The organism is Waddlia chondrophila WSU 86-1044, from assembly GCF_000092785.1.
In the GTDB taxonomy this organism is placed as follows: Bacteria; Chlamydiota; Chlamydiia; order Chlamydiales; family Waddliaceae; genus Waddlia; species Waddlia chondrophila.
Window position 1 is genome coordinate 1,439,699 of sequence record NC_014225.1, and the last position, 57,671, is coordinate 1,497,369.

General features: G+C 44.5%; 54 protein-coding genes and 1 tRNA gene (2 of these 55 running past the window's edge). 22 read left to right on the plus strand and 33 right to left on the minus strand.

What is annotated here, in order from left to right; all coding sequences use genetic code 11:
- The 3 genes from WCW_RS06525 to WCW_RS06535 all read right to left on the minus strand — a co-directional run.
- A protein-coding gene (locus WCW_RS06525; protein ID WP_013182410.1) for a type II toxin-antitoxin system RelE/ParE family toxin crosses the window boundary here: on the minus strand, positions 1–244 show its 5' portion. It extends 101 nt beyond the left edge of the window; only the first 244 of its 345 coding nucleotides appear in the window; its start codon is at positions 242–244; the stop codon falls past the left edge of the window.
- A 316-nt stretch (positions 245–560) separates the two neighbouring features.
- Positions 561–1,283, minus strand: coding sequence for a hypothetical protein (locus tag WCW_RS06530; protein ID WP_013182412.1), 723 nt, complete (start codon positions 1,281–1,283; stop codon positions 561–563).
- 57 nt (positions 1,284–1,340) lie between these two features.
- Positions 1,341–1,718, minus strand: a complete 378-nt coding sequence (locus WCW_RS06535; RefSeq protein ID WP_013182413.1) for a BatD family protein — start codon at positions 1,716–1,718, stop codon at positions 1,341–1,343.
- Positions 1,719–1,850: 132 nt separating this feature from the next.
- Here WCW_RS06535 and WCW_RS06540 point away from each other — a divergent pair, with 132 nt between their 5' ends.
- Both WCW_RS06540 and mutS read left to right on the plus strand, forming a co-directional pair.
- Positions 1,851–2,777, plus strand: coding sequence for an HIT family protein (locus tag WCW_RS06540; RefSeq protein ID WP_162268178.1), 927 nt, complete (start codon positions 1,851–1,853; stop codon positions 2,775–2,777).
- A 49-nt stretch (positions 2,778–2,826) separates the two neighbouring features.
- Positions 2,827–5,352 (plus strand): DNA mismatch repair protein MutS, encoded by a 2,526-nt coding sequence (mutS, locus tag WCW_RS06545; RefSeq protein WP_013182415.1) that lies wholly within the window; start codon positions 2,827–2,829, stop codon positions 5,350–5,352.
- Between the two features lie 4 nt (positions 5,353–5,356).
- Here the strand turns inward: mutS and WCW_RS06550 are convergent, their stop codons facing one another.
- Complete coding sequence (locus WCW_RS06550; protein ID WP_143876364.1) at positions 5,357–5,539, minus strand: hypothetical protein; 183 nt, start codon at positions 5,537–5,539, stop codon at positions 5,357–5,359.
- 95 nt (positions 5,540–5,634) lie between these two features.
- On the opposite strand from WCW_RS06550, the gene WCW_RS06555 reads away from it, so the two are divergent.
- The 8 genes from WCW_RS06555 (at position 5,635) to WCW_RS06585 (ending at position 13,013) form a co-directional block, all read left to right on the plus strand.
- Entirely contained in the window at positions 5,635–6,222 is a 588-nt protein-coding gene (locus WCW_RS06555) for a YkgJ family cysteine cluster protein (RefSeq protein ID WP_013182416.1), read from the plus strand.
- Positions 6,223–6,264: 42 nt separating this feature from the next.
- Positions 6,265–7,011, plus strand: a complete 747-nt coding sequence (locus WCW_RS06560; protein WP_013182418.1) for a hypothetical protein — start codon at positions 6,265–6,267, stop codon at positions 7,009–7,011.
- On the plus strand, positions 7,004–7,696 hold the full coding sequence (locus WCW_RS06565) for a hypothetical protein (protein WP_013182419.1): 693 nt from the start codon (positions 7,004–7,006) through the stop codon (positions 7,694–7,696). The genes WCW_RS06560 and WCW_RS06565 overlap by 8 nt, the downstream gene beginning before the upstream one ends.
- On the plus strand, positions 7,660–9,891 hold the full coding sequence (gene priA, locus WCW_RS06570) for a primosomal protein N' (RefSeq protein ID WP_013182420.1): 2,232 nt from the start codon (positions 7,660–7,662) through the stop codon (positions 9,889–9,891). The genes WCW_RS06565 and priA overlap by 37 nt, the downstream gene beginning before the upstream one ends.
- 31 nt (positions 9,892–9,922) lie before the next feature.
- A complete protein-coding gene (locus WCW_RS10165) occupies positions 9,923–10,129 on the plus strand; it encodes a hypothetical protein (RefSeq protein WP_013182421.1) in 207 nt (68 codons plus the stop codon).
- 4 nt (positions 10,130–10,133) lie between these two features.
- Positions 10,134–11,711, plus strand: coding sequence for a lysine--tRNA ligase (lysS, locus tag WCW_RS06575; RefSeq protein ID WP_013182422.1), 1,578 nt, complete (start codon positions 10,134–10,136; stop codon positions 11,709–11,711).
- 59 nt (positions 11,712–11,770) lie between these two features.
- Positions 11,771–12,481, plus strand: coding sequence for a hypothetical protein (locus WCW_RS09760; protein WP_013182423.1), 711 nt, complete (start codon positions 11,771–11,773; stop codon positions 12,479–12,481).
- Positions 12,482–12,656: 175 nt separating this feature from the next.
- Positions 12,657–13,013, plus strand: a complete 357-nt coding sequence (locus tag WCW_RS06585) for a hypothetical protein (RefSeq protein ID WP_013182424.1) — start codon at positions 12,657–12,659, stop codon at positions 13,011–13,013.
- A gap of 43 nt (positions 13,014–13,056) precedes the next feature.
- On the opposite strand, the gene WCW_RS06590 is transcribed toward WCW_RS06585, so the two are convergent.
- The 4 genes from WCW_RS06590 to WCW_RS06605 are packed head-to-tail and all read right to left on the minus strand — an operon-like array spanning position 13,057 to position 18,827.
- Positions 13,057–13,608: a hypothetical protein gene (locus WCW_RS06590; RefSeq protein ID WP_013182425.1), complete on the minus strand. Its 552-nt coding sequence runs from the start codon at positions 13,606–13,608 to the stop codon at positions 13,057–13,059.
- Positions 13,605–18,167 (minus strand): RHS repeat domain-containing protein, encoded by a 4,563-nt coding sequence (locus WCW_RS06595; RefSeq protein ID WP_013182426.1) that lies wholly within the window; start codon positions 18,165–18,167, stop codon positions 13,605–13,607. Before WCW_RS06595 ends, WCW_RS06590 begins: the two co-directional genes overlap by 4 nt.
- The gene (locus WCW_RS06600) at positions 18,164–18,451 is read right to left on the minus strand and encodes a hypothetical protein (protein WP_013182427.1); all 288 of its coding nucleotides are present in this window, start codon (positions 18,449–18,451) and stop codon (positions 18,164–18,166) included. The genes WCW_RS06595 and WCW_RS06600 overlap by 4 nt, the downstream gene beginning before the upstream one ends.
- A 52-nt stretch (positions 18,452–18,503) precedes the next feature.
- Positions 18,504–18,827, minus strand: coding sequence for a DUF6531 domain-containing protein (locus WCW_RS06605; RefSeq protein WP_013182428.1), 324 nt, complete (start codon positions 18,825–18,827; stop codon positions 18,504–18,506).
- A gap of 136 nt (positions 18,828–18,963) precedes the next feature.
- Here WCW_RS06605 and WCW_RS06610 point away from each other — a divergent pair, with 136 nt between their 5' ends.
- A complete protein-coding gene (locus tag WCW_RS06610) occupies positions 18,964–20,616 on the plus strand; it encodes an OPT/YSL family transporter (RefSeq protein ID WP_013182429.1) in 1,653 nt (550 codons plus the stop codon).
- On the opposite strand, the gene WCW_RS06615 is transcribed toward WCW_RS06610, so the two are convergent.
- The 3 genes from WCW_RS06615 to WCW_RS06625 are packed head-to-tail and all read right to left on the minus strand — an operon-like array spanning position 20,587 to position 25,173.
- Complete coding sequence (locus WCW_RS06615; RefSeq protein WP_041941572.1) at positions 20,587–20,949, minus strand: 4Fe-4S dicluster domain-containing protein; 363 nt, start codon at positions 20,947–20,949, stop codon at positions 20,587–20,589. The two genes, WCW_RS06610 and WCW_RS06615, sit on opposite strands and share 30 nt — an antisense overlap.
- 2 nt (positions 20,950–20,951) lie before the next feature.
- Complete coding sequence (gene cysS / locus WCW_RS06620; RefSeq protein WP_013182431.1) at positions 20,952–22,406, minus strand: cysteine--tRNA ligase; 1,455 nt, start codon at positions 22,404–22,406, stop codon at positions 20,952–20,954.
- Positions 22,407–22,428: 22 nt separating this feature from the next.
- Positions 22,429–25,173 (minus strand): AMP-binding protein, encoded by a 2,745-nt coding sequence (locus tag WCW_RS06625; protein ID WP_013182432.1) that lies wholly within the window; start codon positions 25,171–25,173, stop codon positions 22,429–22,431.
- A gap of 141 nt (positions 25,174–25,314) precedes the next feature.
- Here WCW_RS06625 and WCW_RS06630 point away from each other — a divergent pair, with 141 nt between their 5' ends.
- On the plus strand, positions 25,315–25,755 hold the full coding sequence (locus WCW_RS06630; RefSeq protein ID WP_041941573.1) for a hypothetical protein: 441 nt from the start codon (positions 25,315–25,317) through the stop codon (positions 25,753–25,755).
- On the opposite strand, the gene WCW_RS06635 is transcribed toward WCW_RS06630, so the two are convergent.
- The 18 genes from WCW_RS06635 to mraY all read right to left on the minus strand — a co-directional run bounded on the left by WCW_RS06635 (position 25,750) and on the right by mraY (position 43,270).
- Entirely contained in the window at positions 25,750–26,169 is a 420-nt protein-coding gene (locus WCW_RS06635) for a bis(5'-nucleosyl)-tetraphosphatase (RefSeq protein ID WP_013182435.1), read from the minus strand. The genes WCW_RS06630 and WCW_RS06635 overlap by 6 nt on opposite strands.
- Before the next feature lie 4 nt (positions 26,170–26,173).
- The gene (gene fabF, locus WCW_RS06640; protein ID WP_013182436.1) at positions 26,174–27,424 is read right to left on the minus strand and encodes a beta-ketoacyl-ACP synthase II; all 1,251 of its coding nucleotides are present in this window, start codon (positions 27,422–27,424) and stop codon (positions 26,174–26,176) included.
- A 3-nt stretch (positions 27,425–27,427) separates the two neighbouring features.
- Positions 27,428–27,772 (minus strand): ribosome silencing factor, encoded by a 345-nt coding sequence (gene rsfS, locus WCW_RS06645; RefSeq protein WP_227738800.1) that lies wholly within the window; start codon positions 27,770–27,772, stop codon positions 27,428–27,430.
- Positions 27,773–27,785: 13 nt separating this feature from the next.
- A complete protein-coding gene (gene nadD, locus WCW_RS06650) occupies positions 27,786–28,442 on the minus strand; it encodes a nicotinate (nicotinamide) nucleotide adenylyltransferase (protein ID WP_143876365.1) in 657 nt (218 codons plus the stop codon).
- A complete protein-coding gene (locus WCW_RS06655) occupies positions 28,400–30,589 on the minus strand; it encodes a glutamine synthetase III family protein (protein ID WP_013182439.1) in 2,190 nt (729 codons plus the stop codon). Before WCW_RS06655 ends, nadD begins: the two co-directional genes overlap by 43 nt.
- A gap of 12 nt (positions 30,590–30,601) precedes the next feature.
- Positions 30,602–31,282, minus strand: a complete 681-nt coding sequence (locus WCW_RS06660; protein WP_041941574.1) for an HAD family hydrolase — start codon at positions 31,280–31,282, stop codon at positions 30,602–30,604.
- The gene (locus WCW_RS06665) at positions 31,227–32,777 is read right to left on the minus strand and encodes a coiled-coil domain-containing protein (RefSeq protein WP_013182441.1); all 1,551 of its coding nucleotides are present in this window, start codon (positions 32,775–32,777) and stop codon (positions 31,227–31,229) included. The genes WCW_RS06660 and WCW_RS06665 overlap by 56 nt, the downstream gene beginning before the upstream one ends.
- 56 nt (positions 32,778–32,833) lie before the next feature.
- Positions 32,834–33,871 (minus strand): tRNA (adenosine(37)-N6)-dimethylallyltransferase MiaA, encoded by a 1,038-nt coding sequence (gene miaA / locus WCW_RS06670; protein ID WP_013182442.1) that lies wholly within the window; start codon positions 33,869–33,871, stop codon positions 32,834–32,836.
- A 99-nt stretch (positions 33,872–33,970) separates the two neighbouring features.
- Entirely contained in the window at positions 33,971–34,960 is a 990-nt protein-coding gene (locus WCW_RS06675) for a DHH family phosphoesterase (RefSeq protein WP_013182443.1), read from the minus strand.
- Positions 34,961–34,969: 9 nt separating this feature from the next.
- The gene (locus WCW_RS06680) at positions 34,970–35,359 is read right to left on the minus strand and encodes a single-stranded DNA-binding protein (RefSeq protein WP_013182444.1); all 390 of its coding nucleotides are present in this window, start codon (positions 35,357–35,359) and stop codon (positions 34,970–34,972) included.
- A 110-nt stretch (positions 35,360–35,469) separates the two neighbouring features.
- The gene (cutA, locus tag WCW_RS06685; protein WP_013182445.1) at positions 35,470–35,796 is read right to left on the minus strand and encodes a divalent-cation tolerance protein CutA; all 327 of its coding nucleotides are present in this window, start codon (positions 35,794–35,796) and stop codon (positions 35,470–35,472) included.
- A gap of 39 nt (positions 35,797–35,835) precedes the next feature.
- Positions 35,836–36,606 (minus strand): cell division protein FtsQ/DivIB, encoded by a 771-nt coding sequence (locus tag WCW_RS06690; RefSeq protein WP_013182446.1) that lies wholly within the window; start codon positions 36,604–36,606, stop codon positions 35,836–35,838.
- Positions 36,607–37,950, minus strand: a complete 1,344-nt coding sequence (gene murC / locus WCW_RS06695) for a UDP-N-acetylmuramate--L-alanine ligase (RefSeq protein WP_013182447.1) — start codon at positions 37,948–37,950, stop codon at positions 36,607–36,609.
- The gene (locus WCW_RS06700; RefSeq protein WP_013182448.1) at positions 37,947–38,996 is read right to left on the minus strand and encodes a UDP-N-acetylglucosamine--N-acetylmuramyl-(pentapeptide) pyrophosphoryl-undecaprenol N-acetylglucosamine transferase; all 1,050 of its coding nucleotides are present in this window, start codon (positions 38,994–38,996) and stop codon (positions 37,947–37,949) included. Before WCW_RS06700 ends, murC begins: the two co-directional genes overlap by 4 nt.
- Entirely contained in the window at positions 38,989–40,104 is a 1,116-nt protein-coding gene (locus WCW_RS06705; RefSeq protein WP_013182449.1) for a peptidoglycan glycosyltransferase FtsW, read from the minus strand. The genes WCW_RS06700 and WCW_RS06705 overlap by 8 nt, the downstream gene beginning before the upstream one ends.
- Complete coding sequence (locus tag WCW_RS06710) at positions 40,101–40,799, minus strand: LysM peptidoglycan-binding domain-containing protein (protein ID WP_013182450.1); 699 nt, start codon at positions 40,797–40,799, stop codon at positions 40,101–40,103. Before WCW_RS06710 ends, WCW_RS06705 begins: the two co-directional genes overlap by 4 nt.
- Positions 40,800–40,811: 12 nt before the next feature.
- Positions 40,812–42,059, minus strand: a complete 1,248-nt coding sequence (locus WCW_RS06715) for a Mur ligase family protein (RefSeq protein WP_013182451.1) — start codon at positions 42,057–42,059, stop codon at positions 40,812–40,814.
- 5 nt (positions 42,060–42,064) lie between these two features.
- The gene (gene mraY, locus WCW_RS06720; RefSeq protein ID WP_013182452.1) at positions 42,065–43,270 is read right to left on the minus strand and encodes a phospho-N-acetylmuramoyl-pentapeptide-transferase; all 1,206 of its coding nucleotides are present in this window, start codon (positions 43,268–43,270) and stop codon (positions 42,065–42,067) included.
- A gap of 122 nt (positions 43,271–43,392) precedes the next feature.
- Here mraY and WCW_RS06725 point away from each other — a divergent pair, with 122 nt between their 5' ends.
- The 10 genes from WCW_RS06725 (at position 43,393) to WCW_RS06770 (ending at position 54,105) form a co-directional block, all read left to right on the plus strand.
- The gene (locus WCW_RS06725) at positions 43,393–44,526 is read left to right on the plus strand and encodes an acyl-CoA desaturase (protein WP_013182453.1); all 1,134 of its coding nucleotides are present in this window, start codon (positions 43,393–43,395) and stop codon (positions 44,524–44,526) included.
- 268 nt (positions 44,527–44,794) lie between these two features.
- A tRNA-Cys gene (locus WCW_RS06730) sits at positions 44,795–44,865 on the plus strand.
- Positions 44,866–44,879: 14 nt separating this feature from the next.
- Positions 44,880–45,695, plus strand: a complete 816-nt coding sequence (gene rsmI / locus WCW_RS06735; protein ID WP_013182454.1) for a 16S rRNA (cytidine(1402)-2'-O)-methyltransferase — start codon at positions 44,880–44,882, stop codon at positions 45,693–45,695.
- 36 nt (positions 45,696–45,731) lie between these two features.
- Complete coding sequence (locus WCW_RS06740; RefSeq protein ID WP_013182455.1) at positions 45,732–46,988, plus strand: OmpP1/FadL family transporter; 1,257 nt, start codon at positions 45,732–45,734, stop codon at positions 46,986–46,988.
- A gap of 80 nt (positions 46,989–47,068) precedes the next feature.
- A complete protein-coding gene (gene nadC / locus WCW_RS06745; protein WP_013182456.1) occupies positions 47,069–47,923 on the plus strand; it encodes a carboxylating nicotinate-nucleotide diphosphorylase in 855 nt (284 codons plus the stop codon).
- A 45-nt stretch (positions 47,924–47,968) separates the two neighbouring features.
- A complete protein-coding gene (gene groL, locus WCW_RS06750) occupies positions 47,969–49,564 on the plus strand; it encodes a chaperonin GroEL (protein ID WP_013182457.1) in 1,596 nt (531 codons plus the stop codon).
- Between the two features lie 60 nt (positions 49,565–49,624).
- Entirely contained in the window at positions 49,625–50,857 is a 1,233-nt protein-coding gene (locus WCW_RS06755) for an ABC transporter substrate-binding protein (protein WP_162268160.1), read from the plus strand.
- A 1-nt stretch (position 50,858) separates the two neighbouring features.
- Positions 50,859–51,875 (plus strand): FecCD family ABC transporter permease, encoded by a 1,017-nt coding sequence (locus WCW_RS06760; protein WP_013182459.1) that lies wholly within the window; start codon positions 50,859–50,861, stop codon positions 51,873–51,875.
- A complete protein-coding gene (locus WCW_RS06765; RefSeq protein ID WP_013182460.1) occupies positions 51,868–52,605 on the plus strand; it encodes an ABC transporter ATP-binding protein in 738 nt (245 codons plus the stop codon). The genes WCW_RS06760 and WCW_RS06765 overlap by 8 nt, the downstream gene beginning before the upstream one ends.
- An 84-nt stretch (positions 52,606–52,689) precedes the next feature.
- A complete protein-coding gene (locus WCW_RS06770) occupies positions 52,690–54,105 on the plus strand; it encodes a hypothetical protein (protein ID WP_143876366.1) in 1,416 nt (471 codons plus the stop codon).
- 30 nt (positions 54,106–54,135) lie between these two features.
- On the opposite strand, the gene WCW_RS10285 is transcribed toward WCW_RS06770, so the two are convergent.
- The 4 genes from WCW_RS10285 to WCW_RS06785 all read right to left on the minus strand — a co-directional run.
- Positions 54,136–54,297, minus strand: a complete 162-nt coding sequence (locus WCW_RS10285; RefSeq protein WP_013182462.1) for a hypothetical protein — start codon at positions 54,295–54,297, stop codon at positions 54,136–54,138.
- 178 nt (positions 54,298–54,475) lie between these two features.
- The gene (locus WCW_RS06775) at positions 54,476–55,504 is read right to left on the minus strand and encodes an inositol polyphosphate kinase family protein (protein WP_143876367.1); all 1,029 of its coding nucleotides are present in this window, start codon (positions 55,502–55,504) and stop codon (positions 54,476–54,478) included.
- A gap of 238 nt (positions 55,505–55,742) precedes the next feature.
- A complete protein-coding gene (locus WCW_RS06780; RefSeq protein ID WP_041941575.1) occupies positions 55,743–56,105 on the minus strand; it encodes a hypothetical protein in 363 nt (120 codons plus the stop codon).
- A 237-nt stretch (positions 56,106–56,342) separates the two neighbouring features.
- Positions 56,343–57,671: the 3' portion of a sodium-dependent transporter gene (locus tag WCW_RS06785; protein ID WP_013182466.1), read on the minus strand. It continues 54 nt past the right edge of the window; the window shows 1,329 of its 1,383 coding nt (coding positions 55–1,383); its start codon lies off the right edge, out of view; the stop codon is at positions 56,343–56,345.

Genomic DNA, 57,671 nt, shown 5'->3' on the forward strand with positions numbered 1-57,671 from the left:
AAAGCAAGATGACTTTATTCCCAATCTTCCCGTAATAAATTCTAATTCCGGGCCCGTAGTGAATCCTAAGCTCGCAAACTCCTTCTTGCAGGGTTTTGCAATCGCCAAAGTTCCCAAGCTTCAAGCGATCAAGCCTTGTCAGAATTTTGGCCCGGGTATGGATCTCTTTGATCTCCTTAATCCAGACCTCAAAGGGTCGCTTGCCGGCGGCGGTTTCGTAGAGTTCTATTTCGATTTTATCCATATAATCTTATTGTATCTTTTGGGATACAATAATTTCAAGTGAATTTTAAGTTATTAATTTAGAGAGATTTGAAAATTCTTGAGAGAGGGCTAACCAGTCAAAAGTTCGAAGTGTGCCCAGTAACCGGAGATTCACTGGTTGATGTGACACTGCGAGGATCATAGAGAATGGTTCACGCAGTATTGCCAACAACTTCCCAATTTCAAATTCTTCCTTGAATCTCAATCTTAAATTCAGTCCCATTGCAACAAGCGAGCAGGGGTTACTCCCCTGTTTGGCAGGAAATTTAAATTTTAGAGAGATTGATTCGGTATAATTAGCGGAAAAAAGCCGAAAACCACTTCCAAAACCGGACAAATAAACGAGAAATATGCGAAAAGACACCCTGCGTCTCTTTCTTCGACGCTGGAAATACTTTAGGAAGAGAATGACTTGCTTCAGACGCCTCAGAGGAAATTTTCACATCTTGACGAGCCTTGAACTCCTCCACTTTTTTATTATCTTCCTCAATCGCCTCATTGATGGAAACATAAGCCCCTTCTATGGCTTGTCCCCTCTCCTCTTCACTCAATTGAAATTTCTCGAGCTCTGCTTTATCAAATTTCTGATAAAAAACAGAAACTAAAGAATCCCCCTCTTCAGGCTTTGGCAACAACGTTTCCAAATCTTCGAAGCGAGAAAGATAAAGGTCTCCTGTAGGCACAAGATTTTCTAGAACTGAAGATGCTTGAGATGAAACAGTCGCATGCGGAAACAATCGAGACGCCACATTAATCACACGAATGAATGCATCTGCAATTGTGTTGCCGCGATCGCCTTTAGTTGCATCTCTATCGTCTTTTTGATGGAGCTGGCAAAAAATTCGAGCTTTATTTCCACTACTGATCGTCTCAAATCCTCCAATAACCTCATTGAATAAGCGCTCAAGCATTCTCGCATTTTTAAGATCTTTGACAGTGCAAGTCACATAAACTCTTTGAGAGCCATCCGAAGCGTCAACCTCAAATCCAATCGATATGGGGAAATTAAAATTAAACATGACGTAATTATACAGAATTTCTTTTTTTAAATCAATTATTTTAAAGAAACAGAATTGTTATTCAACTTCGTAAGAGCTTTCGTAAGAGGTATAGGTCTTTCCTCCTATATTAACACTTACAGGAGGAATAGTATAAGCTCCTCTTTTCTCCGCAGGAATTGTGTATTGATAAACTGAAATCACCAAATTCGAATTTTCTGACATTTTAATCTCTTTAACATAACGGACACTGAGCTGCTTTCCATCCATTTTGAAACTGCTTTCATCTACCTTCGCATTTTTATCATGCGTCACAAGAACAGATACCTCTATCGGCTCTCCAACGGAAACATACTGATTTGCCTCTATCGAAACAAAATTTGCACTCAAAGCAAAGGATTTGACTGGAAAAACAATACAAATAAGAAAAATAAAAAACCGCTTAACCTTTCGCATCAGCTCCTCTTCAATTAAATGGATGAATAGTTTTCTTCTATCAGTTTCCTGGCCATGGAGTCAATGGATGTGATAAGTCCTAAAAAAACTCTTGGAAAAAGAAACTGTGGAAATTATACTGGATCCCTCCGTATGAATAATGCCCTCCGATCATGGAAAACATCTAAAACGAAATCTGCCATTTTTATTATGTTTGCTGTTGCCATCCCCTTTCTCTCTTCACAAGGAAAACTTTATTCAGAAGAAAGCGTAGAAACCAAATTTCCTAAGAAACAGCTAACCTCTCAATCTTTTGTGATTCAAGCCGGAAATTCCGAATACTTGGACTGGACAGAAGCCAAACATAGAGCCAGCTACAAAATCATGCAAGCTGCCTCCCGCCACTTCAACAACGATCCTTTCCTTGTTTTGGGTGAAGAACACAACTCAACAACAGCTCCATTCCACTGGCACTTCGTCCCTTTCCAAAGAAAAAACAACCCCTTTTCCCGTTATTTGCAGCAGCTTCAGGTCGCCTGCAAGGCAATTTTTTTCAGAAGCACAGCATTAGACGAAAAAAAAACTGCCAAATTTTCCAATACATCTGCTGCTCCAGAAACATCGGAACAAATAAAAGGCAACGACCCTTTTTGCAATGAAGAAATTATAAAAAAGCAACTCGTGAAGGAGGGAGCCTACGTCCGTATTCTATACGATTACCGGCCTATAGGCGACAGCCATTTTCTCATCGTGCCAAAAACACACAGAAGCGACTTTCGCCAACTGACTGAAGACGAGTACACAGAAGCTGCACAACTTTCCCAATTTGTGATCTGCAAACTCAAGGAACAGCAGCCGATAAGCGATCTCTATTTGCTGCATAAAAATCAACGTGACGCAGGTCAAAGCGTTCCGCATTGGCATCTGCATGTGATCGCAAACAATACTTCCCAAACAAATCTCTGGAGCAAGATACAATTTCTTTGGAGAATGACATTCGGCTCTCCACCTTTATCAGACGATGAACTCACTCGCCAAGTCAAGCACTACAAGGATCTTCTTAACACAACCAAGGGTTGAAGTTGTTTCGAAATCTGTTAAAATGTCTTCCTGAAAAACGAGGTAAATGATGACAAGCGAAGCAAAAATAACTCCGATGATGGCGCAATGGCACGCCTGCAAGAAAAAAGCAGGAACTGCTCTTCTTTTTTTCCGCATGGGCGATTTTTATGAAGCTTTCTACGATGACGCCATTGTCCTTGCAAAAGAGTTGGAGCTCACGTTGACAACTAGGCAAGAGATCCCTATGGCCGGAGTTCCCCACCATACCTGCGATACCTATATCGACCGCCTAGTGGCCAAAGGGTTTCGCATTGCTGTCGCCGAGCAAACGAGCGATCCTAAAACCTCTAAAGGGCTTGTCGAACGCGACGTCACCCGCATTGTCACGCCAGGAACATTGGTCAACTCCTCACTGCTCTCCGAAAACGCTAACAACTATTTCGCATCTGTAACCCAAGTGGGGTCTGTTCTGGGACTTGCGTTTCTCGATTTAACCACTGCCGATTTCCGAGTCGTCGAATTCGAGTCGGAACAAGAATTGCAGGGCGAACTTTACCGCCTGCAACCCTCAGAACTTCTGACCTCCAAAAAATTCTCCGATAAACACGCTCTTCTAATCGCCGATTTACAGCATTCCCTAAATCTTCTGATTAATACTGAAGATGACTGGCGGTTTGAACACCAAATCACGACAGAGTTTCTCATTTCCCATTTAAAAGTGCACACACTTGACGGCTTCGGACTCAAAGGAATGGCTGCCGGCATCAACGCGTCAGGAGCTCTTCTTCACTACCTGAGAGATACGCTCAACTTATCTATTGACCATATCAACACAATCAGCACCTATTCGACAAATGAGTACATGACCCTAGACCGCATGACGCAAACAAATTTAGAACTTACCCGATCGCTGCAAGACGGCACACGCAAGCACACGCTTCTAAGCATTCTGGATCAAACCTGCACTCCTATGGGAGGAAGGCTAATCCTACAGTGGTTGAAACGTCCGCTTCTTTGCATGAAAACGATTCAAGCTAGACAAGATGCCGTTCAGTCATTCATCGAACGGGACTGGACACACGATCAACTAAAGGCATCTCTGGAAGATGTTAGAGATATCGAACGCCTGATGATGAAAGTCAGCGCTAACTACGCCTCTCCAAAAGATATTGCCGCCTTGCGCCATTCAATTGAACCTTTAGGGAAAATCAAGTCTCTTCTTCGCGAACCTGCTGCTGCTTCCTCGCTCATTCAAACGCACGAAAAACAACTTAACCCTCTGCCCGAGCTTATCTCTCTTATTGCAAACGCCTTAGTTGACGAGCCTCCGCAAAAGCTTTCAGACGGCAATATTTTTCGCAAAGGTTTTCATCAGGAGCTAGACGAAATCAGGGAGATCAGCGCAAACAGCAAGTCGTGGCTGAACAATTATCAGAATAAACTAAGGGAAGAACTGGATATCAAAAATCTCAAAGTGGGCTTCAACCGCATGTTTGGCTACTATATAGAAGTCAGCAAAGGACAAGCAGGAAAGGTTCCTGAAAGCTTTGAAAGACGGCAAACACTAGTCAATGCAGAGCGCTTCATCACAAAAGATCTCAAAGAGTACGAACAGAAGGTGTTGACGGCCGAAGAGAAGATCTCTTCCATCGAACAAGAGTTATTCCAACAGCTCAGGACAGAAGTGACAAGATACGCAGACATTGTGATCAAAACAGCGCAAAGCCTGGCCATCATCGACTGTCTGCAGGCGCTAGCGGAAGCTGCACGGCTGCATGGCTATCAACGCCCGGAGATCGACCAATCGCAAAGGTTGGAAATTACAGAAGGGAGACACCCTGTCATCGAAGCTGTCAACATGAACGAAAAATTTGTTCCAAACGATACACTGTTAGATGATGAAAACAATCGGCTGCTTCTGATTACCGGTCCCAACATGGCAGGCAAATCCACCTATATCCGACAAGTTGCCTTGATTACCATCATGGCGCAAATCGGCTCCTTTGTTCCTGCAAAAACAGCACATATCGGCCTTGTCGACAAGGTGTTTACAAGGATCGGCGCCAGCGACGATTTATCGCGCGGACAATCGACATTCATGGTCGAAATGACCGAAACGGCAAATATTCTCAACAATGCAACCGACCGTTCTTTGGTCATCTTGGATGAGATCGGAAGAGGAACGAGCACCTACGACGGCATTTCCATTGCTTGGTCTGTCGCCGAATTCCTCCTTACAGAAGAAGGATCTACAGCTCGCACACTCTTTGCTACCCATTATTGCGAGCTCACTAAACTTGAGGAAAAAATTCCTGGAGCAGTCAATTACAACGTTGCCGTACATGAAAGCGAAGACTCTATTATTTTCTTAAGAAAAATTGTCAAAGGGGGAACTGACAAAAGCTACGGCATCCACGTTGCCCGCCTTGCCGGCCTTCCTTTGCCTGTGATCGAGAGGGCAAAAGAGATTCTTATCCATTTAGAAGAGAATGCAAACCGCAAAAGCACCTTTGAACCCTCCAAGCCAAAGCGAAAGGCAAAAGCTCGTCCGAATGCCAACGAATATCAGTTAACATTTTTTGGTGCATCATGATTATTTAGTCAACCAATCCCTCCATGCGGGACCAAGCTCCCACGGCAGGTGCCACAACATCGAAAGCGCTGTCTCCTGGTCCCTGCGCTTGCGCTAAAGCAGGATTATGGACATATTTTAGAAAAATTTCCCGGACGCTCGCAGCCCCTCCCCCTGAAGATGCCGAAAATCCAGAATCTAAAGCCATTTCTATTTCCTCCTCACCAATAATAACATAATTATTTTTTTTAAAATCGACAATAAAACGCATTATTTGGATAGTGGAAAGATAGGGAATGATCAATGGAAAAAAAACATCCTTTATGGAACAAGCCTGCAGATATTGTCGCACTGGCCGAAAAACCAGAGCAGCCTCCGCTCCCAAAAGGGGGCATTCCCAAACAATGGGTACCAGCTTGGATACGCTGGCCGATCCGCGTCCTGTTCCTTCCCTTTGTTCTGCTCGACCTGTTCATGCAAAAAATTGCGGGCTATTTTTTCAAAACTCCCTATAAGCAGGAGGGAAAATGCTATCAAAGAGGAAATTGCTGCTTTTATATCATCATTCCTGCACCTGATAGTTTTTTGACAAAAATCTACTATTTTTGGAATACGCAAATTAACGGATTCTATCCTCGCCATCCGCAGCCGGTGGAAGTCGAAGGAGAAAAAGTGATGGTAATGGGCTGCCGCTATCTGCGGAAAAATGGAACTTGCGGGCACTACCGGCTGCGGCCGACAGTTTGCCGGCAATGGCCGTTTATCGAGTATTTCGGAGTTCCCCGAATCCTCAAAGGATGCGGCTATCACGCCGTTCCCAGGGACAAAAATTTCGATCCTTACCCGGAAGAGACCAATTCAACAAAGAACAAGTTGAACATTATCAAGTAGTTTCGGTATAAAGGATACTGTCTAGTATTGAGGACAGCTGCAATGGCAAATCAAAGACAGGATTTCCATAACGCTCCCCATCATCGGGCAAATAACAGCCTGCTGATTCAGTTTCTTTTGCATGAACTTCTTCAAGCTTTTGCAATCACTGCAGACTATCAAAAACTGATCCATTCTATCACCTTAACCCCTCACCTGAAATATACGAAAAAGGGAAAAGAGCAATTGCAAAACGCCTATGAACTGATCACACAGCTAGCGGGAAAAACCAGTCAGTCCATGCGCATCTTTTCCTGGAATCTCAACGAAGGGATCATTGCAAAACTGCGCCAATACTCTACCTTTTTCGGAAATAATCTTGACTCTCAAGACTCGGACGCAATCCAACTCGACAGACATGCGGAAAGAGCTTGGGTGAACTGTTTGGAATGCCTGGACTTAACTCGCGAGCAGCTATCCCTTCCTCTTAAGGAACCGGCAAACCTTAAGTTTCTCATCAACTACTCGGATAAACTTTGCGTCCGCATTCAAAAGCTTGCTCAGGTCATTTCCAATATTCTTCCACAATTCCGCGATGATGAAACAGTCCTCTATTACTTGATTAACTACCAGGATGCCTTGGCACTCCTTTGGGGGCCAAAGTTCCTTCCCAAATTGTTTAAACAGTTGTTCCCAAGCGGCAAAGAAGAAGCTGAACATTTTTTAAAAGTGCGCTATAATAAGCGACATTTTTCTCATCATACTTTAGATTTGGCAAATAAATTTTCCCGGTTATTTTCGAATGTCTGAATTCAATCACTTAATTGCCCTGACAAAACTCCACATCTCGCAACACTACGGAGAAAAATCGTGGATATACACAGATCCCGATACCCTTGCCAATTACAGGGAATTTGCACAACGCAGCAAAAAAGCCGCCCCTAAGCAGCTCCCCGAAAAGTCCAAACCCCTTCCACGGATAGCCGAACCTGTACGCAAGCAGCCGATCATCAAAAAAACAGAGCCCCCTGCACTTGAGCTGCCGAAGGAGGTTGAACAACGGATCACCCCTAAGCCTGTAAATGAAGTCGATTTTTCCGATTTGATCAAGATCGTAAAAACACATTTCCCCGCGCAAAAAATTCTGGATAGTCAGCCGGATGATGCACGGGCTAAAGAAACGGCGCAAAAATGGAAGCACCCCGCCATCCCGCCCGAAGTCTGGATTCTCGACTCCTCTCGCGCTCCAGAAGAGAGGCTTTTCCTGGAAAATATCGCTCAAGCAATCGATCTCTATTTTTACCCCGCCGCGGTACTCCCTATTTCAAAGATGGACGAAGAACCCGCTCCACGCCTGATTCTGGGGACAAAAGACCTCCTTAATGGCATTAAGGCTCCGTCAATAGCAATGGAATCGATCTCCTTTTATTTGGAAACCCCTAAAGAAAAATCTAGGCTATGGAAGGATCTGAAAAATACGCTTCAATCATCTTAGACCTGGCTGTCGGAAAACCTCTGGACTATGAAATTCCTGGGCATTTGCAAGGAAAACTGAAGCGGGGCTGCCGTGTCAAGGTTCCGCTCAATGGAAAACTTCAAGGGGGCTACGTTTACACGCTCAAAGAAACAAAATCCTTTCCCAAACTGCAAAAAATCCGAGAAGTGGTCAATGAAGAAGAGCTGCTCACTCCGGATCTGTTCCAGCTGGCGCTTTGGATTTCCGATTATTACTGCGCCCCTCTGACTAAAGTGATGAAATCACTGCTGCCGGCCAGCATCCGCAAAGAGGTGAAGCCAAAAGAGCAGCTGTACATCATGCGAAGAAAAACACGCGGCGAACTGCAAGAGTTCTGTATTGAAAACCGAAATCGCTATTCTGCCCAATGCGCCGTCCTCGATGAAATGCTGAAAGTGACAAAAGGAATTTTACTGACTGAGCTGCTGGAAAATACCGGAGGGACGCGCAGCCCCGTCGATACCTTAGTAAAAAAAGGACTGCTAGCCCTGGATATCGTTCGCGTGGACCGCTCTCCTCTTGTTGGAGAAGAGTATTTTCTAACTCAACCGAAATCATTGAACAGCGAACAAAAAGAAGCGTTGGAAAAGATCATCGATGACTTGGACGAAGGGCATTTTCAAACACACCTTCTTTACGGCGTCACCGGCAGCGGAAAAACAGAAGTCTATCTGCAAGCGATCCAGCACGCTCTCAATCAGGGAAAAGGAGCCATTGTCCTTGTTCCTGAGATTTCTCTTACGCAACAAACCATCGACCGCTTCCGTTCCCGCTTTAAAGAAAAAATTGCCGTCCTACACCATCGTCTCAGCCACGGCGAACGTTACGATGCTTGGCTTGATATCGTTAGAGGCGAATCTAAAATCGTGATCGGAGCTCGTTCAGCCATCTTCAGCCCTGTAAAGAATCTCGGGCTGATTGTCGTCGATGAAGAGCATGAAAGCTCTTATAAGCAAACAGATGAAGCGCCTGCCTACCATGCGCGGGATATTGCCGTGATGAGAGGGAAGTTGACAAAGTCCTCTGTGATTTTAGGAAGCGCCACGCCATCTATTGAAAGCTACACGAATGCCCTTAATGGAAAATATCGCCTAAGCATGCTGCACGGCAGAGCAGCTGCCAGTCAGAAGCCGAAAGTGACCATCATTGACATGAAAAAGGAGTATGAAAAAGCGCAAGGATTCACCAACTTTTCCGAACCGCTGATCAAGGGGATCAAAGAGCGGTATCAGGCAGGCGAACAGACGATCTTATTCCTCAATCGCCGAGGGTACCATACCACTCTGTTTTGCCAAAAGTGCCGAAAGGGGATCCACTGCAGCCACTGCGATCAAACCCTCACCTATCACTACAAAAACAACTCCCTTTGCTGCCACTTATGCGGATGCACCATTTCCCCTCCGCCTAAAGAGTGTCCTGTCTGTAAGGATCCCGATCTGATGAAATTTAAAGGGGTAGGCACCGAACTTCTCGAGCGCTCTCTTAAAGCAATCCTGCCTGAAGTGCGCACGGTACGGATCGATGCAGACACAACAAAACACAAAGGGAGCCATCAACAACTGCTTAAAGATTTCAAAACAGGGAAAGCAGATGTGCTGATCGGCACTCAAATGGTTGCAAAAGGGCTCCATTTCCCCGAAGTTACGCTTGTCGGAGTGATCAATTGCGACGGCAGTTTGAATATTCCCGATTTCAGAGCGTCTGAAACTGTTTTTCAGCTGATTACCCAAGTTGCAGGCAGGGCTGGAAGAGGCGCCCTTCCCGGCGAAGTGATCCTGCAGACTTGCATGCCTGAAAACAGCACCATTTTACATGCTGCAGAACAAGATTATTTCTCTTTTTATGAAGAGGAAATTGCTGTCAGAAAAATGTTTGGATTCCCCCCTTTTAGCCAACTGGTCAAAATCGCTTTTTCAGGTCCGGAGGAAAACAAAACGCGAAGTCTCGCCGAGGCAATGCGCACCCAGCTATTGCGCCTGCTCCCTTCAACTTTTCACCTCCATCCGGTCAATGCATCCGGCCATGCAAAAGTCAAGGACCGCTGGCGTTTTCAATTTCTCGTCAGGGGCAGCAGCACCCAGCCCGTGGCAAAAGCGATCAGCCAGCTCAACTTTCACACCCCTTCAAATTATCGCGTTTTGATCAATATTAATCCTTTATCTACCTTCTTCTAAAAAACATTGCTTTGAACCAAGCTCTTAGGATATGATAAAGAGCAAAAGAAGCGAGCTTGCCATGCTGCAATGGATGAAAAAATTCAAGGAAGCAACTCCCTTAACCAAAAACGCTTTGATCGCCTTGATCATTTGGGCTGTTCCTGTCGTTCTAATGACAATCTATTGCTATGCGCGGCTTGACTTCGTCCGCAGTTATGACAGCTTTCAACCTGTAGAACATTCCACATCCAAATAAATTTATGACAATTAAGCCCGATTTTGAAAAACTGGAAGAATACCAAAACCGCCTACGCAAGTTAAATGAAATTAAAAAGTTGGGGATCACTCCCTATCCTGCTAAATTCACACCATCTCATCACGCGTCAAAAATGCATCAGGAATACGATGGGCAACAGATCGGCCACAGTGAAGACGCTGCGGCAGGAGAAACGCCTTCGGTGACAGTATCTGGAAGACTGGTGCTGTTTCGCGCTATGGGAAAAAACGCGTTCGCCCAGATTCAGGATCACACGGGTCGGATCCAAGTGATGTTCAACCGCGACCAGACTGCGCTAGAGGGATACCACTCCGAAAATCCAAACGATTCGAAACCGATCAAATTAATCGAAAAAAAATTTGATCTTGGAGACATCATCGGCATAGAAGGCAATCTTTTCTTTACTCAGAAGGGAGAATTGACCATTTATGCCAAAAAAGTGACCCTTCTTTGCAAAACCTTGCTTCCGCTTGCCGACAAGCATTCCGGCTTAGCTGACAAAGAAACTCGCTACCGCAAACGCTGGCTTGACCTGATTACGCATGAAGAAGTTCGCTCGACGTTTAGGAAGAGAAGCAAAATTTTGAGCATGATTCGGCGTTTTTTTGAAAATCAAGACTTTATTGAAGTGGAAACACCTGTTTTGCAGAGCATTTACGGTGGGGCGGAAGCACGTCCATTCGTGACAAAACTCAACGCGCTTGATCAGGAAATGTATATGCGGATCAGCTTGGAAATCCCTCTAAAAAAGCTAATCGTTGGTGGGATGGACAAAGTCTTTGAGATCGGTCGCGTATTCAGAAATGAAGGAATCGACCGCACCCATAATCCGGAATTTACCCTACTCGAAGCATACGCTGCACACTGGGATTACAATGACATGATGCGGACAATGGAGAATCTAGTGGAAAAGCTAGCTCTTGAGCTCCACGGAACGACTCTCTTGAAAGTTACTGATCCGGAATCCGGAAAGGAAGCTGAAATTGACGTCAAGGCGCCGTGGAAACGGATGACAATGAAAGAGAGCATCAACACTTACGCAAATATCGATGTCGATGCGCTGTCCGATGAAGAGCTTTACAAACTTGTTCTGGAGTGCAGCCACCTGGAAGCAAAAAAAATTAAGACCTTCCCACGCGGCCTCATGATCAACGCTCTTTTCGAACATAAGGTCGAACCTCATCTGATTCAGCCTCACCATATCACTGACTTCCCTATTGAAACCACCCCTCTTTGCAAACCACATCGAGATCCAGCGGAAAGAGAGAAGGGGATTGTCGAGCGCTTCGAAAGCTTTATCATGGGAGGCGAGTTCAGCAATGCCTATACAGAACTCAATGATCCTGTGATTCAGTATCAACTACTTGCGGAGCAGGCTGCACGCAAAGCAACCGGAGACGAAGAGGCAAACCCTTTCGATCATGAATTTGTCGAAGCAATTTGCCAAGGAATGCCTCCAACAGGAGGAATTGGGATTGGTATCGATCGCTTGGTCATGCTATTGACCCATTCTACCTCCATTAGAGATGTTCTCTTCTTTCCCTGGATGAAACCACAATAATGATCGGTATAACCCCCTTCTTAACATAGAATTAAAAATGATCATGCTATAATCATGGCATGAAATTAGATGATTTTTATCAATTTATCTTTCATCCATGGTCGAGCAACCATTCTTTGAAAAAACAAATCTCGGCGACAATTGTCGATATCGCGCTGACGATTTTTTCCGGATTATTGTTCTTAATCCCTTTTGCCTATTTTCAATGGAAAGATCGCCATGTAAAAGTGGTTTATTCGTCGACAGCTACATCTAAATCTGCAGAAAAAATTCTTAAATCCTCAAAGGAACCCTCTCAAAAACTTTCTCCTAAGGCTCAAAAAGTAAAAAATAAGCAATATTGGCAACTCAAGCAATTTGAAAAATGGGCAGCGGAAGGACAATGGAATAAAATTCACCAAGCCCACTATGACTGGTGGATGTATCCAATCAGTCGATCTAGCCAAGGTCAAGGAACTACCTATGCCGTCAATTCGAAAGAGATCGCAGAATTAAAGGCAGATCAAGAATTTATGCAGAACTACTTGCGTGGAGTCGAACTAGGCGCTAAAGCTTGGGGGTGGGATATCCATTTGAAAAAGCCCGTTGATCATCCTTCAAAAGATCAAAAATGGCAAAATTGGGATGTTCGCTTGGGTAAAATGGCTGATTCTTTACATCTATTTGGCCAACATGAGCTAAGAGACAGCATGCGAACCTATGCATTGAATAAAAATTTAACATTAGAAGAGTGGGTTTGGAAGACACTTGAACCTGCGATTGAGCCCTAGTGCTTTTTGTAAAAAATTTATTTAAAAAACTTTTTACACAAAGCACTAGCCTGCAGCTCTGAATGATGGCATCAAAAACTGAAAGCTTGTTCGGTATAATCCTTGTTCAAAAAGGCAAATAGCTTCTATTATTTTAGAGCTAGCGCAAGGAATCTTTTAAAGATTTGGGGGGAAAATGTTCATTCAAGATAGTTACCAAGAGGCTCACGAACAATTTGGAATCAGCGAAGTTTATATTATTGATGGACTTGATGAAGCAACACTCAAAAAGCTGCAACTTAGAGCAAAACTTACCTTAGACTCAAATGATACTATCGTTAAGAACAACGTCTCTTACGATATGCTCTTTATTTTTCATAAACGTGTCGTTGACAGGAGTTTCATGTATCGATTCATAGAGTTTTTGCGTAATAACCCATCCAAAGAGAAAGATTTTAGAAAGCTATACGAACTGATAAATCCGGAAGAAATACTTGAAACAGTAAAATCAAAAAAATACGTATTAGTCAGTAAAAAAGATCTTTCTCGATAAGTTTGCACTTGAAAAAACGATAATTCGACACAAAGCACTAGGCTCAGCTCTGATTTTGGCTCTCAACAATGCGTCTCGCCTCTTCTATGGTTTCCATCTCTTCTTGTTCATCCCTCCAATCATATCCAATTTCTTTCAGATAAAAATCATAGTAAATTTTTTCATTATAAATAGAAAAACACTTATAATTCGGAAAAAAGATCTTTTCCCCTTTTTCCTTCTCCTTTACAAAAATGTTGATCACAATGTGGTTGCTGTCAAAGGGATGGACAGTTAGATGTTTTCGAAACGCTTGCGTGTTGTTAATTTTATCTAAAAATTCATCCATAATTTTTAAGATCAGCCTCCGTCCCTCATCTTTGGAAAGTCTCCTGTAAGTATGAAAGTCCATTCCTAAGTTATCATACTTACCATCGGGTGCTGCTTCCGAAATCCCACTAAGCCGCAGCCCATACAGCTCCTCGTAAGGATCGGTCAGCTCATCCACCATTTCGTACGCCATCCTACTGCTTTCCGACATCTTCCATCCATAAGCTGAGCAGGAAGTGAGAAACACGAGCGCTACTAACAACACAACAGTTATTTTATCCATCATCTATAATCTCCATGGTGTTTACGTATCCACTGAATTCTTTTATCTATATCGTCTTGATAAGTCGGACTCGACACGGCATGGTCGAAAAAGGGAGCATCGGGATGCGGATCCAGCTCCACAGTCGTATCCCTGTTTCTTATCCTCCCCGCAACGTCAATCCACGGCACAAAATCCCGCTTGCTCACGTAGTGCATCACCGACCCGCAGAATTTTTTATCAATATACGCAGCCGGAGCAACGGCTACGACGTGAATCCGCTTCCTTAGCTCTTCATCATAAGTGCTAAGCGCATTCCGTGTCAAAATCGCCCCCTGGCTATGGCAAACCATAATGATGATCCCATCCTCGGGGCAGTTCGCAAAAAAATGATCCCATTCCTTGTGCAAAAGCTGCGCCGGGCGGGTCACAATCCCCAAAAGATTGAGAAAACTCTCAATTAGGTCAAACACGCCATGGGAAGCATTATAGACAAATGAGGACGTGCAGCCGCCTGCCAGCTCCGACATCCGGCCGCAAAGATCTTCCGATTCCTCATAAGAATTGAAGATCCCATTCACTGTCATCACATGCACAGAGCCATACACATCATTTTTGGCAGATGTTGATTTTGATTGGTGGTCAAGCGAGGGGTGCGTGTTAAAATTAACCTGAATATTTCCCCGCTCATCCGCAGAAACATCGACATTCTCAACTAGAGCTTTAAAGATTGCTCTAAATGTATCCTTCAAGAATTTGACGATCTCATTAAAAAATAACCCCTCCGAGTCGATGTACATGGTCGGATTGTTGCGCACATAGCAGTAGAGGTTCGTTCCATTGACAAACCACATGGGATCAGGCGTTGTCCAACGCCCCATCTCTGCATCGTAGTAGCGCGCTCCAAAATAGACCCAGCCTGTCTCAGCATCCACACGCTTGCTGCTAAACCGCCAAGGATTGAGCGGAACTTTAGACTGGCTCGATACGGTCTCCACGCCAAAGGCATCAAAACGGTAGCTTTCAACCACTTCTGCAGTGACTGCATCGACAAGCATGGAAACGTTGCCGCGATAATCGTGCAAAGGCAGATACGCTCTTCCTAAAAACTCCATCAGGACAGCTGCGCCGACATCCCCCTTAACTCCGACTCCCATGACGCGCAAGCTCTCGAGTTCTCCATGCTCGCCAATGACGCCGATCTCCTTATCCCCCTGATAGAGATATTTCTCAGAAGAGATCTCTACCCACTGCTCTTCCTGAAGGGTAAAGCGGGTTTTTGACAATCTGCGGTGAAAAGGATCATAGGTGTAGGTTGTGCGTAGATTCTCTTTTAATGCTTCTGTCAATCTCCCAAAAGCATCATAGACATACGATTCTTCGTTTTTCGCAATCAGGTTGCCATCGGCATCATAGCGATAGGTGTTTTTCCCCTGTTTAAGAAGCTGATTGAGTGCGTTATGTGTATTGTCCACTCCATCGCAAGCGACGCGGTTGCCCAGGGAATCGAAGGTGTACTGATGGCTGTTGTCGGAAATGAGCTGATTCATGGCATCGTATTGATAGCTGTAGCTTTCGCTTCCTAAATCATCGGTATAATCGACTGTTTCGACATTGCCGATTGCGTCATAGGCCATTTCCATTTTGAGATATTGTGATTCGATGAGGCTGGGGCGCAGCGACTGATCATAGGCATAATGGATCTCTCCTAAACGTTGCACCATTTGAGAGGATAAGCGCTTGCCGTGGCTGCCGTAATTATCCTTGTGCGCATATCTTCCACGGCGAATCTCTCTTAGATACCCGGCATCATAGGAGTAGCTGATCAAAGAGCTGTCCGGCAAAGTCACTTCTGTGAGCCGGCTTAATGGATCGTAGGCATATTCCAATGTGCTTCCATGAGCGAGCGTTTCCGAGACGATATTGCCGAATATGTCGTAGATGCGCGTTGTTCGGGACTGCGAGATGAGGTCTTCCACCTCAAGGATATTGTTGTTCCTGTCATAGGTGTAAGCATAAGAGATGGCGCCGTCGCTTGTCTTAAGCGATGACAGGCGCCCCAAGGGGTCATAAGCGTGATTCACGATCACTTGGCTTGGTTTGATGATCTCTTCCACTTCTCCAAAGGCTGTGTAAGTACGGCGGGTAATTTTTTGCTCGGGCTCCCCTTTTGCTTCGATGACTGTCATTTCTCTGTCTCTTGAATCGTATTCAAATGCTGTGGTGTGAATGCGCAAAATCTCCCCTGAGACAATCACGCTTTCTTTTTGCAGGAGGGGCTTGCCTATCTGATTGTAGAGATACTCGGTTTTCTGCACGGTTTCCGCATAGGTATTCTTTCTCTCCTGAACGGCGGGCCTGCCTCGTGCATCGAAGACTGTGAATGTGACATTTCCCCTGGGGTCGATCTCGGTGACTGCGGCAACTGTCTGCCCAAAGGTGTTGAGATAATTGTTGTCGTAGTGAAAAAGTGTTTCAAAGCCCTCCGCGGTCACTGTTCTTACTGGCTGAGAAGAGGAGTTGTAATCGGTAGACAAGGGGCAATGGCCGCCGATGATTTCACGCGTGCGGTTTCCCCAGGCATCGTAGGCATACTGCTTCAATAAAAAGAGGTTTCCGCTTTCATCGATGATCTTCTCTTCGACCACTTGATCTAAGAGGTTGTATTCCAAAACGGTGATGCGATAGGTGTGATCGCTGCACTTCTCCCACTTTTCTTTCTCTCGGCCAAGGGTGTCGTAGAAGATCAGGGTTTCGGCATCGCCTTTTCTTTTGGCTGTGAGCTGCCCTGCTCCGTTATAGGTATAGGTGGTCGCATGCCCTTCGGGATCGATCTCTTCAAGGAGATCAAAGGCGCTGTATTTCCACTCTCTTATCGACAGCAGTTCCCCTTCCCGGGAGATTTTTTCCTCTTTGATTTTCCTGGACTTGTAATCGTAGGCAAATTGTGTTTTGGTCCCTTGCGCATCGGTTGTCATCTTAAGAGAGCCGTCTTTGTTGTAAAGAACATGCTCGACTGTTTTGTCGGGATATTCGATCCGATAAGGCTTTCCATAAGCGGTGGTAAGGATACGGGTGATTTTCCCTTCGGGGTCTTCTCTGGAAGAGAGGTGGTTTAAGACGTTGTAGGTGTAGCGCTCAACTCCTGTAGAAAGCTTTCCGGAGCCGTCTTCGACAGGGGGAAGGGTTTTGGCAATTAATCGGTCGTAAGGGTCGTAGGTGTAGAGGGTCTCGTGTCCGCAGGGGTCGACCTCTTTGATTTTGTTTCCTTTTAAATCGTAAGCATACGATTTGACAAATGACCTGCCGTCATCATGCAGCTCTTCTTCTTTGATGAGGCGGTTGGAAAAGTCATAGGTGTAAAGGATTTGATACTCAAAATGGGGAAAACTTTTGCGGATGCAGTTGCCGTTTGCATCGTAGCTGCATGTTGTCACTCTTCCTGCGCGGTCGATCTCCTCTGTGATTAATTCGTAATCGTTGTATTTCCACGATTCGGAATAGAGATAGGTATTCTCGGTATCGTAGTAATCCTTTTTTACGATGAGTCTTCGGGAAGAGTAGTGGTTAACGACACGGCTGAGCTGTTTTTCGGCGCCTGTTTGAAGATCGAGATAGGAGTATGCCTCCTCGATCGGAACCCCTTTGGAAGAGAGTTTGATCCGCTTAAAGGTGCGCCTGGTAACGCCTGCAAGATCGTTGATGGAAGAAGAGGAGCCGTCATCAACGATTTCAAATGCTACCTCTCCGCAAGGATCATAAGCATAGTAATAACGCTCTTTGATTCCACCGGGATCGGAGACCATCTTCGTTTTAACCAGAGAGCTGTCGCCATAGTAGGTGTAGGTAATTCTTTGCTTAAAGTCTTCTCCTTCTCCCTGAAACGTCTCCGATTCGATGAGATTATTGGGATAATACGTATAGGTTTTGATGTACTTTTCGCCCTGTCCATTGCTTCGATACAATTTCCCCTGGCCTGATAAATTCCCATAGAACTCTTCTTTAGTGACACACTTTTGATTGTTGTCATTATAGAACTGTTTGCCGGCCCAGACATAACCTTGAGCGTCGACGATATAGTGGGACCGAAAATGGGTGGGGTCCCAAAGTCTATGACAGCCCCAACGCAACTCTTCTGAACGGTAAAGGGTTGTGTTGTCTGAACAGTAGTGGCGAATCGTGGTCAATCGATCTTCCTCGTTCCAGCGATAGGTGCTGCGATTGCCCCTTGCATCGGTAACGTAGGTTTTTCGGTCGTCGTACACGAATGTGTACAAACGCTTCGGCTGCTCATCTGTGCCAATAGGAGCTTCTAAAGCCGAAACTTTTTTAGGCTTTTTCTTTTCCCCTCGATATGAAATGTTCAGATAGCGGTGATCGGGAAAGGATTTGGAGATTAATAAAGGACTCCAAGGGTCGCCTTCATGATCATATTGATAACTGACAGGGGGAGAAAAATTCGTCTCGACGCGATCAAGGCGGAAAAAATCTGATCGATGATACTCCACTGTTTTCCCTTCATCGCAAACGAGCTTGATGTTTCTTTCTTTGGAATTCTTGGCGATCACAACTTCTGTGATCAAAGCCCTCTTGGTGTCGTAAGACTGTATCCTATCGACATTGAACGAAGAATCGCCTTATAAGCATAATAGTGGTGGCAGCCATTTCCGAAAGTGACATTGGTCAAAGAATAGTTGCTATCACCCTGTTTACGGCCGAAAAAAAGTATCTCAGCACCATGTTTCATCAAGGGACAGTTGTTTGAGATAATCATCCAGCTTTTTCCTAAATTGACACGGCCGGCAAGCTTGGGAGGCGCTGTATTGGAAACTCCCCGTTTTAAAAAATCATAATCGACAATGTGCAACCCATTTTTTTCAGGGTGTTTAAAGACTGTAAGGCTGTTCCGATAGCCAACGTCAGCAACCCAAATCCTTTCCCTGCGATTCCGATGAAAAACAGATCCCCATACAGTCAGATCCCAACGCCCCCCCTAAAAAGGCTTTTCGATCAGATCCGCTGTTATAGTTTCTTTGGATGTGAATCGGACTGGCAGATCTGCTGAGGTAATCGGTTTCTGTTTCCACATAGTGGCCGGTGATCACGTTGACATTGCTGACAATTGCGCTGGGAGCTGTCTCAAAATCAATCAGGGAAGCGTACTTCTCCGGATCAATCTCTTGTAAGTCATCGGCATGCAGAGCAAACAGGGAAACAGTTAAAAGAAACAGAAAAAAGCGCATTCATCAACCTTTCAGGATTTAAAAGCGCTTGAGAGTACCTTATCAGGGATTTTTTAGGAATCATTGTTTGCCTTTTCAGAGTTCTTTCCAAGATGAAGTCGTTTCGGTATAAAATTTTTTCTGTTACAGTAATCCCATGATATCGCTTACCTTACGCACATGGTTGACTTTTTTTGGCCTTGCTATTTTGATGGGATTGAACAACATCTATTCCACTCTATTGACCGGATGGGGAGAAGGCGGCTCCATTGTCGCAGTCATTCTCAGCCTGTTATTCTTAGCAAAAAATGAACGTACGATCTTCAACTACAATCTTGGACAAACAATGGCCTCAGCTGGAGGCAGTGTCGGTTTTGCTGTTTCTATCATCGCTTCCATTTACTACTTGCATCCCCATTGGGACCCTCCCTTGTTCCAACTGTCAATCATGGTGATGGGCCTAAGCGTGATGGGAGTCGCTTTTGCCGCGCCGCTGCGCCGCACCATTGTCCATTGGTTCTTCCCTTCTGCAGTCGCTTGTGCAACGATCTTAAAAGCTGTCACCTCGGAAAATGATGGAGAGAGAAAAAGAGCGCGCAACCTCATGGGAATCTCAGGCCTGGTCTCCGCCTTGCTAACAATCCCCACTAAAGCTGCGATCAAACCCGGAGGCAGCACTCTTTGGCATGCGATTCCTCTTCCGGCAGGCCTCAGCATCAGCCTCGATCCACTTCTTTACGGAATAGGAATTGTTGTCGGCCCACGTATCGGGATAAGCATGTTGATCGGCGGACTGCTTAATTTTTTTTTATTTACCCCTTATATGGCGGAGTCTGCTGCGGATTTTAGCCGATGGGCTGCTGTCGGATTGATGACACTTCCCGCTTTCACTTCAGTCCTTTTCGCTCTCTTCATGAAAAAACATGGCCAACTGCCACCCGGATTTACTCCCAAAGAAAACGGCTCAAAAATGACAACAAAAGACTGGGCTTCAATCGGCCTCATTTTTACTCTTGCGCTTGCAGCAACGGTATGGGGAATGGATTCTGTCTTCCAAGTCTCTTATCCTTATGTTGCACTTGCAGCAGGCATTGCAGCTCCTTTATGCTTTACTCTCGGGAAAGTAGCTAGCGAAACTGATATTAACCCTGTCCGTTTGCTAGCCATTATTCTGCTTTTAATATTCAGCTTAACGGGAAATTTCGGAGCGGTTGCACTTCTTGGAGTTGGAATCGCAGGAGCGGCAATGGCTGCGATTGCTGTCGATCTGTTCTACGACCTGCGTACAGGCTACCTGATCAATGCGGATCCTAAACAGCAAGTGATTGTACAGTTCCTTGCTGTTATCCCTGTTTCTTTTGCCGCCGTCTTTTTTCTTCATATGCTGGCCGAAAACTTTGGCTTTGGCGAAGGGAAATACTTCCCTGCACCAGGTGCAATCGTTTGGGCATCGATGGCAGAACTGTTTGCCGAAGGCACCTCTCAAATCTCTTCATTGATATGGAAAACTGTCATCTATACAAGCATCATCGGTGTTTTCATGACTCTGATTGAAAATAGCAAAAAATTTCAGCACTATGCCCTTTCCCCTTTCGCAATCGGGATCGCATTTTTAATGCCGATCGACGTGTCTTGCGCGATTTGCCTAGGCTCATTCATCCGCTATGGATTCATTTCCCTTTCTTCAACTCCTCATCAAGCCAAAGAGGAGGCTTTCCAAGCCGGCTCTGCGATCTTTGCCGCTTCCGCTCTGGCCGGAATCATCGCCGTTATTCTCATTTCAATGGGAATTCTTTACTTGCCTGAGTAGGGCTGTGCCAAACGATTTGTGAAGAGCTTCAGTCGGGCAAGCTGTGATGCATGGAGTGCCAGGGCACCGGATGCAAGGATTTTCCTTAGGATAAAGCAAAGGGTCTCTTCTCTCTAAATCCTCAATGATAATCGCATGGACAGGGCACGCCACCATACAAGCATCGCAGCCGGTACATCTTTTCAGGAACTCCTGTTCATCGGGATGAGCCCCAGGAGGACGCAATTTTAATCGATCATCCGTTGTTTGCGATAACACCTTTCCAACCGGCAATCTCTCAAAGAGATCGACTGTCATGCAGACCAGTTCTTTAAAAAACTGCTTTCTATCCACAATCAAGCTTCCACTTTTTTCAGGCGAGATCCAGAAGGAAAGTCTTCAATCACATACCCTCTTGATTGAATGTAGTCGCGCAAACGATCCGCTTCAGACCAATCTTTATTCTGCCTTGCAGCAATTCGATCATCTAAAGCTTGGATTAAATCGTCAGGAATAGATTCCTCTTTCATTTCAAAATCGATCACTCCGAGAACTGAATTAAATCGTTTAAGCAGTTCCAATACCCTGTTAGCATCGCCTTCTCCAAGCTTTCCCTGATCGATCAACCCGTTCACATCCCTCACCAACTCGTACAAGGAAGCCAAAGCAACGGAAATATTCAAATCATCAGCCAAGCCATTAGCAAATCCCAGCAACGCTTGATCAAGCAGAGCATCTAACGCATGATGCGTCTCTCTTCCAGTCACTCCCTGCAACCTGTAGACAAAATCTTGCAGCCTCTGCAACGAATGCTTAACAGCCTCCAATCCTTCAAAAGTGAAATTCAACTGGGTTTTATAATGGGTTTGCAAAAGGATGTAGCGCACCTGTTTTCCGCTATACCCCTTTTCAAGCAGGTCGCGAAGAGTGAAAAAGTTGCCCAAGCTCTTTGACATCTTTTTGTTTTCAATAATCAAGTGCTCCGAATGAAGCCACATCTTCACAAACGTCTGGCCGGAGCAAGCCTCCGATTGCGCAATTTCATTTTCATGATGGGGAAACATATTATCGACACCGCCGCAATGGAGATCGATCGTCTCCCCTAAAATTTGCATTGCCATCGTAGAACACTCCAAATGCCATCCCGGACGCCCTTTGCCAAATGGGCTGTCCCAATAAATTTTGCCGTCCCTTTCCGGATCATAACTTTTCCAAAGGACAAAATCAGCCACATTGTCTTTTTCATATTCATCAGATGCCACTCGATCCGAAGCTCCCGATTTGAGCTCATCTATTTTCAAATGGGACAAACATCCATACCTTTTGAAGGTTTCTATTGCATAATAAACACTGCCATCTGCTCCCCGATAAGCAGCCCCTTTCTCAAGCAGTTTTTCAATCATGGCGATCATCTGATCAATGTAGTCGGTCGCCGCAGGATAATGCTCGGCAGGCTCGATATTAAGCGTACGGATGTCTTCGAAAAAAGCCTCCTTAAACGGCTTAGTGTATGCATCCAGGCTGACATTTTGCTCCGTTGCCCCCCGAATTGTCTTATCATCGACATCAGTGAGGTTCATGACCTGCTCCACTTCATAACCAAAAAATTTCAGCGTTCTGCGAAGAAGATCCTCAAACATATACGTACGGTAATTACCGATATGGGCAAAGTTATACACTGTTGGTCCGCAAGTGTATAAAGAAACTCGATTGCCTGATATCGGTTTAAAAGGATCTTTCGATCTTGTGATCGTGTTGAAAAATTTAAGCGGGATAGCGTTGATATCGATTTTTGAAGCCATGGTTACCATTCTTTCATTTCAAACGAAAGCACTATACAACACTCTTCTCTTTGTTCGCAAAGAACTGCTCTTCCAATTTGCGGTAGTAAATTTTACCGGTTCCCATGATCGGAATTTCATCAATTTTAAAGACGTCGGAGCAGCGTACAAGATTACTGAACCCTTCGTCGCGTAACGCTTGATTCACTTCATCAATCGACGTATCAAAAGTGGTAATCAGGAGAATTTGGGGCCTGTCCCCAGAATCTTCGCGCGCAATGACAGCAAGTGTCGGTCCCTCCTCCCTCACTTTCCAGCCTTTTTGAGGAGCAACGTGCAATAACGCCAATTCTAAAGAGAGTAAAGAGACCATTTCACCTCCGACTTTAATGAAGCGCTTCAGTCGGCCTGACAGAGTCAGACGGTTTTCATCGTCAAGATTGCCAATATCTCCCGTGTTGTACCAATCTTTTCCATCAACAGAAATAAACGGAGATGCAAGCCCTGGATTGAGGTAGCCTTCAAAAATATTCGGCCCTCTTGCAAGAACAAGGCCATCCTGCCCTCTGTCTAGCACCTGATGAGTTTCGGGATGCACAACAATCATCTCGATTCCCGGCAAAGGAACACCTACACCTTTACGAGGCTTTCCTGGTTGATTGGCAGTCAAGATCGGAGCGCATTCAGTGACGCCATATCCCTCTAGAAGACATTGCTCCTTTCCGATATCGGCCATCAATTCAAAAAGTTCCGGAGGCGCCTTCTCTGCCCCCGTGACACAAAGCCGCATTGTTTTCATTTGATCCTTTTTCGCAGATTTCAACATCCCTTTGATAAAGGAAGGGGCACCGCTCATCACCGTGATTCCCCATCTGCTAAACTCTTTTGCCAATCCTTTGCCGTCTGTCGGGTTCGGATAAAATGCCGATCTGATGCCAGACAACAGCCCCATCAATCCACTTGTGCTGAACCCATACGCATGAAAAGGAGGCAGAATGCCGAACATAATATCATCTGAATATAGATCGATTGCCTCAAAAGCTGCCCGTTCGTTGGACAAGATATTTCCATGGGAAAGTGGAACGCCTTTTGGATCGCTTTCCGTTCCGCTTGTAAACAGCAATACCGCTTGCTCATCTCCCTTCAATTGATCGCCCCCGAAAGTCTTTAAAATTCTTTTCGCGCTAAATTTCGAACGGAGTAGAGCTCTCAGCTTATCTTTCAAGGTAAACTCTTTTTTCACACTTTCCAACATGATTGTAATGTCATCAATCCCATTAAGATCAACAGTATCCAACCGTTCCAAAAATGCCCAAGAGGTTAATACCACTTCAATATTGGAAATTTTCCTGACCGCACGCAAATGTTTAGCTCCAAGCGTCCAATTGATCATGACAGGCACTTTCCCCGCTAACTGAGCCGCCAGCACTGTCAAATAGGCTCCTACACTTGCCGGAAGCAGGATTCCGACATATTTCCCAGGAAGATGCCTGATATACTCAGCTAGGATAATCACTCCAAGTTTAAGGCGCGCATAGCTCTGCACTCCGGTACGCGTATCGGCACAAGCCGGCTGGCTGCCCATTCTCTCGCAGTTGTGAAGAAACACTTCCGGTATCGTGTCGCCATGTGCAATCTGCGCCTTGTATCTAGGAATTTTTACAAACCAATCGTCAAGGTCTCCTTGATCTTCTTTTCCCTCTTCTTCCACCGAGATTTTTTTTGAAGCGATTCCAATGACCCTGCCAACTGTCGTCAACTCAGTAACGGGAACAGGGCCTGTCTCAAACTGATCCTGCAAAAAGGTCGCCAGTTCGGATGTGTCAAGCGAATCGAGTCCTAAATCGGAAGCTAACGACATCTCCGGTTTGATACTAGCCTTATCGAGCTCTGTTAGCTCATGTAATTTATCCAAAACCCTCTCCTGCAGCTCATCGTCAATATCATCTAAACGAACCGTTTCTTCATCAGCATCTTTTGAGGGCTTGTCAATCGCCGGCAACTTTTCTCCCCACATGCTGTAAGAGACAAGCTTCAGCGATTCGCCTGGATATTCTCCTTCTTGGCGAGACAAGCCATCTGGACGGTTATAGTAATTTTCCAACCATCTATTGAATTCCAATCGGGAAGCTGTGTAAGGAAAATCCGAAGGAGCTGGTTCAAATTCAATAATGATCTCTCTGCGCGGAGTAAAAAAGAGCAAATTCTTCAGGCAAATCCAAAATCCTTCTTTAACTTTTTCAAACATATCTGGCGACTTACCTGTCAAAGCCCTTGAAAACATACTCCCCCACAGCCCTTTGATCCGAACGAGAATAATGTTGGCCTCGGGAACTTTTTGGACCAGCTCGTGAGTAGCGGATGCGCCTCCGATTTTCTCAATATTTGTGTGCTTTACTCTGCCGGATGGATAAACGAGAAAATTTTCCTTGTTTTTTAGCCCTTTAACCAGTTCTTCCATCACTTTCTCATGCCGCTTTCTCTTGAGACTGTTTGTCGATTTTTCAAAATCGGGAACAGGAAGCGCGTTGACGAATTTCATTGCGGTATGCACAACAGGGAGGAAATAATAAGTTTCAACGATTGTGGGGCGGATTGGCAGCTTCTTCCAAGCAGTCAATGTGATCGCAAGGGGATCAACAACCATGGCAACGTGATTAGGAAGAAAAAGCACTCCACCGTTTTTTTTTAAATTCTCTTTGGAAAGGTGTTCCAGCCCCTTGATTTTGATTCTGTAGCGGAACCATAAAGCAAACCGCAAAAACCTCACTAATAAAAACTCAAGGATCTTTCTCACAAATGCACTCCTGATCTTTGTCGCAAATGATGTGCATCATGTAAAAAATCTCTTTTATAGTCAAGAAGTTGGAACTATTCCTTTACTTTAAAATTAAATTTTTGATAACTTGTTTGATTAACATCTTTCGAGGAGTCGCAAATGGCATTAAAAACTTCTCTTAAAGGGGATCTAACATCTCTAATCCCTCCATCTGCCTCTCCAGGCTGGCTTAGTCTCATCGACTGCGACAAAGTTCCAGGATTAGGAATTTATTTTCTTGTTGATCAGCTGCTTAATTCCCCGCGTCCATCTTTAAAACAGATCAAGATCGCTGCTAAATTGATCGGCTCAGAGTCAAATGCCGCTATTTCCATTCATCCTCCTCCCTCATCGGACCCTGTTTCCTTTATAGAGCACATGATTGAAAAGGCAAAGTACGTACAAGAAGGCAGCCTTCACGCTAAGGAGTTGATAAGAGATTTTTTGGAACTGCAAAAACATCTGAGTATGGAAGCGTTTGTACGTTTCACAAAGAGTTGGAGCCGTTTTACTGCTTACCACCTCCAGGAAAGGGTAGCTAGAGCTCTATCCAATTCATAGCTGCATTAACAAGTCGATGACACGACGGCAGATTCTCTTGGATTCGGGAAAAGTTGCCTGATCTTCAATCTTTTCCGGTGATAGCCAAATACTGTCCCGAATCTCTTCGATCTGGATATCCAATTCCCCTTCAACTTCAGCGATGAAGTACTCCACCCGCTTTTGCACTTTGTCATTTCCCCGATTGAAAAAATAGTGCTCACATAACGTATCTTCCGGAATAATCAACCGCTTAATTTCCAGTCCTGTTTCCTCCCGAAGCTCTCTTTGGGCAGCATCAATCGGATGTTCGCTAGGCTCAGCCCCCCCCTTTGGAAAAGACCAATGTCCTGCATGATGCTGGATCAGCAAAATCTCTATTGATCTCTTCAAACGCCTAAAAGGGATAATTCCGTAGGAAACTTCAAGAGACAACCAGCTATTCCTTGTATTTTCCTAAAATAATTGAACTATTATGCCCGCCGAATCCAAAAGAATTGGAGACCGCAACTTTCACCTCCATCTCCAGAGCTTCCGTCGGTGTGTGAAAACCGAGATCCGGTTCAGGATTTTCCAAATTGATCGTCGGATGCACTTTCCCCTCTTGAATCGCTTTGGCTGTGACAACAGCTTCAATTCCTGCAGCTGCGCCTAAACCATGGCCAATCATTGACTTTGTTGCATTCATCACGACTTTAGAAGGATCGGGGATCACCTGTTTCAAAGCGTTGACCTCAACCATGTCCCCTGCTGGAGTCGATGTTGCGTGAGCATTGATGTAGCTGATCTCTTCAGGTTTCAAACCGGCGTCTTTCAAAGCACTCAACATGCATTTGGCAATTCCCTTGCCATCAGGTCTAGGCTCTGTCATGTGATGCGCATCGCAAGAAATCCCATGCCCCATGTATTCAGCAACAATGGAAGCCCCCCGCTCAAGCGCATGTTCCAACCTTTCCAGAACAAGGATTCCGGCGCCTTCACCCATTACAAAACCGTCCCGCTCCTTATCCCATGGCCGAGACGCTTTTTCCGGCGCATCGTTCCTTTTTGAGAGAGCCTTGCACGCATTGAACCCAGCAATTCCCATCGGAAGGATCGCAGCTTCTACTCCGCCGCATACCATCACATCGGCATCGCCCAATCTAATGTGGTTAGCAGCGGCGGCAATTGAATGGTTCCCAGTTGCACAGGCAGTTGAAATTGAGTAGTTGGGCCCCATAAAGCCCAAATCCATGGCAAAAAGCGCGCCACCCATATTCGTCAGAATATAGGGAATAAAGAACGGAGTTACACGCTTCGGTCCCTGCTTCGACATCGACTGCACACCATCGACAAAGACTCCCATTCCTCCCATGCCGCTTCCGATGATAGCGCCGCATTTTTCCAAATCCACTTGATTGAGAGCTTCTTCATTCAAGCCTGCCGATTCGAGAGCCTTTTTTCCAGCAACCATGGTGTATGCAATGCATTTGTCCACGCGGCGAGCCTGTTTCTTATCCATATATTTGCCAGGATCAAAATCGCGGATTTCCCCGGCAAACGTTGTTGCCAGATCCTCTGTTGAAAACCCGGTGATGGTCGAAATTCCGCTTTTCCCCTCCAAAAGCTGGCGGTAAAATGCATCAACATCATCCCCGTGGCAAGAAACAATCCCTAATCCTGTGACGACAATTCTGGTACGTTTAGTCATGGCTTAAGCTTCTTTGATTTGAATATTTAAGTCGACAATTTCTCCATCATGCCACAGCTCTTCCAAAGAATATTTGTCGCGAAGCGCCGGCACAAAAAGATGAATCAGTATCTGTCCGCAATCCATGACAACCCAATCCCCTAATTGATCGCCGTCTATATGAAAAATATGGCCGCCCATCTCTTTCACGGTCTCTTTAACAGAACTGGCAAGAGCGGACACATGCCGTTCGACACTCCCTTCGGCTATGAGGAAATAATCCGTTAAAGAGGAGGATTTCTTCACATCGATTGCGATGATATTGACTCCCTTTTTGTCATAAATGGCTTGAGCGATCGCCTGTAACATTTTTATCTCATCTTTACTCATAATTGGTAGAGGAGTATAAATGATTTTGATAAATAAAGTCTAATACATTTCGAGGAATATAAGAGGTACAGTCCTTTCCTTCCTTTAAAAACTTCCGTATTTGAGTGCTTGAGATATCAAGTATCTGAGTAGGGGTCCACCCCCGCTCCATTGCCTGGCAGATGGTTTCGTTTCCTTTTTTCGGAGGTTCCGCGCCTACCCTGCTCCCAACAATCAAAGGCACTAATTGCACAATCCGTTCAGCCTCTTTCCAATGGAAAAATTCCGGTACAGACTCATCGCTTATGATAAAGTAAAATTGGCAATCGGGAATTTCAGAAAGATGTTCTACCGTTTCGATTGAATAGGAGGGACCTAAACGTCTCGACTCCTCTTCATAGATTTTGAAACCGGGTTCGCCGCCTAATGCAAGACGCAGCATCTCAAGGCGGTTTTCTACACTTTCAGGACAACGATCAAGTTTAAAAGGGCTGATTCGAGCAGGTGAAAACCAAATTTCATCAAGCATTTTCTTTTCTTTAAGCTCTTTTGCCATCTTCAGATGGCCAAAATGGATGGGATCGAACGATCCCCCAAAAAAACCGATTTGCTTCATGACGACACGATCTAGACGAAGAAAAGGAGTTCCCGATATTTTGGCAAAGGCCACTGACTGTCTTCAACATAGCCTTCAATGCTGTCAACAACCTTTCGAAACGCCTCCATTTCAGGCTGAACGCAGCGGCAAAATTCTTCTGCCTGTTTTACACTGCTTAACTTTTTCGCTTTTTCCTTTGCAGCGATCAACTTTTCTTGACAGACAAGCGCCTTCTCCACAAGAGCATTCAAATCCGTTAACATCTTCTGTAGATTCTTTGTTGACGATTTTTGCACATAACGGGAAACATGATGGATCGATTCGGCAAACAGATTTAATTGTTTCAACGCTGCAGGCAATACTTGAGTCTTGAACATGTCGATCATCAAATTCGCTTCGATGTTGACCGTCAAACCGTAATTTTCCGCAAGGATCTCATAGCGGCTTTTCAACTCTTGAGCAGTCAGAATTCCCTCAAACGCTCGAACCGTGGTTTTTGATGTGAAGGATTTGAACGCATCTAAAGACTTTTCCAGATTGGGCAATCCTCTTTTTTTCGCCTCTTTAACCCATTCATTCGAATAATTATCTCCGGAAAAACGGATCGACTTGGAATTTTCAAGAAATTTTCTCACGACAGGAATGACTGCTTCAAACAGCTCCTCACGGTTTTTTGGCCGTTTACCTCCAAGCTTTTTCTCAACGCTGTCTAACATTTCATTCAAGCTGGTTGCGACAATGGCATTCAGCACGGAAATGGCTGTTGCCGGATTTTGCGATGAACCGACAGCGCGAAACTCAAATTTATTCCCCGTAAAAGCAAAAGGAGAGGTGCGATTGCGGTCGGTATTATCTTTTGTCAGGTCTGGAAGCTCTTTAATTCCTAAATCGTATTTACTTCGATTGGACGCGCTTTTGTGCACTCCTTGCTTTTCAATGTTCTCTAAAAGAGATTCTAAAGCCTGCCCCAAATAAACGGAGATGATCGCCGGCGGCGCTTCATGACCGCCCAATCTGCGGTCGTTGCTTGCCGAGCCAATAGATGCCCTTAGGAGTGCGGAATGCTGAAAAACAGCGTGCAGGATCGCTGTCATTAAGACAAGAAAGTGAAGGCTGTTTTCAGGAGTCTCTGTCGGATCAAGCAAATTGATTCCTGTATCAGTAGCCACAGACCAATTGCAGTGCTTTCCCGACCCGTTCAACTCTTCAAATGGTTTTTCATGCAGTAAAACAGAAAGATTGTGGCGAATAGCAATTTTCCTCATTAACTCCATCAACTGGATGTTATGGTCGATGGCCAACGAGGCACGCTCAACCACCGGCGCCACTTCATGCTGGGCAGGAGCCACTTCATTGTGACGCGTTTTGACCGGAATTCCGAGGCGAAGAGCTGCTTTTTCAAAATCGTGCATGAAACATAAGATTCTCTCTTTCACCGACCCAAAATAGTGGTCTTGCAGCTCTTGCCCCTTCGGCGAGGGCGCTCCAAATACCGTCCTACCTGCTAAAGCAAGATCGGCGCGTAAATTGCGAAGCGATTGGTCGATGACAAAGTACTCCTGCTCCAATCCAATCGTTGTAAATACACGCTCGGCATCAATACCTGTCAGTTTTAAGAGGCGGAGACAGGCATCAGAGAGTTTTTTCTCCGATCTAAGAACTGGAATCTTGCTGTCCAGAACATCTCCGGTCCAAGAGAAAAAGACAGAAGGGATGGTCAATGTCACCCCGTCTCCTCCCCTCCATACAAAGACTGGCGATGTGGGGTCCCAACCTGTGTACCCTCTAGCTTCGTAAGTGCTGCGCAAACCTCCTGAAGGAAAAGAGGAAGCATCCGGCTCGCCTTGGATCAACTGCTTGCCGGTAAACTGCTCAATCATACGATCGGGAGACTCCCATTCGATGAAGGCGTCGTGTTTTTCGGCTGAAGCGCCAGTAAGGGGTTGAAACCAGTGGGTGAAATGAGTCGCTCCCAAGCTGATCGCCCACTCTTTCATTGCAACGGCAATCGGATCGGCATACTCATCTCGAATTTTATCTTTGCCCTCCATCGCATCGATCACATTGCAATAGATCTCGCGCGGCAGCATTTTTTGCATAACGCTGCGCGTGAATACATGGATCCCGAATTCATCGGAAGCTCTTTGAGTGGAATACGCCCTTTCGGCAATACGATGATTATGCGAGGCAACAGCCTCAATCGCGCGGAATCTTTGCACGTACTACTCTCCTTAAATGACTATCCAACCGCATTTTACAGACATGCGCCTAAGCTTTCTGTCAGGGTTGACTGCAACGGGACAGCCAACAGCCTGCAAAAACGGAAGATCGTGAATACTATCGGAAAATCCCGCAGTTTCCTGAGGTTCATACTGAAGCTTTTTAACATATTCCGCTTTTTCTCTTCCTTGAACAGAAAGATCAAGCCCGCCAATCACACCTTCCGAACTCAAGCGATAACGCGTTGCAAGAAAGTGGGCGACATTCCACCGATCGGCAATTGCTTTAACTAAAAAATCGGGAGAACTGGAAAGGATCGCAACGTATTTCCCTTCCTTTTGCACCTTGCGTAAAATTGACAAAATCTTTTCATTCTGCATTGAAAGAAGGTTGGAATCAAGAAATATTTTTACTAATCCATTAAGCTCTTTTATCGACCTTCCCTGAAAAAAAGTGCGCATTGTCTTTGAATGCAAGGAAGCGATTGAAATCCCTCCTAATAAATGGACGCCATAGCAAGAGAAAAGATAGAGCATCTTAAAAAGAGGAAGAATTTTCTTTCGATAAAGATACCAGCCAAATCTTAAACTGGTGTTGACCTGTAATAGCGTATGGTCCAGATCAAAAAGATAAGCTTTACAGTTGAGATAGCCGCTCTTCAACTGATTTAATTTCTGATGAGATTTTCTCAAGGCGCTCTTTCTCTATCGTAAGTTGCTGGTTATAGTGTAGCGACTGTTCAAAGTCCAGGCCGGAAGAACCGCTTGCCTTGCGGTATTCTTCAAACTTATCTTTGATAAGACTACGCCTCTCTTGTTTGAACTGCAATCTTTTTTGAAGGGCATTCTTCAATTCTAAAGGATCTTCAGGAAGCTTCTCTTCGCGATCCTTTTTTTCAATCGCAGCGTCCTCCACATGGACGAACGAGCGCAGCATCCCTTCTTTCTCAATATCTGGAATTTGCAAACTGCCGATCTCGCTTTTAAGGTCCTCGATGGCCCTGACAAGCGCATCTGCTTCCATCTTCGAATAATTGCTATTGAGATCTGAAATTTTCTCTTCGACTTGGTTAACCGCAGCTTGGCGCTGTTCCTCTTTTTCCAGCTGCGCTTTTTTCCGCTTCACCTCCTCTTCTTTAAGCAGGTCCAGCAAAGGCTTTTTCGCTTCTGCGATTTCCTCGCGCAACTGTTTGACCTCTTCGCGGCCAAGCTCGATCCCTTTCATTTCCTTCTGAATTTCATCGAGTTTTTCTCGCGCTTCGCCAATAGATAAATGTTCGGAAGAGGATGTTTCTTTGTATGCGGTTATTTTCTGGCGAATCTCATCTGCATTTTTTTCAAAGATCTCTTTTTTCGCATCATAATCTTTTTTTCGCTGCTTATCGAGTTCTTTGATCTTATCCCAGCACTCGCTAAGCTTCTTACGCGTTTCCGAAAACGATTTCCCATTCAAGCTCAACATTTTCGCCGCTGTCTGAAGCGCTTTGATCTCTTCGCGATACACATGAGGCGAGCGGTCGGCAGAAAGTTGGCCGAACCGTTGCTTGATATACAAGTCGATATCACTAGCAAATTGATCGCTCAATGTTTCGATGAACTCTTTGCGTTTGGGGAAAACACGGTTACCCAACTCGGAAAGCCTCTCGAAAAAACGATTTTTCTTCCGCATCCGCATTTTCGTGCCCGCTACCTCTTTTCTCAATGCGTTGATGCGGGAAGCGTAAGCATTGAGGAAATTCAACTCCTTCTGAAGTTTCAAGTACATGCTACGGCTTGCCTTGATCGGAGGAAATAGTTCGGGAAAATCGCTTAACTCTGCTTGCTCCACATGATTTTCGAGATCGTTCATTTCGTTTTCGATCGCCTCGATCGCTTTTTCTATCTGCTCCAAAGCAAAAGAGGATTCCTCTTCAAAGTGCTCCTTCAACAACCTGGCCTGCTGCGTCAGCTCTCGGTATTTCTGCCAGTATCCTGAACGAACCGCAGGGGGAATCTCCTCTTTGAAAAGAGCAAGACAATTTTCCCTGGCATTCCAAAACGTCTTAAAATCCGGCTGCCCTTTTTGAGAAATGGAGAATTCCATCAGCTCGATGGTTTTTTTTAGCTTATCTGCCGGATTATCCAAATCGTTAATCTCGTTGCTTAAACGCTCTAACTCGGCTGAGGAGTGTAAAGTTTCCTTATCCATGGTTCCACTAATTTTTTAGCTGAAATTTTATGCGATCTAGAGATAATTGTATAGCACTAAAAAAGTTCGAAATCCTGACGGATCATTTCTCTGGCCACTTCGGGATCGTGCATATCGAGATCCAGCCAACGGAAAAGAGGCTCTCTCCTAAACCAGGTAAACTGCCTTTTCGCATACTTTCTTGAAGCTTGCTTGAAGGATTCCATAAATTTACAATGATCGGCACTAGATTGTTCAGTTTCCAAGTAATCCAATGCCTGGCGATAACCGATGGCTTGAGATGCAGAGGTATTTTCCAACAATCCCTCCTCTTTCAATCGTTTGACCTCTTCTAACAATCCGGAAGCAACCATCTGCTCGCAGCGCTCCTCAATCCGTTTGTATAGCAAACTTTTGGGGCGGTAAAGGAACCAGCAGCGAAAATCGAAATTTTGAGGAACTTTTCTTCCCTTCCAAGAGTGTCGGCTTACCGGTTTTCCGCTCAACGTCATAATCTCTAAAGCGCGGATAATTTTCTGTTTGTCATGCTTGGTGATCGTACTAGCGTATTGAGGATCGAGTTTGCGCACCTTTTCGAACATGGTATCGATCCCTTTTTCTTCCATCTCCTTTTGCAGCGACTTCCGCAGCTCAGGGACAGACGGCGGCCCGCTTGGCGGGCCGTAAAGGAAGGAATGCACATAAAAACCTGAACCGCCGACAACAATCGGAATCGAGCCGCGAGCATGTATCTCCTGGCATTTCTGCCTTCCTTCATAATAAAAATCGACGACATTGAAGTGATCTTTAAGATCTCGCATATCGATCAAATGATGAGGCACTTGCTGCCGCTGTTCTTGGGAAGCTTTGGCAGTTCCGATATCCATGCCTCGATAGATCTGCATGGAATCTGCCGAGATGATTTCACCATTAAGGCTTTTTGCCAATTCAATAGCAAATTCCGTTTTGCCGCAGGCGGTTGGACCAGACAAAACAATCACCTTTTTCTTAGGCATATAGATGTCTTCAGACATCTGTTTCTGCGCTTCAACGGCAAAACCTAGGAAAATTCTTTCGATATCTTCTTTTTCAAGCGTTGGAGTCTGACTTGACAATGCGGTCAACCCTTTTCTTAGTATGCTGAAATGAATTCAAAAACCGGTTTTTGAATTCATTTCAGCATATCATTGCACGGATAGGGTGTTAATGTCTACTTAGTCGAGCCTTTCAAGCTCTTGCTGAATTTTCTCCAAGACCTTTTCCTTCACCCCTTCCACTGTTCCCTTCAAACTCGCTCCCGCTGCCTTCGGATGCCCTCCCCCTCCAAATTGGCTTGCAATCCTATCAACCCTAAAACTCCCTGATGACCTAAGCGATACACGCACAGTGCGATTGGGCCTCTCACAAAGCAGCATAACACAGTCGACTCCCACAATAATCTTGTTAAACTCGTGGAAATATTCTAAATCGCTCTGCAAAATCTCCTGCACTGCATCAGACACTCCAACAAAATCTTCTCTCAAAATTTTCTGTACGATAACCCTATTGTTAAAGTGCTCTTCCATATGCTGGAGAGCTTTGGCAAACACCTTAAACTCCGGCAAGGAGACTTGTTGGTAAAGATGGGCATACATCCAATCAGGATCGACCCCCTTTTTCATGCACTCTTCTGCAATCTTGTGGGCTTTCCTATCAGTAGATGAATAACAAAATCTCCCTGTATCACTGATTACGCTGACATAAAGGCCTTCTGCAGCTTCCTTCGTCAACTCATAACCAGACTCTTTATAAAGAGTGTAAATCATTGAACCAGTAGATGATGCGTTAGAATCGATCACGCAATGGCCAGCTGGAATTTCCTGAGGTTGATGGTGGTCGATCACGACCTTGACCACGTCCGGACGCTGAAAAATTTGCGCAACTCTGCCCAATCGATCAGCAGAATGGGCATCCACCATGACCACAACTTCAATATCAGAATAATTTTCTTCGGAATAAAATATTTCTTTGATTCCAGGAAAATTTAAAAAGGAGAATTTTTCAGGAAACAGCCCATCATAGACAAAACATACCTGCTTTCCCATCCTGCTCAAGAGATCTGCCAATGCACAAGCTGAGCCTATGCCATCGCCGTCAGGGTTCACATGAGTGGAAATAAGAAAAGAGCCATGTTCCTGAAAAATTTTTTTAGTTTCGCGCCACATGCAAATAGACTAATTCAAAACATAAGACTCTGCAAGCGCATCATTCTCCTCCTGAGAATTTTTCCTATCCAACTTTTCTAAAAACTGAACGCGCTCTGCAGCCACTCGCAATTTGCACCGCTTATCACCCTCTTTTCCTTCCCAAACATCCAGCTGAAGCCGCCCCTCTACTAGTACAGGGGAAGAAATATCTAGATGATTCGTACAATTTTCCGCTAATCTTCCCCAGACAACGACATCGACAAAACATACTTCTTGCTGCTTTTCCCCTGCAGAGGTTGTAAATTCCCTATTGAGCGCAATAAGCAAATCAGTTACCGAAGCCCCATTAGGTGTTTTTCTCAACTCCGGCTTTCTTGTCAGTCTGCCGGCAATCATCACTTTGTTCAGTGCTACCATAGCACACTTCCTTTATGTTTAGTTTCCTCCGACCCATTCTTGAAAATAACATAAAGATTTTTTTAAACAAGAAAAAAAACAAAAGCAGCCTAAACGATTGAAAGAAAATGTCATACAGAAACTGAAACGCTCTCGCCCAGCCAGTCCATATAGTCTTGATTTCCTTTTTCAATTTTTATGCAGATGATTTCCGGCACATCATAAGAAGAGTTCTTTTGAATGACCTCTTTGATTGTCTCGAAAAGATCTGCCGAGGTTTTCATGGCAACCTTGCTCTCCTGCGAAGTTTCCAATTGATTGTTCCACATATAGACAGATTCGATCCAAGGGATGATTTGTGCGCAAGCAACAAGCCTCTCTTGCACTAAGTACCGGCAAACCCTTCGCGCTTCATCGATAGAGCCGGCAGTCCAATGAATTTCAATAAATTCTGACATTTTCGCTTCCTTTTTTTGAAAGAGGGAACTGCAAAACTACTAAAACTCTTTTTTCGAGTCTATATCGAAATGAACCAAAGCGATTTTGGGAATTCGCAAATCAACAACCGTCTTGCCGCCAGGGTTCAGTAAAGGCTGTATCTCTAAAAAATAGCGCCATCCTTTTTTCCAGTTATCGGGATTTAACCTCAAGATGCTATCATTAAGCGTCATGACGATTTCTTTTTGTCCGAAACTTGGAAGGTCTACTCGTGAAACATCTAACGCTTCTAAATCTTGCAAAGGGATCGACTTTAATATTCTTATCGCCAGGTGAACACGAGGCAAACGCAGCTTATTCCCCCACTTAGGATTCTCGATCTCTCCAATGATGATGGACGGCAGCCCTTCCATTTGATAAAAAGGGTGAAACGGGATGAGCCTCCCGTCTCGATCAATCGCAGCATTTTCCCAGTCTGAAAGCAAGGCGATTGGCTCATGTAATTCATAGACAACCTGGCAGGTATCAGGAATCTGTTTTTTCACTTCCGCTGATTTAATCAGCGGATGAGATAAAAGTTTTCGCTTTTCATCTAATGCGTTGAATTCATAAATATTGATCGGCTTATCAGAAGAAAGCCCCAAAATTTCTTCGACATAATGTGAAGGAAGCTCCCCTTTTTGATCGAGATATCTCAAAGAAAATGCCGGATCTGCACGCTGCGACTCTTTAATATGCATAAAATACAGCATGGCAAGGCCAGATCCTCCGGAAACAAACAAAGTGATCAACGCAACCGTTGCCAAAGCTCTTTTGAAAGGCTGCTTCAATTAAAAAGCCTCCAAAGTCTCGACAGCCACTTTAGTAATATTTCCCGCTCCTAAAGTCACAACGACATCCCCTTTTTCAAGAAACTTGGAAAGTTTGCAAGAAAGATCTTCCCTAGGTAAATACCGACATTTTACCGATGAATTTTTCTCTAATTCGCTTAAAATATGACACACTTCTACCCCGGGAATCGGACTCTCCCCTGCAGCATGGATATCAGTGACGATCACCTGGTCGGCTGAATGAAATGTCGATCCATACATTCCCATGCAATCACGGGTCCTTGTATATCGATGAGGCTGGAAGACAGCTACGATGCGGCGATCAGGACTAGCCTGGCGAATCGCTTTAAGCGTGGCGCGTATTTCAGTCGGATGATGGGCATAATCGTCCAGAAATAAGATCCCGTTCTTCTCTCCCTTAACTTCACAACGGCGCGCCACTCCTTTGAATGTTTTCAACGCCTCGCGAATTTTAGACTCTTGCGCCCCCAATCTAAGAGAGAGTCCGAAAACAGCAGCCGCATTCAACGCGTGATGCTCTCCAGCAAGAAGAACTTCAATATCAGCAAATCTTTTTCCATCGAAAACCACATCAAAAATGCTTGTCCATCCAACCTGCCTAAAGTGATCGACCCTGAGCCTGTTATTTTCATGAAAACCATAAGAAACGCCTTTGGGATTCAACGTCTGCAGCCGCTTGTCATCTCCGCACCAAAAACAGAAAGCTTCATTTTGCACCTTTGAGAAAAAAGTTCTAAAACAATTCAGCAACCTCTCCTCAGTCTGATGGTGATCCATATGGTCAAGGCCTATATTGGTCACAATTGCGCCAAAAGAGCGGTATCTTGCAAGGGTCCCATCGCTTTCATCTGCCTCGGCGACAAAGCAAGAACCTTCTCCTGCTTTCCCATTTGCCTTAAAGTTGGCAACAATGCCTCCAATAGCAAACGACGGGCTGAATCCGCAGACTTCCAACACCCAAGCCAAAAGAGAAGAGGAGGTCGTTTTTCCATGCGTGCCTCCAACTGCCAATACGTCTTTGTTTTTCATTAAATTCAGCAAACAGCCGCAGCGATGCTGCATTTCACATCTTAGCTTAACAGCAGCTTGAAACTCAGGATTCGATTCCTTAATATCTGTGCTGAATACAACTGTTTGAGCAGGCGAAATATTCTCAGCTTTCTGGCCTAAAGAGATCTTTGCACCAAGAGAGCAAAGAGATTCAGTCATTGACGTTGCAGCAAGATCGCTGCCGCTAACGACTTCCCCTTTCTCGAGAAGAATGCGCGCTAAAGAGCTCATGCCAATTCCACCGATTCCGATAAAATGAAATGCTCTCTTCATAAATCCTCCAAGCAATCGATAAAACGGATTTGTTGAGTTTCTTTCCCTAACAGAGCGCTTCGCATAGATTCAAGCTTTGGAAGCATAGAATCAATAGCTTCAATGAAAGTTGCCGGCGATAACTGGCTCTGGGGAATTTTGACAGCGCCTTTGAGAGAAATAAGATAATCAGCATTTGCGTCCTGATGACGATCTGTCGCATATGGATAGGGGATTAAAATGCCGGGCACCGCCGCCGCCAGCTGTTCTGCAATGGAGGCAGCTCCCGCTCTGGATACTGCCAAGTCAGCAGCACTCCAGGCTCTTGCCATCTCTTTTTCAAAAACTCTCACATGCGCTTTGATCCCAGCCTCGCCATAACGGCGCGCAAGCTTCTTCTCCCCATCAACGGTTCCGGTAAAATGTAAAATTTGAAAACGGGTCAACAATTCCGCGGAATCATATAAAAGCTGATTAATCGCTTCTGCACCTTGAGATCCGCCAAAAACCAAAATGACCGGCAATTCATCGCTGAACCCATACTCCCGTTTAGCTTCAACAGGGTCCCATCTCTTTTCAAATCCCGGTCTAAGCGGCATTTCGACAAGCTGGCATTTTCCTTTGATTTTTCCTGCAACAGAAGGAAAGTGAATTGCGGTAAAAGAGGCTGATGAGGTAAATAAACGGTTAACCCTTCCAGGAACCCTGTTTTGCTCATGAATCACAAAAGGGACTTTCATCATCTTTGCAGCAGCTAACACCGGAAAAGTGTAGTAACTTCCAAAGCCGATGAGAAAATCGGGTTTAAACGTTCTGAATATGTTCACGCTTTGCACAATGCCTTTAGCAATCTTAAATGGAAACAGCGGAGACTTAAACGTCGGACGGGCGCAGGAGATCTCTTGAAACGGAAACCGCCCTTTATCAAATAAAGAATTTGCCCCTAACTTGCCTCCGGCAAACAGAATGGAATCCCCTCTTTTTTCCAGTTGATGCGCCAATGACAACGCAGGAAACAGGTGTCCTCCGGTCCCTCCGGCTGCGATTACGACTTTTCTTCTATCCACTTTTATTTCCCGATCCTATGATGCTTTGCAAAATCCCCAGCCCGGTAAAATTGGCGATCAGAGAAGATCCCCCTTGACTAAAGAGTGGAAGGTTCAACCCTGTACTAGGAAGAAGGCCGGAAACAACTCCCAGATTCATAAATGCTTGAAACGCAATTAAAAAAGTGACGGCAGCAGCTAAATAAAATCCTCCGGGATCGCTAGATTGCCCTGCAGTGTAAAAGCCGATCGTCGCAAATGACATATAGAGGCAAATGAGAAGCATGATCCCCAAAAAACCAAACTCCTCCGCGTAGATCGCTCCTATATAATCATTCTGAGCTTCAGGAAGATAACTAAGTTTTTGCCAACTATTGCCAGGCCCCTTTCCCAATAACCCTCCCGAACCCGACGCAATTTTCGCTTGATGCGGCTGATGCCCTTTTCCTCTGATATCCAACTCAGGATTCATGTAGACCTGCAATCTTCCCTTAACATATGGGAGCTGGGAAGCAAATCCCACACCTGCAATACCCACTACCACCAATGGAAGAGCCCAATATTTTAAAGGAATCTCTGTTAATAAAAACAGCATAACAAGAGTGGTGACAATCACGCCGACAGTCCCGTTATTCGGCTCCACAAGGATGAGGAAAAGGGGAACGCAAAGGGGAAGAATCCCTAAAAGAAACGATCGGAAAGTCAGCGCCTTTCCCTTCCACATGATCACCCTCTGGATAAAAACCATAGGGACCAGGTATTTAACAAATTCGGAAGGCTGAAAAGAGATTCCTGCCAAAGAGATCCAACGACGGGAGCCATTCACCTCTTTTCCGATTCCCGGCACGAATACCAGCAAAAGCAAGAGCGAAAAAAAGATCAGAAGAACAGGACTGACCTGAAGCAATTTGTGATACCCATAACGAAAGGCGACCCCTCCCAGCACACCTCCTGCAATTGCATACAAAAGCTGCTTGACCAAGGCTTGATGGGTTTCTTTATCTAAACTCGTGTTGGGTTTCATCCCATGATCTAAAATTTCAGCCGATGTTGTGCTGAAAATCATCACAAGACCAAGAGCGAAAATCGATGCGGAAACGATAAGGAGAAGTAATCGCAGCGAACTCATCGTACCCGAAGAACATCGCCAGGCTTTAGACTTCTTGCCTTTTCCTCATCCAAATCATTCATCTTCAAAAGTTCATTAAAACCCACGCGATACTTCTTTGCGACCTTCCAGGGATTGTCTCCGCTTTGCAGCGTGTAATACTCGGGATCTCGCAAGGCAGGAGGGCTGACAATTTCCAGATTGGAAGTCGTCTTATCTTGTATCGGAATCTGCAGAACCTGGCCAATATCAATGCGCGACGAGGAAAGATTATTGTACCGTTTAATCTCGCTGACGGTTGTGCCATTTGCTTTTGCGATCTTTTCAAGATAATCGCCTCTTTTTACAGTCACTTCAACAAATTTGGGTTCCTCTTTTGCCAAAAGATTTCTTTGAGGAGGGAGAGTGAGTTGGTTAGGATTATCCTGGCGCTGCGCCGCCAATCCAATAGGAGCTGCTGTTTTCACTGAATACTTTTCCAAGACCTGGTCTATTTCATCTCGAGGCCCCTTGGCAACGGCAACAGGCTCAGGCTTAACTTCGACTGGGCGGTCCATGACAGCGATCTCTTCATGCCGGATCTCCTCCGTCGTTGCTTCCTGAGTCAACAGCTTAGAAGGTGTCTCCTCGTTCGTATGCAAAGCCATCATAAATAATACACCCAACAACCCTGTATTGACCAACACCGCAACAATTATTGTATCTCTGCGACTCATTGCTAACCCTCGCTAATCAAGTAACTGAACGCACTCTTTAAAATGATCGCCGCGTTCTTCAAAATTACTGAACATATCAAAACTTGCACAACCCGGAGAGAGTAACACATTATCCCCATCATTCGCAATGGAAGATGCCGCTGCAACTGCTGCTTTCAGGCTACTTTCTTCAATCACCTCAAATTCACCGCCCAATTGCTTAAGCAGAAGACTCCTTGCCTCGCCAATCGCGACAATTGCTTTCACCTTCCCGCTAAACGGTTTGATCCAAGGACAAAAGCTTATCCCCTTTCCTTTTCCTCCGGCAATTAAAATCACAGGACCGTCCATCCTTTCCACAGCGCGCTTGACAGCGTCAAGGTTGGTTCCTTTACTATCGTTAAAATAGCTAACGCCTCTCCGTTTCCTCACAAACTCAATTCTGTGAGGAGGCTTTTGAAACTCTGATTCCGCGCAATCAAACGCTTCTGGCAACACCCCCATTTCCAAGCAGATCCGTTTAGCTGCCAGACAATTTTCTTCGTCATGAGTTAATCTGCTTTTATAATTGCTATCAACAATCAATTCAACGTTTTCTTTTAAATCCGATATTAAATAGCCAAAATCATTGATCACTTGTTGCGAAAGAAAGAGTTTTTTATCCGATTTCAGACAATTAGCCAACCGCAGCTTTGCTTTAGCATAAGCTTCCATATTAAGATATCTGTCAAGATGATCCGGTGTAATATTGAGAACAGCTCCAACGTCAACGACCCGGCTATTCAATGTCTCTAGCTGGTAAGAGCTAAGTTCGCAAACAATCATCTCTTTTTGAAGAGCATCCAATTCTGCCGTCAAAGGGATTCCGCCATTTCCGAGAACCTTCGCCGGTTTCCCACACCTGTTGAGGACATGCCCAATCAGTTGAGTCACCGTTGTTTTTCCATTTGTCCCGGTTACGGCAATCATCGGCTGATCCAGATGACGGCAAGCAAGCTCCACTTCGCCAATCACTTCGATATTCCGCTTCAACGCTTCCGCAATTGCCGGATGCGTAAGGGAAATGCCGGGAGAGGCCACAACCTGGCCAAAAACCTCAATTTTTCCCGGACATTGAGTGTTTAATAAAGTCAGTCCCTTATCTATTAAGGGAACAACAAGCGGATCCGAGCGCAGCGTTTCCGCTCTTTGATCAATTGCAGCTACACGATGGCCGCGCTTCATCAAAAATGCCGCAGCGGAACGGCCGCTGATTCCCAGCCCTATCACAAGAACATTCATCTATATCACTGAAATTTAAGAGATAACATGCCAATCATCGCCAATAATAGCGAAATGATCCAAAAACGGACCACAACTTTTGTTTCCGCCCAGCCTTTGTATTCAAAATGATGATGCAAAGGCGCACATAAGAAGACACGCTTCTTATTCCTTAATTTGTAACTTCCCACTTGAACAATCACAGAAACAGCCTCGGCAACAAAAACTCCTCCGATGATTGCCAATAAGAATTCCCGCTTCAATAATACAGCGCAAATGCCGATCAATCCTCCCAATGCAAGCGATCCGGTATCTCCCATAAAAACTTGGGCAGGATATCCGTTATACCAAAGGAATCCCAGACACGCTCCTGCGAATCCGCTGAGAAAGACAGCGATTTCTCCGCTTCCTTCGATATAGAGGATGTTAAGGTATTGAGACAATTCCAAATGATTAGATAAAAAGGCGATAAGAGAAAGGCTCACGGCAACCATCAGCAAACATCCAGCTGCCAAACCGTCCAAACCATCCGTCAAATTTACAGCATTGGAGGAGCCGGTGATCACAAACACGATCAAAAAAAAGATCATAAGCAGCGACATTCCAGAAAAAGTCCAAACAGGGTCTTTAAAAAATGGAAGGTACAGCCTGGAAGCGTAAGTTTGCAAAGAGATAGACTTCGAGCTTTCGACTCCTGCAACCTCTTCTTTCACAATTGGCGGTTCGTACCAGCTGCCGACATGAAAAAATTCGCTGACAGAAGGAACCAAGAGATAGCAGGCAATAAAGCTTGAAAGAAGGAGTTGCACCACCAGTTTTTTTTTACCCGAAAGCCCTTTCGTGTTTTTGTATTTAAGCTTAAGATAATCGTCTCTCCCCCCCAAAAAACCCAGAACTAGAGTAGAAATCAACAAAATCAGGGTAAAAGCGTGGGTCAAGTCCATCCATAAAAGAAGAGCGGCAATCATGGAAAAAAGGACTAACAGGCCGCCCATCGTCGGCGTATCCTTTTTCTTAGCGTGCAGCTCTCCTAAGAGAGGGCACTCCTCCATCCTGATCGACTGTCCGATTTTCAACTCGTACAATTTCCGGATAAACCATGGTCCAAAAAAAATACTGATAAAAAGCGTGGTCAACGCAGCCAGCATCATCCGAGTAGACGTGTAAAAGAATGCAGCAGGCACCTTAACAAGGAAGTGGCCTCGCAAAAATTCCAGAAAAAGCAAAATCATGAATCTGTCCGTTCAACATAGCGTCTCACTAATTTTCTTTTTTTTCAATCCTCTAGACAATTTCTGGAAAAAAGATTATAATAGCTTCTTCCATAAATAATAAAAAACGCGAGAAAAATATCATGATTGATACTTCCAGAGGAATCAATTGGGGGCCTGCAGCCTTTATCATCCTTTACCACATCGGCTTGCTGTGCGCACTCCCCTTTTATTTCTATTATCACACCCCTTCCCTCTCTTTAATTTTGATCAGCATTGGAATTTTTTACTTAACGGGAGTCAGCATAACGGCCGGATATCATCGATATTTCTCGCACAAATCTTATAAAGCGCATCCCGTTATTGAAGCGATTCTGGTTTTTCTGGGTTCAATGACGGCGCAAGGCAGCGTGCTGCGCTGGTCGTTCGACCACCGCCTCCACCATGCTCATGTCGACACTGATAACGATCCTTATTCGATCAAAAAAGGTTTTTGGTACGCTCATTGCTTGTGGATTCTTGAGAAGCCTCGTGAAATCGAATCAAAGCTTGTATGCGATTTGGAGCGAAAAAAACTTGTCATGCTCCAGCACCGCTATTACCCGTTTATGATGGTGTTTACCAACGCTATTGCAACGCTGTTCGTGGGCTGGTTGCTCAATGACTATCTAGGCGCATTTGTAATCTCTCTTTGGGTGCGCCTTTTTTTCCTCCACCACTTCACCTGGTTCATCAACTCTCTTGCTCACACTTGGGGAGACAAGCCTTTCTGCACAGAGCAGACAGCTGTGAATAACTTCGTTATTTCCCTTGTCACTTTCGGAGAGGGTTATCATAACTACCACCACACCTACGCCAACGACTACCGCAACGGAATACGGTGGTATCATTTCGATCCGACTAAATGGTTGATTTGGACGCTGAACAGATTCGGCCTGACCAAGGATCTGAAGCGGATGGACCCTTACACGATCAAGAAGAAGATGATTCTTGAGCGGAAAGGGCTGCTCACCAAACAGCTCAAGGACCTTTGGTATATTAAAAAGGAAGAACTTGAAAAGAATATCCAAGAGGTTTCAGACAGGATTTTGGAACAGATTGCCGACTTCAAAAAATTATCGGAGAAATACAGGACTGCCAAAAAAGAACAGCAACACGAGCTGCTCATCCACTTAAAGCAAGAGATCAAACAGCTCAAAAAGAGCCTTAAATCGGACTGGCGTCATTGGAAAAGGCTTTCAAGCAACATCATGGGGCTTAAGCCGCTGCCTGTATAGGAAATTAAACACGAAGATAGCGAAGAAGCCGCGAAGCTCTGTTAAACTCCACATTTAGAATCTTCGCGTTCTTCGCGTTTATACCGAATCAACTTCAAGATTCGGTATATGTTCAAAAAATCAAATATGGAAAAATGTTGATGAAAAAGATTTTAATCCTAAGGATCGATTTGTCTCCAGGATGTATTTTTGAGAGCTAATAGACGAACGTTTTATTTTTTTTGTTGACCTCATAAAGGCAATTCCGTTATAAACAATGCCCTTTAAAGGTGGCATGGCCAAGTGGTAAGGCAGAAGCCTGCAAAGCTTCCATCCCCAGTTCGAATCTGGGTGCCACCTTAATTTTATTTTTCATGCTTTATCTAATTCCAACACCTATCGGAAATCTTAAAGATCTCACCTATCGGGCAGTAGAAACACTCTCTGCTTGCAACTTGATTCTTTGCGAAGATACACGCGTCAGTACAACTCTTCTCAAACATTACAAAATCGACACCCCATTGAAAAGCTATCATCAATTCAACGAAGCCGCACGCGAAAACGAAATCGTCAACGCACTAAAAAACGGCAAAAAGGTCTCCCTCATCACAGATGCGGGAACACCGGCAATTTCCGATCCGGGTTTACGCCTGGTCAAACGATGCCGTCAAGAAGGACTTCCCGTCTCAGCACTCCCCGGCCCATGCGCCGCAACAACTGCACTATCCGGAAGCGGAATCTTCAGCGAAAAATTTCAATTCATCGGCTTCCTTCCGAAAAAAACAGGACAGCTTCATGAAACGATCATCGATGCTCTCCTCTTTCCAGGAACAACAGTTGCTTACGAATCCCCTCATAGGCTGATAGAAACGCTAACAGCAATTAACACTTTGAATCCACAGACGCAAATTGCCGTTTGCCGCGAACTAACCAAAAAATTCGAAGAATATCAGACAGGCTCTGTTCAATCCATCCTTGAACATTATACAAATGCCGCACCTAAAGGAGAAATCGTCCTACTCATCGAAGGGAACGGAGAGGAAGTCATCCGGTGCAGCTACTCGCCAACCGAACTTATTTCCTATTTTCAGGACACTTTCAACCTCTCATCGAAAGACGCATTGAAACTCGCCGCCGAAAAAACCGGATTGCCAAAGCGAGAGCTTTACAAAAAGCTTTTTACAAATTAAGATCTGCTTTGAATTTGTAATGGAGACCCTTTAGCGATGAAATTTCTACGCAAAACCATCCCTTTAGCGCTCACACTGCTTCCGCTTTTCTTCGGACCTACGCTAGAAGCCAACCTATATAAAAGCCCTAAAGCTCTGGGAAGAGCAGGAGCTGTTGCCGCCTCCCCTCAAGATGCGATGACCATTGCCTATAATCCTGCCGCCGCCGCATTCGTCGGAAACCGCTGGGATCTGGGATTAACCTGGATCCATAATCTTGGCCGACACACCTATTCAGAAAATGCCAATATCGATGGCATATTCGACCCCTTCGCCAATGCAAGCAACCTTTTCGTTCCTGAATTCGGCGTTAACCAAAGGATGTGCGAATGCACCATGACCTGGGGCTTTTTGATTTATAACCAAGAATATTTCAAAGTTGATTACAAGACCCCAAACCCTCTCTTCGGAACCAGCAACCTGGGCCTGGAATACCTCCATTACGTTGCCTCTCCATCCTGGTCGATTCTCTTCGGCTGCGACCACGCACTGGGAATTACACTCGATTTTCACGGACACCGCCTAAAAATCGATGGATTGGAAAATTTCGCAAACGACTTCAACTCTGCCAATCCCAACCTATTTACAAATAAAGGCTACGACTATGCAGGCGCCATAGGAGCAACTGTAGGATGGATCAGCCATCTAGCATACGGCGTCAATTTAGGCCTCTCTTACTCCCCTCCTGTAGATTGGATTATTGGAAGGTTTAACGACTACCGAGGCTCTGTCGCAGATGAAGCGTTACTGGAACTGCCAGCCCGCTACTTAGCAGGACTTCAAATCGAAATGGTCTGCGGCCTCTTTGCAGAATTTGATGTGGAACATGTGCAATACAACCAAGTCCGCCCTTTAAACCAAAGGCTCCTTCCTGCGTTTGAAGAAGAACACGGCTTCGGAGCGGAAGAAGGCGTCGGATTAGGCTGGAGGGATCAAACAATTTTCCGATTCGGACTCGAATGGCAATGGGATGAAAATTTTGCCCTCCGTGCCGGCTGGTGGCACCACCGCACTCCCATCGTCAGCAGCGAAACATTGGCAAATACTCTGGTTCCCAACGTCTTGGAAGACTACGTCACATGGGGTGGAACCATGCGCTGCGGATGTCTGAATGAAATCAGTTTCTTTGGCGCCTACGGCTTCAAATCAACCATTTACGGCCAAAACTCCATTCCGGAAGATCTCGGCGGTGGAGAGGTTGATCTTGAAGGAGAAAAATGGATGTTCGGCATGTCGTGGGGACGTAGATTTTAACCTCTTTTTAACTTGCTACTTAACTCCCTATTCGAATAGAATTTCTCTTCGAAGAAAGCTGTATTTTATGGAACTGCCACATGTATCTCCAAAAAGAGATTGAGCGATTGATCGATATCTCCATTGAGGAGGATCTGCGATCAGGAGACATCACATCCAACATTTTAGTCCCCCCGGAAGCGATCACTTCCGGTCGTATTGTCCTTAAGCAAGCAGGAGTCTTGGCTGCGCTCCCTTTTCTTCAAATTCTCTTCCAAAAAATTGATCCTTCGATTGAAGTAATCTTGTCCGTTGACGAAGGCTCGTATCAAAAAGCAGGGACAACGATAGGAAAAGTCACCGGTCCGGCACGCGGCATCCTTTCAGGGGAAAGGATCGCTTTGAATCTGATCCAACACGCATCCGGAGTAGCCACTACAACATCGGAATACGTTAGGAAACTTAAAGGGCTCCATTGCGAAATTCTCGATACGCGGAAAACTCTCCCAGGGCTGCGGGCATTGGAAAAGTATTCAGTCAACATCGGCGGCGGTTCAAATCACCGCTTTGCCCTTGACGATCGATTCATCATCAAAACAAACCATCTCTACTTCTTAAAAGGGACGTCTAAATATCCGATTAAAGATGCGATTGAAAGAGTTAAGAAACACCGTTCGGACCTTTCCATCGAAGTTGAGATCACACGTTATGAACAGCTGGAACAAGCGCTTCACCCCTATGTTAACGGTATTATGCTTAGCCGTATGATGCCGATCGAAATTAAGCGCTGCGTTGACAGAATCCATCAAACGGATAAAAAAGTTTACCTGGAATCTCTCGGAACCATCACGCTAGATACCGTTCGCGCATACGCCGAGACCGGTGTCGATGGGATTTCAATTGGTTCCCTGACGCACTCTGTTCCAGCGTTGGATATTGTGATGCGATTCAAGTAAGAAGATGTTTTCAATTAATATGCAGATTTAAGGAGTAGAACAAATATGACTTCACCAAAAGAAATTATCTTTGAAGAAGAAGCACGCAACAAGCTTCTTGACGGGATCGTTCAGCTAGCTGACATCGTCGCTTTTACACTTGGCCCCAAAGGACGGAATGTCGGATTGGAAAAAAGCTGGGGAGCGCCAACGATCACAAATGACGGTAGCAGTATTGTCAAAGATATCCATTTAAAAGACCCCTGCTCTAACATGGGCGTTGCCATGGCTCAGGAAGTTGTGCAAAAAATCAAAGAGAAATGCGGCGACGGCACAACAACAGGCACGCTTCTTCTCAAAGCTCTTGTTGAAGAAGGGATCAAGCAGATCGCTGCAGGACACAGTCCTATCGGTGTCAAGCGGGGCATTGATAAAGCTGTTGAAGCTATTGTCGCAGCTGTTGAAAAATCGGCAATTCCAATCAAAACAGCGCAAGAGATCAAAAACATCGCGACAGTTTCTGCATCGGGCAACGAAACTATTGGATCTATGATCTCAGAAGCAATGGAGAAAGTTGGCAAGAACGGCGTGATCACCATTGAAGAGGGGAAAGGAACAGAAACAGTCATCGATCTTGTCGAAGGAATGGAGTTTGATCGTGGATACTTAAGCGCTTATTTCTGCACCGACCTTGAGAAAATGCAAACAACAATGAACAATGCCCAGATTTTATTGGTCGACAAAAAGATTGCAAACATCCATGAAATCCTTCCCATCCTACAGGCTGTCGCCGCTTCTTCGCGCGAACTGCTCATCATTGCTGAAGACCTGGAAGGCGATGCCTTATCAACATTGGTCGTGAACCGGCTAAGAGGCGCTTTAAAAGTAGCCGCTGTCAAAGCTCCAGGCTTTGGCGACAGAAGAAAAGCGATGATGCAGGATATCGCAATCTTGACAGGCGGAACGCTCATTACAGAAGAAACCGGAATGTCTTTAAAAGACGCAGGTCCAGAAGTTCTCGGCTCTGCAGAACAAATCACGATCACAAAAGATCGAACGACAATTGTTAAAGGCGGAGGCTCTTCTGAAGCGATCAAAGCACGCATTTCCCAGCTTGAAAATGAGATTTCTGAAGCAAGCAGCTCCTATGACAAAGAAAAACTCGAAGAGCGCAAAGCTAAACTCAGCGGCGGTGTAGCAGTGATCCGCGTCGGAGCTGCAACAGAGCCGGAAATGAAGCAAAAGAAGCAAATTTTCGAAGACAGCCTGAGTTCCACCAAAGCTGCAATCGAAGAAGGGATCGTCCCCGGAGGAGGCGTTGCATTGCTCCGAGCGAAAAAATCCTTAGAATCCTTAAAGCTTGAAAACGACGAGGCTGTAGGATCGCAAATCGTAGCAAAAGCATGCGGGACTCCGCTTAAGCAAATCGCAGCAAATACCGGCTTCGACGGCTCCGTTATCCTAATGGAAGTGGAAAATGCCGACACAAACTGCGGTTTCAATGTTTTGACAGAAAAAGTGGAAGACCTGGTAAAAGCCGGTGTCGTGGATCCTGCAAAAGTTGTGATCAACAGCCTGATTCACGCAGCATCTGTAGCAGGAATCGTTCTAATCTCTGAAGCGCTGATCACCGACGCTGAAGAAGACGAAGAAACAGAATAAACGTTAATTGCCGCGCCGATGATCCACACGATCGCAGGCGCGGCTAATCATTCCCCACCCATGAAATCAAAAATTGCCCTTTACACAATTCCTATTCTGTTTATTTTTGGATGGTGGTCCCTGGCTTTTTTTGATAAACACCCCTCGCGTCCAGAAAAGAATTTTTCTGCAATCAAACACCGAAAGGCATTTACGGTTCCTGAATTTTCCAGTTACCTTTCCTCTTTTTCAAGGGATGAAATCAAATCTGCCCTTAGCGGCGATATCGAGTTGATGACCCGGTTGATGAAAGAATGGGATGTCGACGCTCAAATTTTGGAAAGCCAGGGATTAATCGGTATTCGAAAACTCAATCGCAATGCATTTATCCGCAGCCAAATGATCGGCAGAAAAATCAAAGAAAAGGATCTTGAGCTAGAAAGCCAAGCCAGAAGCCTCATCATCTTTGATGATGAGGGAATCCCTTTCCAACCGTCCACAACACAACAGATTTTCCTTCCACAAACATTTGTCTCAGCCAGCTTCCTTCTTGCCCTTGCTTCTCCACAAGAGATTGCCGCTCTCCCCAAAGGAATGCGTGCACAAACCCACCTTTACCCTAAAGTATTGACAGATCAAATCCCCTTGGATACTGGCCGCACCAATTCTGAACAGCTCTATCGATTGCATCCTGGAACGGCTTTTGTCGCCGACTATTCCCATCCGGCAACACTTGAAATGCTTAAGAATCAAGGGATTTCCCTTTTCACGTTGAAAGAGATGAAAACCGTCGATCAAGTGGCAGATGCAATCGCTCGGATCGGCAATGTTGCCAACCACCCCCTCCAAGCAGAGGTGCTGTCTCTGTTCATCGAATCGGCAATGCTTGCGATCGATAACAGACTCATCGCACTTCTGCACGACATGGATCAGCATCATGAAAAGCCGCGTGTGATGTTTTTAAACCACTACGCGCAGTTTTCAGTTCCTACCGACCGCACCATTGCCGGCGATCTGCTTCATCGACTGCATAGGCTGCGTTATTCGCTAATCCCCCAGCAAGAGGTCGATGCCAAGTTTTGGTCAATTCCTATCGATCAGGAGCAAATCATCCATTTAAATCCCGATTTCTTAATCATCGCGACAAACGACCAAGAAAATTTAAAAAAAAATATCGAAAAAAATCCCGCTTTTGATGCAGTCAACGCTAAAGTCAATCAAAGAATCCACACCATTGATTATACAACTCAAGCGCCAACGCAATACATTGTGCTTACCTACTACGACATCGCTCAATCCTTGATGAGATACTGAAATGACACGCCGCTTTCAAAAAATAGTCTTCGTGTTAGCTTCCCTGCTTATGTTCGGCGGTGTGACGACCTTGCTAACCGGTGCTATTCCGTTAGAAGAGGTGTTGCAAGGAGCTGCCGATCGCTTATTCGGCCGTTCTCATGCATGGAGTCCCCTGTTGGACGAAAGGCTTCCGCGCCTTCTCGTCCTTATCTGTACCGGAGCGTCTTTAGCTGTATCCGGAGCCGTGTTGCAAGCGTTGTTTCATAACCCCTTGGCGTCGCCAAGCATCTTAGGGATGTCTTGCGGTGGAAGCTTGATGGTGACGCTTGCCTTCATGCTGCAATGGCAGACAAGATACCCCTATTCCATCCCTCTTGCTGCCATTATCGGTTGCCTGGCTACCCTTTTGGTTGTCTACGCTCTATCCAAGCGAAACGGAACCGTCCAAATTTCCACATTGATCCTTACAGGAATTGCAGTCTCGACTTTATTGTTAGCTGTTCAGGGAGCGATTACCTATGCTTTGAGAGATCATTGGCAACTGATTCAAACACTTACAGAATGGGAAGCGGGATCTACTGCCGATAGAAGTTGGAAGCATGTCCATATGCAAATGCCGATCACAATCGTTGGGCTTATCGGCTGCTGGGCCTATAGCAAAGAAATCAACATTTTAGCTCTTGGAGAGGAGGAGGCAAAAAACCTTGGTGTTGAAGTCGAAAAAGTGCGCTGGAGGCTGTTTTTATGTGTTGCTCTTCTCACCGGAGGCGCCTTGGCTGCTGTGGGACTGATCGCGTTTTTCGGACTTGTTCTTCCTCACGTCATCCGCAAGCTCTTCGGCACAGGCAGCCACAATTTCATCCAGTTGAATCTATTGGCTGGAAGCACAACCCTTGTACTCCTTGACTTATTGCTGCGCATCTTTGAAATTCACTCCTTTTCAATCGGAAACATCTCCACAATCCTCGGAGGTGTATTTTTTCTAACACTACTGATCAATATGGGTAAAGAGTCGGGAGATACGCGCTATGCTTGAGGCAAAAAACATTGCCTACTCCATAGATGGTAAAATGCTTGTGGAAAACATCAATTTATCTTTTTTTCCCGGGATTCTTTATGGAATTTTAGGTCCTAATGGATCGGGAAAATCTACTCTTTTAAAAACATTGAGCGGAATTTGGAATCCCACAAAAGGGATCGTCAAATGGAAGGGAAAACCTTTATTAGCCCGTTCCCGCAAACAGATCAGCAGTACGATCTCCTTAGTGCCTCAAAATCCTCAAGTGCATTTTGACTTTACTGTCGCAGAGATGGTTCGGATGGGAAGGTATCCTTATGGAAGCAAACACTGCGATGCAGAAATTGAAAAAGCTCTAAATACCGTCGATGCCTGGCACTTAAGAAAACGTTCAATTCTGCACCTTTCCCATGGAGAGCGCAAACGCGTCTACATCGCGCGAGCCCTGGTCACTGAATCTCCGATCCTTCTTTTAGATGAGCCTGAAGCCAGCTTGGACATTAAACACCAACTGGAGATTTGGAAGTTATTGAGAAAACTGGCAGAACAAGATAAGACAATTATTGTGACAAATCATGATTTAGCAGCCACACAAAGGTTTTGCGACGAGGTTGCAATTTTGAACCAAGGACGCTGTGTCTGCCATGGACAGTTCGATCAAGTGATGACTCCTCAACGCCTTCTTGAAGTCTTTGGAGTTGTGGAATCTGCAAACTTTCGTCCGATAACATTTGAAACACCCTCTTAATTTGGATTTTTATTCAACTTCTGTTATAGCGGTCATTATTGGAAAATGATCGGTATATCTGCGAAAAACTTAAAACAGAAGAACATGATGACAGACTCAGTACAAGCAATCAGTTACAGAACCCCTTATCTTGACGAAAACGTCATCCATTGCAAACTTTTATCTCCACGTATTTTTCAAGGCGCTCAACATCTTTTTGCCTCAATGTCGAAAATTCAATTGGAAAAAAGCTGGCAAAAAACATCCTTTAAAATTTTCACTAGAATTTTCCTCGCTTCTTCCTATCTTTTAACAATCCAGATTTCCTTGATTGAAGGAGCTGTATCCGGAATTTTTTGCATGATTGGCGCCTTTTCGCAATTAATCATCTTCCGGGAAAGCGCTGCCATTGAAAAATACAGCGCCAAAGCTCTGGCATGCAGCTTGCACAGTCTGGCAACTCTCTCGATTTCAATTCCCTCTCTTATCTTCATTCTTGACAAAGAAAAAGAGTGGGCCGCTCCTAAAAAACACACAGTGATTTCCATGCTAAGCGGCACAGCTTACCTATCCTCAGCTGCATTGGCACAATTATTTTGCACCACTCTGTTCAATTCGATCAAAGGAAAGAAGGATGGCTCGCCTTTAGCTAGAAGCAATCAAGCAATCATTGAAGGAACACCCATTGCTTTTGCAAACATCACCAGATCTCTGGAAAGAGAATATTCAATGCTTGGCAATCAAGAAGCTTGTGATACCGCAAAATACGCCAGAGATTACATCGCTGCCCATCCTCCCTCAAACAGAAACTGGTTAAACAATTTCAACCTTGATGAGTTCATCTGTGATCATGTCCTTTCAGGTTTATCCGGCCTTGTCGACCAGTACATGCAGCAAAATCACTTCATCGAATCAAACTTGATTTTAGAAACAGAAACTCATGAAGTGATCCTTGCCCAATTCAATGAGGCTGAAACAAAATATCACGAACACCTGAAAACTTGTGTCAAAGAAGCTGTAAAAAAGATGCATGAACATCAGTGGGCAAAATATCTTGACATCGCCAACAGTTTTGAAGAAGGTTGGGAAAATTTAGAAAATTATATGGCAGACTGTACAATTCCCCTTTCAAACATTGCTCAACTTATTGAGATCGAAGGGGAAAATCGTTGTCCTAAAAAATTTTCCTTTGAGAAACTAAAGCCGCATAACCAAAGAAAAACTCAAATCGATGAGATTAAATTTTTATTAAATACATTGACATCTGAAGATAGAGAATTATTAATTGAACGCCTCATTAAAACTAGCCTCTTCGAATTAGGCTCGCGTAATTATCAAAACGAGGCGGTTGTTGACCAAATTTATCAGAAAATTTTTATCCTCGCAGGAAATCTCCATCAAGGAACGTTACTCACCCTTCCCACTATTGATACCAACACATTTGAAGGCAGTGGGCATAATTATTTTTGCGATTGTTGGGGGGAAGGCATCAAGGAATGCTTAGTGAGTAGAGAAGATTAGCTTCCTCTACTCACTAGAGTGTGTCGTCAATCAGGCAATTTTCCTTTTATTTAGTACGGTTTTTGGACGCTTAAATTCAACCACTCGCTCTTCCTTCGATAGGAGACCGGTATTTTTTTTTGTTTCCTCCTTTCTAGCAGATTGAATCACTTTCTTTTGCAGATGTTTGAGATGGTTCTTAGCGTCTTTCATATGAATCCTCCTTGAGGTTTTTAGATATACTGAAATGAATTCGTCCATAAAAATTGGTAGACAAACAAACCGATTGCTAATTTTTTGTTATTGAAATACATAAGAACATGTTGTATGTGGAATTTACATACCCTCATACCACAATGATAACAAATTATTTAAAAAACTTCAACGATCGTCAACAGCCTATCTCATAATGACGTATCCAGTCATTGATCGCATGCTTATTAGAAAAAAGCTCTATTTTAAAGCGTTTATAGACCCATCCGGCAAGATTTTTGAGATTTCCTTTCATATTCACAAAGTTGATTGTAATCTTCTGAAACTCTTCGGAAGGCAATCTTTCTTTGAAAAAACGGGAAGCTGTATACAAAGCATCAGCATCTGGAAGATAATATCCTGAGTGATTGATCATCTTTTTAACTTTTCCCCCTTCATCAACCACTAACAACCCAGCAGAATCAACCTTTTCCCCTGAGAAAAAGCTCGAATGTTGAACAACTCCGCTACCTGTAGATCCCTTGGGATGGCAATACAGAGCATTATCCTTAATCACAAAATAATACTCTCCTTCAGGCATTAGTCGAACCCCACCATCATGATCCAACCCTATCTGCTTCAAAACGCCATCTTCAATTTGAACTTGAGTTTGAATGCGCTCATCTTCAGAAAGATAACGCACTTGATGAGCTTTGCAACACTCAAAAAATTTAGGATTCTCCTTAAATTTATCCGAGATATACTTCTCAAATCGTACCAGCTTGGCAGATTCACTTTTCCGCCAAACTTTAAATTCCTTTTTTAGAATATCGCGAAAATGATAAGTCTTCTGATTATGTAAAATAGGAAGAGCTTCAAATGTGTACGACGGATTAAGATGCAAAGAGGAAAAAGCTGCATTTCGCTTTTCTTGAATTGCTTGCGCACATTTCATGGCTTTCTCAACAGCTTCTAACATCTCACGCTTCGTCTCTTTATAAGTCTCCTCATCCATATCATCACGATGTGTGAGATCTCCTAAGTCAATGAGATGAATATCAACGTCATGCAAGCTTTGGCCATCAACTTTTTTAACTGTAGGAACAAACAACAAACTACTATCAAATGCGATAAAATTATTTTCTTCTAAAGTTGATCTAATTTTTTTAATTCTATCGATGGCCGTTGCAAGATTTTCATCGTTCAAACGTTGAAACTGCTTTTTCATTTCTGATTTAGTGTTAATGATCGCACAAATACGATTCCAAATACTTTTAATAATATAAATAATTTTAAATGATGATTTGCAACATTTTTGATAAACAAACGGAAAATCCGATAATGAAAAAAATATTTTCTTAAAAAAACGATTGGAAACAAATTCTGTTTTACTTGCTGTATTCATGTAGTGCGTTGAAAATTTAAAGTCCTGAATTTTCGCTCCAACATCTAAACGTTTTCCATCTTCAAATTTTTTTTGTGCAATTTTTTAAAATCAGATAATAGTTCCTACCCTCAAGATCTTGCCCCTTGAGACTCTCAACAGCTTGCTTGTCTAGAAAATTTTCCTCATCACTATCATAAACACCAATAAATTCAGGAAGGACAGAGGTTAAAGAAGATTTTTCTTCATATAAATTCATATATGTAAGAGCTTCTCTAAAACAATCATTTATTTTTTTTGCTCTACATTCAATAATATTTTCTTTATAATCTTTATGAACAAGTCGAAAATCAAGTTGCTCGTTAGAGCCTGCCTCTTTCATAACAGACGCATTCATTTCCATAGAGGAAAAAGTAACATTGTAATCTTCTAATTTTAATGACATACTCATGAATAAAAATAATTTATTTACCTATAAAATTATCAGAAATATGTAAAGAAAGGATAAATAATGAAATATTTAAAAATTAATTGGGTACGATAATAGGGTGTGCCGTCGATTTTTACCTTGACAGGATCATTTGGAAGACGAGGCAAACTGGACACAGTGACGAGTCTGAAAGTGATTTTCTCAAGATAAAAAAGGTTGCAAGATGCATGTTTAGCTAATTGACGACACGCTCTAGTATTGATTAAAGAGCGTATCGATGTCTATTAAACCGCTTTTCTGAAGCATAATGATGCCGATTGCCAATGGCGCCACCCATCTGATAAAAAAGAGCCACGGCTTAAACAGCCAGGGAAGAGTCGTTCCAGAGATAAACTCCTCCTCCGCTATCTCTTTTTTTAGAAACCATCCAGTATAAACTGCGATCAAAAATCCGCCGACGGGAAGGAGCCATACAGACACAAGATCGTCAAAAGTCATAAAGAAAGATTTGCCATAGAGTTTTGTCCAATTAGCAAATAACATATCCGAGTTCGATAAAGCACTGGGAATGCCGAAAATAAAGATTGAAACCCCGACAACCAAAACCGATTGGCGGCGCGACCACCCCATGAGATCCATAAAATTTGCCACAACCACCTCGACGAGTGCAACAGCAGAGGTAAGCGCAGTAAACACAAAAAGAGTAAAAAATGTTGTGGAAATGAGCAAAGATCCAGGCAGCTGGGCAAAAAGAACAGGCAACGTCTTAAATACCAGTCCCGGGCCCGATTGAGGAGCAAAGCCAAAGGTAAAAATAATTGGAAAGATCATCAAACCCGCTAACAAAGAAATCAGCAAGATCATCCCCCCGATAATTCCACTTGTTTTTGGAATGTCCTCAGACCTGCGCATGTAGCTGCCATAAGTCAGCATAATCCCTTGACCAAGGCTCAGAGTAAAAAATGAAAGACCCAAAGCCTCCAGCGCCGAAGAGGGCTTAAACTCTTTAAAATCTGGCTTTAACAAAAAAGAAACCGCTTCGGAAAACCCCTCGAGCGTAAAACTGTAGACCGTAAGACAGACAAGCAGGATCAGCAAACTGGTCGTCATGAATTTGCTCCAATATTCAATCCCATGCCTAATTCCGGGATAAACGACAGCCATCGTGATCGAGAGGAACACAAAATGCCAAAATAGTGTGATATCACCAGAAGCTGCTAACACATCAAAAGCTTGAGAAATCTCTTGAGACGACCGCCCTTGATAAAACTGGCTAAGGGACATAAAGACATAGTTCAATCCCCATCCAGCAACCACGCTATAATAAGACATCATGACGAATGAAGCAATGACTCCCAACCAACCCGGCAGCTTCCAAAAAGAGGAGTGGTGAGCAAGCTTATCAAAGACTCCGACTGCCCCTCTTTGCGCTTTTCTCCCCAGAATCAGTTCGGCAACAAAAACCGGGATGCCGACAAACGCAACGCAAAAAAGATAAATGAGAAAAAATAAACCTCCCCCATTCTCCCCCGTTACATAGGGAAATTTCCAAAGCGTTCCCAATCCAATGGCAGAGCCTGC

Excerpts from the sequence above, each read along its gene's own strand:
- WCW_RS06780 (WP_041941575.1), bottom strand. The coding sequence starts at position 56,105 with ATGTCATTAAAATTAGAAGATTACAATGTTACTTTTTCCTCTATGGAA.
- mraY (WP_013182452.1), bottom strand. The coding sequence starts at position 43,270 with ATGATTTTGCTTTTTCTGGAATTTTTGCGAGGCCACTTCCTTGTTAAG.
- WCW_RS06715 (WP_013182451.1), bottom strand. The coding sequence starts at position 42,059 with ATGAATGTTCTTGTGATAGGGCTGGGAATCAGCGGCCGTTCCGCTGCG.
- WCW_RS06605 (WP_013182428.1), bottom strand. The coding sequence starts at position 18,827 with ATGCGCTTTTTTCTGTTTCTTTTAACTGTTTCCCTGTTTGCTCTGCAT.
- groL (WP_013182457.1), top strand. The coding sequence starts at position 47,969 with ATGACTTCACCAAAAGAAATTATCTTTGAAGAAGAAGCACGCAACAAG.
- WCW_RS06725 (WP_013182453.1), top strand. The coding sequence starts at position 43,393 with ATGATTGATACTTCCAGAGGAATCAATTGGGGGCCTGCAGCCTTTATC.
- fabF (WP_013182436.1), bottom strand. The coding sequence starts at position 27,424 with ATGACTAAACGTACCAGAATTGTCGTCACAGGATTAGGGATTGTTTCT.
- WCW_RS10285 (WP_013182462.1), bottom strand. The coding sequence starts at position 54,297 with ATGAAAGACGCTAAGAACCATCTCAAACATCTGCAAAAGAAAGTGATT.
- WCW_RS06555 (WP_013182416.1), top strand. The coding sequence starts at position 5,635 with ATGGAAAAAAAACATCCTTTATGGAACAAGCCTGCAGATATTGTCGCA.
- WCW_RS06760 (WP_013182459.1), top strand. The coding sequence starts at position 50,859 with ATGACACGCCGCTTTCAAAAAATAGTCTTCGTGTTAGCTTCCCTGCTT.
- WCW_RS06585 (WP_013182424.1), top strand. The coding sequence starts at position 12,657 with ATGTTCATTCAAGATAGTTACCAAGAGGCTCACGAACAATTTGGAATC.
- WCW_RS06740 (WP_013182455.1), top strand. The coding sequence starts at position 45,732 with ATGAAATTTCTACGCAAAACCATCCCTTTAGCGCTCACACTGCTTCCG.
- WCW_RS06680 (WP_013182444.1), bottom strand. The coding sequence starts at position 35,359 with ATGGTAGCACTGAACAAAGTGATGATTGCCGGCAGACTGACAAGAAAG.
- priA (WP_013182420.1), top strand. The coding sequence starts at position 7,660 with ATGGAAGGATCTGAAAAATACGCTTCAATCATCTTAGACCTGGCTGTC.
- WCW_RS06630 (WP_041941573.1), top strand. The coding sequence starts at position 25,315 with ATGGCATTAAAAACTTCTCTTAAAGGGGATCTAACATCTCTAATCCCT.
- rsmI (WP_013182454.1), top strand. The coding sequence starts at position 44,880 with ATGCTTTATCTAATTCCAACACCTATCGGAAATCTTAAAGATCTCACC.
- WCW_RS06540 (WP_162268178.1), top strand. The coding sequence starts at position 1,851 with ATGAATAATGCCCTCCGATCATGGAAAACATCTAAAACGAAATCTGCC.
- cysS (WP_013182431.1), bottom strand. The coding sequence starts at position 22,406 with ATGGTAACCATGGCTTCAAAAATCGATATCAACGCTATCCCGCTTAAA.
- WCW_RS06565 (WP_013182419.1), top strand. The coding sequence starts at position 7,004 with ATGTCTGAATTCAATCACTTAATTGCCCTGACAAAACTCCACATCTCG.
- WCW_RS06675 (WP_013182443.1), bottom strand. The coding sequence starts at position 34,960 with ATGTGGCGCGAAACTAAAAAAATTTTTCAGGAACATGGCTCTTTTCTT.
- WCW_RS06590 (WP_013182425.1), bottom strand. The coding sequence starts at position 13,608 with ATGATGGATAAAATAACTGTTGTGTTGTTAGTAGCGCTCGTGTTTCTC.
- rsfS (WP_227738800.1), bottom strand. The coding sequence starts at position 27,772 with ATGTTACAGGCGATCGCTCAAGCCATTTATGACAAAAAGGGAGTCAAT.
- cutA (WP_013182445.1), bottom strand. The coding sequence starts at position 35,796 with ATGTCAGAATTTATTGAAATTCATTGGACTGCCGGCTCTATCGATGAA.
- murC (WP_013182447.1), bottom strand. The coding sequence starts at position 37,950 with ATGAAGAGAGCATTTCATTTTATCGGAATCGGTGGAATTGGCATGAGC.
- WCW_RS06610 (WP_013182429.1), top strand. The coding sequence starts at position 18,964 with ATGATATCGCTTACCTTACGCACATGGTTGACTTTTTTTGGCCTTGCT.
- mutS (WP_013182415.1), top strand. The coding sequence starts at position 2,827 with ATGACAAGCGAAGCAAAAATAACTCCGATGATGGCGCAATGGCACGCC.
- WCW_RS06560 (WP_013182418.1), top strand. The coding sequence starts at position 6,265 with ATGGCAAATCAAAGACAGGATTTCCATAACGCTCCCCATCATCGGGCA.
- WCW_RS06705 (WP_013182449.1), bottom strand. The coding sequence starts at position 40,104 with ATGAGTTCGCTGCGATTACTTCTCCTTATCGTTTCCGCATCGATTTTC.
- WCW_RS10165 (WP_013182421.1), top strand. The coding sequence starts at position 9,923 with ATGATAAAGAGCAAAAGAAGCGAGCTTGCCATGCTGCAATGGATGAAA.
- WCW_RS06755 (WP_162268160.1), top strand. The coding sequence starts at position 49,625 with ATGAAATCAAAAATTGCCCTTTACACAATTCCTATTCTGTTTATTTTT.
- WCW_RS06710 (WP_013182450.1), bottom strand. The coding sequence starts at position 40,799 with ATGAGTCGCAGAGATACAATAATTGTTGCGGTGTTGGTCAATACAGGG.
- WCW_RS06535 (WP_013182413.1), bottom strand. The coding sequence starts at position 1,718 with ATGCGAAAGGTTAAGCGGTTTTTTATTTTTCTTATTTGTATTGTTTTT.
- WCW_RS09760 (WP_013182423.1), top strand. The coding sequence starts at position 11,771 with ATGAAATTAGATGATTTTTATCAATTTATCTTTCATCCATGGTCGAGC.
- WCW_RS06665 (WP_013182441.1), bottom strand. The coding sequence starts at position 32,777 with ATGGATAAGGAAACTTTACACTCCTCAGCCGAGTTAGAGCGTTTAAGC.
- WCW_RS06775 (WP_143876367.1), bottom strand. The coding sequence starts at position 55,504 with ATGAAAAAGCAGTTTCAACGTTTGAACGATGAAAATCTTGCAACGGCC.
- nadC (WP_013182456.1), top strand. The coding sequence starts at position 47,069 with ATGTATCTCCAAAAAGAGATTGAGCGATTGATCGATATCTCCATTGAG.
- WCW_RS06765 (WP_013182460.1), top strand. The coding sequence starts at position 51,868 with ATGCTTGAGGCAAAAAACATTGCCTACTCCATAGATGGTAAAATGCTT.
- lysS (WP_013182422.1), top strand. The coding sequence starts at position 10,134 with ATGACAATTAAGCCCGATTTTGAAAAACTGGAAGAATACCAAAACCGC.
- WCW_RS06530 (WP_013182412.1), bottom strand. The coding sequence starts at position 1,283 with ATGTTTAATTTTAATTTCCCCATATCGATTGGATTTGAGGTTGACGCT.
- WCW_RS06550 (WP_143876364.1), bottom strand. The coding sequence starts at position 5,539 with ATGGCTTTAGATTCTGGATTTTCGGCATCTTCAGGGGGAGGGGCTGCG.
- WCW_RS06770 (WP_143876366.1), top strand. The coding sequence starts at position 52,690 with ATGATGACAGACTCAGTACAAGCAATCAGTTACAGAACCCCTTATCTT.